Here is a 51,604-nt window from a genome sequence, read left to right on the forward strand (position 1 = left end):
CGATTTTGGCGTCGGGTCTGGATTTCTAACCTTTGTTGCAGGCAACCGGGGTCAAAAGATTTTTCTAGATAACCAATTGGTTCCGGCAACGGTGCCGGTCCGTTATGTCCAACTAAACAGTCATCCATTATGAAAAAATTGCATTTGTATGTCCTATTAGTCGTCGCGGTTAACTTAGTTACCTTTGTATGGATCCCTTCGGGACAGGTTTTCGCGCAGGATCAGTTGAACCATGGTGCCAGTCTTCTCGATAATAAGGATTGCGCCGGAGCGCTGCCTTATCTTGTGAAGGCAGTCGCCGCCGAGCCAAAATCCGAGAAAGCAAATCTCTACCTCGGGAATGCCTATCTATGTCTCGGAAAGTTGGATAGTGCGGAATTGTATTTGACAAAGACGATTCAGATAAACGACGAATCGGCGCCGGCATACTATGGTTTGGGCAGAGTTCTGCAGCAGAAGAAAAAATATGCGGATGCCCTTAAGAATTTAGAGTCCGCCATAAACTATGATGCCAAGAATGTGGGCTACGTGGTTGCGCTTGGACAGATTTACTTGGATGCGGACTCGTTGGACTTGGCGACGCAGGCTTTTTACAAGGCAAAGGACATGAACGATAAAGACCCGCGCGCCTTTGAGGGGATCGGTGACGTTTATCGCAAACAAAACATTTTCGAGACGGCGATAGATAATTATAAATCTGCAATCCAATTGGATTCTATGAACATACCGCTCCGGTTGAAGCTCGCCAATACTTACATGCAGGACAACAACGGCGGTGCGGCTTACGAGGAATTTGCAAAGATATCCAAACTTGCGCCAAACAATCCCGATGCACAATACCAAGCTGGCGAGCTCCTTTATATCAACAAACGGTATCACGATGCTTTTACTTTCCTTGAAAAATATCACCAGCTTGCTCCGAGCAATGATAAAGCACTTCTACAACTTTGCGAAAGTGCAATAAAAGGCGGGTTCTACCCCGAAGCGATAAAGTACAATCAGGAATACCTTTCGCGCTATCCTAAATCAGTTGATGCCAAGAAAAATCTCGGCGCAGCATTTTATTTTGTGAAAAAATACTCGGATTCATATAATACGTTCAAATCGCTTCCCATTGACTCTCTTGCCATAAATGATCTTGTGAGGTTCGGGATGTCTGCAAACGCTGTCCATGATACGGTTGCTTCAATAGATGCTTTGACGCGCGCCGTAACAAAGGATACAACCCTTTCCCAAATTGAGAACTTATTGGCCGGGCTTTTGTTCGCCGACAAGAGATATGAAGATGCGATAACGCACTTCAAGAAACACCTTGCCGCGGAGCCTAAGGATGCTGGGGCCTGGCTTAACATGGGGTTGTGCTCTTTCATTCTCAAAGACTACGATAATGCAATTGAGGCATTACGAAACGTGACACGTCTGAAGCCCGATAACGTTCAAGGATGGCTCTGGCTTGGCCGCTCTTATGTTTTTGCCGACTCGCTTCCCGAAGCGAAAGGTGTTTATGAAAATGTCATAAAGATCGCAAAGGATGATACGTCTGCGGACAATCCACAAGTGATGAGTGAGTCATACAGGCAAGTGGCTTATTCACAGATTATTCCTGGCACAAAGCTCCAAAAGGACAACCCGGATGCGGCAAAAAAATATTATAATGATGCCCTGCCGAATTTACTCCTGGCGTTGAAGTATGATTCGAAAGATACAAAGACGCACATTCTGCTTGCACAGGTTTTTGCACTCTTGGGTAAGATGGATGATGCATGCAGGGAGTTAAAGAATGTTTTGAAGTCTGACCCCAAAAACGAACAGATGCTGAAGCTCCAGAAATCATTGAATTGCGAGTAGAGATACTTACTAACGGCTTTCTGATTAGACTGGGACTTACTCGGAAAGCCTTTCTTATCAATTAACCGAAAATGAAACTTTTCCCGAAGGCCAAGAAGGAGTTCTTCCGGAATCCCTTCGGGAGAGTTGTATAGAAAGGAGAAATCATAGTGGAGTTATCACTAATATTAACGATTAGCGTGCTTTCACTTTTGTTTGCGGTATATCTTGCTTTTAGAATTTTGAAACAGGATCGTGGAACGCCTGAGATGCAGAAGATTGGCAACGCGATCCAGCAGGGTGCTGAGGCATTTTTGAAAAGGCAATACTCTACGATAGGAATGTTGACGGTGTTGCTTGCCGCTATAATCTTTTTGCTCTACGCTTTTGTCAGGAAGCCCATGCCCAACGATCCTGTAGACCCGATAAAGATGGCGTCTTACACCGCACTTTCGTTTATTCTTGGAGCATTGTGCTCCGGAATTGCGGGGTTCATCGGGATGTTTGTTTCGGTGAGATCAAATTCGAGAACAGCGAATGCGTCGCTCAGTTCTCTCAATCGTGCACTTCAGACCGCGATGCGGGGCGGTGCGGTGTCGGGATTGTTTGTGGTGGCGATGAGTCTACTCGGAGTCGGGGGACTCTTCGGAATATTGCAGTCTTTAGGTACACCGGTTGAAAAAATCCCGTTCATGATCGTCGGATTCGGATTTGGAGCGTCGTTCGTAGCGCTGTTTGCGCAGCTCGGCGGCGGAATTTATACAAAGGCTGCCGATGTCGGCGCCGATCTCGTTGGAAAAGTCGAGGCAGGAATTCCCGAGGATGATCCGCGGAACCCAGCGGTGATTGCAGACCTCGTCGGCGACAATGTCGGCGATTGCGCGGGTCGTGGTGCGGACCTTTTCGAATCAACCGCAGCTGAAAATATCGGGGCCATGATACTTGGCGTTGCCCTCTTTCCGTTCTTCGGCGTCAAAGGCGTTATGTTCCCGTTGGTAGTGCGTGCATTCGGTCTCATAGCGTCCATCATAGGTGTAATGTTTGTACGCACGCGTGAAGATGCTGATCCGATGGCAGCTTTGAACAAAGGTTATTATGTTGCCGCCTTTCTTGCAGCAGTCGGATTTTTCATCGGTTCAAAGTGGATGTTATATACCGACGCGGCTCCCAATGCGTGGATGAATTTCTTTGCCTGCGGCGTAGTCGGAATACTTACCAGCGTCGCTTTCGTTTACATTACACAATATTTCACGGAATACAAATACAGACCTGTCAGGTCAATCGCTGAAGCTTCCCAAACAGGTCCTGCGACGAACATCATTACCGGGTTTGCAGTCGGTCTTGAGTCAACATGGATGCCCGTCATTACGATCTCTATCGCTATCGTCGGATCATATTACCTCGGCCTTGCAACAGGAATTCCTAATGCAGGGCTGTTCGGAACTGCGGTTGCTACTATGGGAATGTTGGGAACTGCAGCATATATTCTGGCTATGGACACGTTCGGCCCGATCACCGATAACGCCGGCGGGATTATTGAGATGAGCCACCAACCCGAAGAAGTGAGAAGAAAGACGGATCGACTCGATGCCATTGGAAACACGACAAAGGCGTTAACCAAAGGCTATGCGATCGGTTCTGCAGCGCTTGCTGCATTTCTTTTGTTCTCCGCTTACCTCGATGATGTCAATGTCCTCTTGAAAGAAAAAGGGCTTCCAGCATTGACTTCTGTGAATATTGCCAGGCCAGAAGTGTTCATCGGCGGGTTGCTTGGAGCTGCCCTGGTTTTTCTCTTCAGTTCACTTGCGATCAAAGCGGTCGGGAAAGCTGCTTATTTTGTCATAAATGATGTGCGGGCACAGTTCAAGGAGAAGCCGGGGATCCTGGCCGGGACAGAACAACCTGACTACGGTCGTACCGTGGATATTGTCACGCGTGGTGCCTTACGCAGCATGGTCGGACCCGGACTTCTTGCAGTCGGAACGCCGATTGCGGTCGGGATAGTTTTTAGATTGTTCAATGTCGGCGCAGAGGCGGTTGCTGCACTTCTTATGGTTGGAACAATCGCGGGCATTTTAGTCGCGATACTTCTCAATAATGGCGGTGGTGCATGGGATAATGCGAAGAAATTTATCGAGACGGGTGCTTTCGGCGGCAAGCGCGGCGAGCCTCACAAGGCAGCAGTTGTCGGCGATACAGTCGGCGATCCGTTCAAGGATACGGCAGGACCTTCGCTGCACGTTTTGATAAAACTTCTTGCGACGATCACGCTCGTGCTAGCCCCGCTGTTTGTGTAAGCTGGATTAGTGCTGTGAGGCATCCAAAGCCTCATGATGTTGGAGTCAAAGGAGGCGACCCGTAGTGGCCGCCTCTTTTTTTATTGCCACCGTGTGAAACCTTGGAATGTGCCAGCCGTAGATAGGTGTGTGGTTGTTTAACTCTGAAGTGATTGGAGAAGGAGACAAAATGAAAAAGTTTGTATTACTAACTTCGACTTTCTTTCTTCTTGCCCTCTCAACTGCATCGGCAAGAACATATTCCAAGACGGAGGTGAGGACCTTCGATATTTCCCCGAACGGCAAAGTTGTCGTCGATAATGTGAACGGGGCAATCAAGGTTGAATCGTGGGACAAGGATCAGGTAATGCTGCAGGCGACAAAAACGGTGCGGGCGGGCGACCAGGAAGAAGCGGACGAATATTTAGATCGTCTCAGGATTGAAATTGACAATGAGAAAGACTATTTGGAAGTTCGCACTCATTATCCTCATGAGGGATGGGGTGGATTCTGGGATTGGCTTTTCCATGGCGGATCAAGATATGCCGGAGTAGAGTACGTCTTGAAAGTTCCCAAGTCAGTCAACCTTGAAGTCGAAACCACGAACGGAAACGTCGATGTCTCTTCCGTTGCGGGAGGAGTCAAAGCGGGCTCTACTAACGGTCAGGTCAATCTGAACGATGTCGGAAGAAGCGTGGATGGTTCGACTACCAACGGGGATATCAGTGCGTCTATCTCAGACGAAGTTGAATTCAGAGATCTGAAGTTAACGACAACCAACGGCTCTATAAATGTGTCATGTCCGGAAAATATAAACGCCGACGTTTCCGCGCATACGACGAACGGGAATATCAGTTCCGAATTTCCTGTCACTATCCAGGGGAGCTTCAACAATAAGTCGTTCGAAGGGCAGATAAACAAGGGCGGCAGCCACATTTATCTCCATACCACAAACGGCAGCATAGAAATCAACAAACGATAGCATATTCCTGATCGGCTGACCTTGCAGAGGTCTTGTGTCTCTTCAAGGTCAGCACTGTTTCTCCTGCTAGCATCCTTTCATGTGCAATCTGAAACGCCAGAGCGGGCTCGTATATTACCTTTTCTCACATTGTTTTTTCTTCCCCGTCTCGGTATTTTCCCTTCGGTATGAGGAAGGTTCTTGGACGGATAATTACATTCGGAAGGATGATAAGGTTTTCACACACGCTTTTCGCGATGCCATTTGCGCTGACAAGCATTGTGATGGTTTCGTTTTCTCACAAAGTAACTCCGGACAAACTGCTCTGGATAATTGTCGCCATGGTCGGTGCGCGGTCGGCAGCAATGGGGTTTAACCGGATTGCAGACCGCGAGTACGATGCGAAGAATCCGCGGACGAGGCATAGGGAGCTTCCCACAAGACAGATTTCTCTTCGCGAGGCTTCTTTGTTCGTTACCTTCGCTGCGCTGGTCCTTGTCTTTGCCGCGCACGAGTTGAACTCGCTCTGTTTCTACCTCTCACCCGTTGCGCTTGCAGTCGTTTTCTTTTACTCGCTCACGAAGAGATTCACATGGCTTTCTCACATTTTTCTCGGATTGGGAATGGGACTTGCGCCGGTCGGTGCGTGGCTGGGAATCGCCGGACAATTTTCCTCCGCTTCGATTTTGCTTGGATTGACCGTGGTGGCGTGGGGTGCGGGCTTTGACATAATTTATTCCTGCCAGGATCTCGAATATGATGATGAAGTAAATCTCTATTCAATGCCGCGATCGTTGGGTGTGAGAAAAGCGTTGAGGGTTTCATCACTTCTTCATTTCGTCGCGTTTGTGTTGCTGCTTTCCTTGAAATTTATTTTGCCACTTGGGAATATCTATCTGTTTGGACTTGCGCTGGTGGGACTCATGCTCGTCTATCAGCATCGGATCGTCAGGCCGGATGATCTGGACAGGATAAATATTGCTTTTTTCAATTTGAACGCATATCTGAGCGTAGGATTGTTCCTGTTTACGCTTATAGATGTTATCGCATGATAAAGCCCGAATCGGTAATTCATCTAATATCTCGGCGCACAATCTAAAATGGGAAAAAAATATCACACGGACTCAGGGATCGATATAAAACAGGTTTACTCCGCCGGAGATTTTAATTATCAGGAAAAATCAGGTTTTCCGGGAGAGTATCCATATACTCGCGGCGTTTATGAGACGATGTATCGCGGCAAACTCTGGACCATGCGCCAATATGCGGGGTTCGGTGGGGCGGAAGAATCGAATAGACGATACAAATACCTGCTTGATCAGGGAATAACGGGACTTTCGGTGGCCTTTGACTTGCCGACGCAGATGGGGTATGACTCGGACCATCCACTTGCCGAAGGCGAGGTCGGAAGAGCGGGGGTCGCGATCGATTCGCTCGACGATATGGAATGGCTTTTTAACGGTATTAACCTTGAAAAAGTCGCGACTTCGATGACGATTAACGCAACAGCAGCAGTTCTTCTTGGGATGTACATTGCGGTCGCGAAGAAGCAGGGCGTCGACCTCGCAAAAATTTCAGGAACCGTGCAAAATGATATTTTGAAGGAATATATTGCCCGCGGAACATATATATATCCGCCGGAGCCGTCGCTGCGTCTGGTCGCAGATGTTTTCTCCTATTGCGCCGGAAATCTTCCAAGATGGAACGCCATTTCGATCAGCGGATATCACATCCGAGAGGCTGGCGCTACCGCGGTACAGGAGCTTTCATTCACCCTTGCGAATGCAATATCCTACGTAGAAGCGGCGTTGAAAAGAGGTTTAAGCTTTGATGAATTCGGCCGGCAGCTTTCGTTCTTCTTCAACGCACACAATGATTTCTTTGAGGAGGTAGCGAAGTTCCGCGCCGCACGCCGTATTTGGTCAAAGATAGCAAAAGAGAGATTCAAAGCGAAAAACGCCGATGCGATGAAGCTTCGTTTCCATGCGCAGACGGGCGGGTCGACCCTGACGGCGCAGCAGATCGACAACAACGTGGTGCGCACTGCCATTCAGGCTCTAGCTGCAGTCATCGGCGGATGTCAATCGCTCCATACGAACAGCAGAGATGAGGCGCTCGCACTGCCGACGGAAGATTCCGTTCGAATCGCGCTGCGGACTCAACAGATCATGGCACACGAGATCGGTGCTACCAACACAATCGACCCCTTTGGAGGCTCGTACTTTGTCGAGACCCTTACTGATGAGATCGAGGAAAAAGTGAGGGAATATCTTGATAAGATTGAATCGATGGGCGGGGCGGTCAAGGCGATCGAAGCGCGATTTTTTCAGGATGAGATTGCGAAAAGTGCTTATGAATATCAGCGTGCAATCGAAAGAAAAGAGAAAATAATTGTTGGAGTGAACGAGTACGTGACAGATGAAAAAGGGGAACGAAGGATTTTCGAGCTTGATGCTCACGTGAGGGATGAGCAGATAGAAAGGTTGAGAAGGTTAAAAGGGAAAAGGGACGGCAAGAAAGTGAAAAGGAGTTTGGAGAAATTGAAGCAAGAAGCAAGGGGCAACGGCAATCTGATGCCGGCGATAATTGATGCGGTGGAAAATTATGCGACTCTTGGAGAAACTTCTGACGCATTGAGGGAAGTTTGGGGAGTCCAGAGTTGATTGCACGTTGCCTTCGAGATCGGATCCTCTCGATGCCGAGAAATTCATTGACACAGTGTGAAGCCGCACATAAATTGTGACAAAAAATTATTGAAGTGTTGTCAAGATCTGCAGTAAAATTCAGGAGTTTGTTCGTCCTCGTCATTTCTTCTGTCGTGTTCACCTGCAGTGTGGCGTTCTCCCAGGTGCTGCGCGGAAAGGTCGTTGATGAAGACTCAGTGACAATTGTAAGTGCTGAGGTTTCTATTCCGATGTTGCAGTTGACAACGGTTACAGATGATAACGGAGAATTCATTTTCAAAAATGTTCCCAGGGGGTCATACCGGATAGACGCTCGACGAATTGGGTTCGATGTCGCCCCAGTCGAATTAGCTGTCTCTTCGGACTCGACATTTATCCAGATCGTCATGCATGGCAAACTTATGGTTCTCCACGATGTGACGGTAACGGCAGGTCCGCGACCATCGGATATTGCCAACTCGTCGCAGTCTGTATCTGTCGTTCAAGGAAGTAAGCTGCTCGAAAATATCGGCTCAAGTGTCGGATCGGAGCTTGAAGACCTTCCAGGCGTTTCAGTGGTGCACAGTGGTGAATTCAGCGAGAAACCGGTGATTCGCGGGCTTGGATACCAGCGTGTCGAAGTTCTTGAAGACGGTGAACGATACGAATATCAGGGATGGGACGACGACGATAGTCCCGGTATAGATGCGCTCAGCCTCAAGAGAATTGAAGTTGTAAGAGGGCCGAACAGTGTGTTGTACGGATCGGATGCTCTCGGCGGTGTGGTCAACTTCATTCATGACGACGGGAATTTGGGAAGCAAGGATACCAATGCTTTGCTAGGAAAATTCGAGTTGAACGGCTTCAGCAACAACAACGAGGGCGCGGCCCATTTAGGACTAAATGGAGCGACCTCTCTTGCGCAATATTACGCCGACATAACGCTGAAAGACGCCGGAAACGTGAATACCCCGAAAGGAGTTCTTCCAAATACCGGCGCATCTGAGGTCGATTTCGAAGGGGCAGTTTCAACTCGTAGAACCTTTGGAAATTTTCTTCTCGGATATTCGCGGTTCGACCAGAACAGGGAAATCCTTCCTGTTGGCGAAGACTCGGGAAGTCTGCCGTACCAGCATACAATCCATGATCGAATCAGGCTTAGTTACGCGAGTGAACGGGATCCCCTTCAGGTCTCATTTGAAGGTGTCTATCAGCAGAACGATGCTGCCGAATACCAAAACAAAGACATCGCTTCTCTTCTAGATCGTTTACGGTTGCAATCGTTTTCTCTCGATACAAAGGTCTCTTATGACATATCCGATAATGACTACGCGACTGCCGGGATTTCTGCGTCGGACGAGCAAAACTCCACTCTCGGCCCGGAGCCGATAATTCCCGACTACCGGCAATCGACGGTCGCAGCATTCCTGTTCAATAATTACAGGGCCCAATCGATTGATGCATCTGCCGGCGCACGGTATGACTACCGAACTTTGAAAACGGCCGACAACGCAATTCTGAATCTTTTCGGCCAAACGAGAGTGGTTCAAGCGGTGACCGGATCTATCGGAATGCTCTGGCATGTTTCAAGTGCAGTTTCGTTCGGTGCAGATGTTGGAAGCGGATGGCGCGCTCCGAATGTCGAAGAGCTCTTCATCACCGGCGTCCAGGAAGGAAGCTTCATGTACAAATTGGGAAATCCGAATCTTGCGCCGGAGCAATCGTTTTCGACCGACTGTGTCGTTCGGGTTGACGGTTCGCTGGCGGATGGAGAAGTTTCCGCTTATTACGACCGCATCAATCGCTACATCTTTCCTGGTCCAACAGGAGAAATTGATTCGGCAAGCGGATTTATGAAATACACGGAGCGGCAGGCGAACGCTACGCTTTCCGGAGTTGACGGACAGTTAAGCGTGAAGGTAACTAAGCGAGCGACTCTGACCATCGGTGGAGATTTCATGCTTGCGAGGAACGACAATGCCGGGACCTGGCTGCCGCTCACGCCTGCGAATCGATTGACGTCCGAGGTGAGATATGATTTTTCTGACCTGTCATTTTTCAGGGAGGCGTACTGTTCTATCGGGGCCAATTTTGTATTTGACCAAGATCATTTCGATCCGTTGGAGACAAGGACCCCCGGGTACGCACTGTTTAACCTGGGGTTTGGTGGAACTTTGAAGATCTTCGACCACGGCATGGATATTTACTGCAAATTGGACAATCTTCTCGACCGTGCGTACCATGATAACATGAGCTTGTACAAGCTCTATGCATTCGAGCCTGGTTTCAATTTCTCAGTGACCATCAATGTCCCGTTTGTGATTATTCGGTGAAGCGTCAATGAACGAAACCCATTGTTGCGCGCTGGATCTCCTCAGAAATGTGTTGCTGTGTCGAGCCTCAAGGAGTGCTTGACTTTCATTTTTTAATACATAAACTTATCTATCGAAGCAAAGATATGCATCAGGACAATTACAGGTTGGGATGAACGCATCCACGGTATCTTGTTGAGAATAGAAATGATGTAGTTGTTCAATTTATAATATAGCCGGGACAATCAGGCGAAATTGATGGGCGCTGAAAGCCATGTTACCTCGGTATCGGAACCCGTCCGTCTTTCTACGTGGAAGGTTTGTTTGAGTCGATGAGATATGGACGTGTCCTCACAAAGATAGAGATTGGTCAAGTTCGCAGGAAATACCGCCGCTCAAGGTGGTACTCAACAAGAGATACAAAAGGAACGGAGGAATTATGTCGAAAGGCAGTCTCACCATAACCGACAATCGGACGGGAAAACAATATGAGCTTCAAATTGAAGACGATGCCATAAGGACAAGCGATTTAAGACAAATTAAAGTTAAGCCGGATGACTTTGGCTTAATGGGTTACGACCCTGCATTTATGAATACCGCTTCGTGTAAGAGCAAGGTGACGTTCATCGACGGTGACAGGGGGATCTTGCGGTATCGCGGCTATCCGATAGAACAACTTGCCGAAGAGAGCAGCTATCTCGAGGTTGCTTACCTGCTTATGCGCGGGGAGCTTCCCAAGAAAGAAGAGCTTGTCGATTGGGAATACAATATCATGCACCACACGTTTGTCCATGAGAATGTCAAGAAATTTATGGACGGATTTCATTACGATGCTCACCCGATGGGGATGTTCATCAGCACCATGGCAGCGCTTTCTACTTTTTACCCGGCTGCCAAAAACATATTCGACAAAGAATCCCGCCAATTACAGACTTACAGGCTCATTGGTAAAGTCGCCACGATAGCGGCATTTGCATACAGGCACTCAATGGGTCTTCCTTATGCGTACCCTGATGACGATTTGAGTTACGCGGGAAATTTTCTGAACATGCTTTTCAAGACGACGGAACAGAAGTATGTACCCAACGCGACACTCGAAAGAGCGCTGGATATCCTGTTTATCCTGCATGCTGATCACGAGCAGAACTGCAGCACAAATGCAATGAGGAGCGTCGGGTCTTCGCACGTTGATCCGTTCTCTGCGCTGGCAGCAGCGGCGGCGGCGCTTTATGGTCCGCTCCACGGCGGTGCAAACGAAGCAGTGCTCAAGATGCTGAAAGAGATAGGATCGAAGGAAAAAATCCCTGTGTTCATCGAAGATGTAAAGGAAGGTAAAGCCGAGAAACGTTTGATGGGTTTTGGCCACAGGGTCTATAAAAATTATGACCCGCGTGCGAAGATAATCAAGAAGCTTGCGGATGATGTTTTTGAGGTGACCGGAAAGAATCCGCTGCTTGATATTGCGCTAGAGCTCGAAAGGATCGCACTCGAAGATGATTATTTTGTTTCAAGGAAGCTGTATCCGAACGTCGATTTTTATTCTGGACTGATTTATCAGTCGATCGGGTTTCCTGTCGATGTGTTTCCGGTGCTCTTTGCGATCGGAAGGACGGCAGGATGGATTGCTCAATGGGAAGAGATGCTCCTCGACAACGAACAAAAAATTGCGCGACCGCGTCAGATCTATCTGGGTTACAATAAACGGGAATATGTGCCCATCGTAAGAAGGTAAGTGAAGTTTGATCTGATCACCCGGCGTCATCCACCACCTTGAAAATCTAATTCTGCTACGGGCGACTCTTTGAGATCTTAACTTGCCGCGGTTCGAACTGTATTTTTTACCTGAGCCCCTCTTCCAGCACCGTGGCCGCGTCGGTCTTTTCGTCTCTGTATTTCACGATGAGAGGTGCATATAACGAAAGCCCATGCAAACTGCCGAATTTAGATTTCTTAGAAATATCTCTCGATCCCGGCACCACCACCGCGCCTTCCGGAACTATCAGCGGCTGACCTTTTTCTCTCCTATAAATCTTGTTCTTGACCAAATCATAAATCGGCGTTGACCCGGTGATGATGCAGCCTGCGCCAATGACTGCCCGCCGCTTCACGATCGCTCCTTCGTAAATTCCGCAATTACCGCCGAGCATGACTTCATCTTCGATGATGACGGGGAACGCGCCCACAGGCTCCAGCACTCCGCCAATCTGGGTGCCGGCGCTCACGTGGACTTTCTTTCCTACCTGTGCACACGAGCCGACGAGCGAGTGCGAATCCAACATTGTGCCTTCATCCACAAACGCGCCGACGTTTACATACGAAGGCGGCATGATAACGGTGCCGTGCGAGATGTATGCACCTCTTCTAATTGCCGTCCCGCCGGGTACGACCCGGATCTGGTCTTCGATTGAAATGTCTTTCACCGGCAAAGTGTGCTTGTCGAAGAACTGGTCGCTCCAGCCATTTCCCATCTTGATGAGCTTGCCGATCCTGAAAGCCAGGAGAATCCCTTTCTTCACCCACTGGTTCACCTTCCAGCCTGATGAACATGAGGGATCGGGCTCGGCCGCACGGACTTCCCCGATGTCGAGAAGCTCGAGGAATCGCTCCACGAATGACTCGGACTCTGGATTTTTCCCGTCGGTGGAATAAAGCTTTTCGATTTCGGCAATAAGCAATTCGCGGCTCATTTTCAGCTCATGATCGATTGTGCCGGAGGAATCCGTTCTGACTGATGTGTAACTGCAGGTATCAGTTCCAGTTCATCCAGGATTTTTTTCAGTTTTGCTCGTGTCGCTTCGCCTGGAGAAACGAGAGGGAGTCGATAAACTTCTTCTATCATTCCCATCATTGCCAGAGTAGCTTTCACGGGGATCGGATTCGACTCGATGAAGTTTGCGTTCATGAGCGGCAAGAGTTTGTAATGAAGCCTTCTGGCGTTCTCCAGATCTCCGGCGAGGCAGTATCGTATCATATCGCCGAACATTTTTGGAACCTGATTGGCAACCACGGAAATTATTCCGTCGCCGCCGAGCGACACGACGGTGAAAGCGATTTGATCATCGCCTGAGTAAACGGCGAAATCGTCCGGCCTGGATCTTAATATCTCCATGATCTGAGATATGTTTCCGCTGGCTTCCTTCACCGCGACTACGTTTGGAATTTCTTCCGCCATTCTCAATGTTGTTTCTGCATTTATGTTGGATCCAGTTCTCCCGGGGACGTTGTAAACGACGATTGGTATGTCGACGGCTTCCGAAATTGCGGCGTAATGCTGGAAGAATCCCTCTTGCGTCGGCTTGTTGTAGTATGGTGCGACGGACAGAACCCCGTCTGCACCGATGGATTTCGCGTGAACCGTCAAAGAGATCGCCTCGCGCGTTGAATTGCTCCCGGCGCCGACGATCACCGGAACGCGGCGATTGGCCGTATCCAGAACATTCTCCATTACGTGATGGTGTTCTGCATGCGAGAGCGTCGCGCTTTCTCCGGTGGTGCCGGCAGGGAGGATTGCCTCCGTCCCGTTAGTAATCTGGAATTCCACAAGTTCGCGGAGCCTTTGGTTGTCAATTGATCCATCCTTTTGGAATGGAGTTATGAGTGCGACGCCGGTCCCGCGAAATAGTTTCGACTTCATTATGGTCTCCTGTCCGGATATTTCCGCAAAGTTTTGCGCATTTGGACTTTTTTATGAAAGATCACCTAATATCTCTTTGAATTGGTAAAATCCTTTTTTGCCTAAAATCCATTCGGCCGCGATGACTGCTCCAAGGGCCAAACCGCGTCTCCCTCTCGATATATGTGTCAACTCGATGCGGTCGCTTTCCGAATCGAAGAAGACCGAGTGCGTACCGAACTCACTTCCGATGCGAATAGAATTTATCTGAAGTTCATCCTTCGCGATGCGTCCGTCAGGCAAGCCCGACCTTATTTTTTTCTTTGGGGGAAAGTTTGCGAGAATCGCATCCCCGATAGTTAGTGCGGTGCCGCTGGGGGCATCGGCCTTCTGGTTGTGATGCAATTCAAGAACGGCACAGTCGAAGCCGTCAATTTGTCCGAACATCTTTGCTGCTTTCTCGACAATCGAGATGTATAAATTGACTCCCAGTGAAAAGTTTGATGCAAACACGGCTGCGTTGCCGCACTCACTCACGATATTTTTGACTTCATCTAGATCTTTCTGCCAGCCGGTGGTACCGATAACTATCGCTTTCTTCAGTGCACCGGCATACTTGACGTGTTCCACTACGGCGGAAGGGATCGAAAAATCGACAAGGACATCGCATCTCTCGAATTGCTTTTTCATCTCGGACAAATTTGAATCGATATCGGCGGCAGCGGCGATCAAATGTGAACGCTGTTTTGCGACCGTCTCAATTTCTTTTCCCATTTTTCCGTAACCAAGCAAGCCTACGTTCATTCTGCAATTCTCAATTATAAATACCGATTTCAGATTTTTGATCTGGCTTTGAATTCTTTGGGGGAGGAATTAACTGACCGCGATGAGATGGTTGATCAGTTAAATAGCGCTCCACCCGCTGTTCCATGTTCAGCCAGATGACAGTCTGCAAACTTTTTGTCTCTCCCGGATCAACATTCTACTAGATTCGGGATCCCGAGCAACTTTCTAATTCCTGATCGGGGCAGCCCAACTGCAAATATCGAAGACGAACTTGCAGTTTCGGCGGCGACTCCTTTCCTCATGCTTCGCGGGCTCTTCGTGCCTCGACACAAGTACTAATAATCACCGCGCCTCTATTCAACTACGGAACAAATATAGCCGTTCGTTGTTATAAATGCAAAGTATTCCTAAACTTGTCGTAAGAAAACAATCGGTGGATAGAATGTCAAAAAAAATTTTCTCCCTTCTCATTTTTCTCTTTCCGTCATCGAAGCTTCTCGGTTTGGTCCGGACATGTCTCAATGCTTATTCAAGATTGGTTGTCTCATCATTTCTGCTCGCTTGTTCGGGCCTGACGGCTCATGCTCAGCTTCCAGGCCAGAGAGATGGTCGCGTGCTTTTGCCGAACGGATGGTGGATCTCGCCGGCGGGTGAGTCGATCCCGCTGGACGATTTCCCGCTGAATGCCGCGGTGTCGACGGACCAGAAATTCTTGGCAGTTACCCATGCCGGCGTCTCGAAACCAGTTGTGCTTCTCGTCGATCTGAAGTCACGTAAAGTGGTACAATCGATTCAGTTGAAAGACAGCTGGCTCGGTATCGCCTTCCGCAAGAACAAACTGTTCGTCTCAGGTGGGAATCAAAACTGCGTCTACACCATGGACTTAATAAATGGAAAATTGGCAAGCTCGGACACCGTAGATTTCCGATCATCGAAATGGGCCGCCGGACTCGATGTGAACAGGGATAATCTTGCAGTTGTCTTTCGAGGTGACAGCACATTGAGATATTTCCACCTTTCGACAAAAGAATTTCAGTCGGTAAAACTCGACGGGATGCCATATTCATGTAAATTTATGACGAACGGAACGCTTCTGGTGTCGATATGGAGTTCGAAAAGAATTGAGGCTTTCAACGGAACGAGGTTGCTGTACCATGTTGTAACAGGCGATCATCCGACAGAGATCGCAATAGGTAAAGAGAGCCGGTACGCCTATGTAGCGAATGCGAATGACAATAGCGTGACCGCTATAGATTTGAAAACTCATCGCGCAGTCTCAAATGTTTCAACCGCGCTCTACCCCGATTCACCGGAGGGTTCCACCACTAATTCCGTCTGCGCGACCAACGACGGAAAATATGTCCTTGCCGCAAATGCGGATAATAATTCCCTGGCAATTATCGATGTTTCCGATGTCAAAGCGCCGAAACCGATCGGCTTTATTCCCGTCGGCTGGTATCCGACAAAAGTTCTGGAACTAAAAGATGGGACGGTCCTGGTTTTGAACGGGAAGGGAAATCGTTCGCTTGCAAATCCACAGCATCAATACATCGGCACTTTGCTCAAAGGGACGCTGTCCTTTTTAGAATTTCCGAACGCCAAACAAATCTCAGCCTATACGAAACAAGTTTATGGCAATACCCCGTACAGGCCGGCAGAATCAAAGGAAGCGACGTTTGCATCGGGTAATCCGATTCCGCAGAAAGTCGGCGAGAAATCTCCTATAAAATATGTTTTCTATTTCATAAAAGAGAACAGGACTTACGATCAGGTTTTCGGCGATGTTCCTGAAGGGAACGGTGATTCGAGTTTGGTTTTATTCGGAGGGAAGATCACACCGAACATTCATGAAATGGCGAAGAATTTTGTTCTGCTCGACAATCTTTATTGCGATGCGGAGGTCAGTGCAGACGGGCACAACTGGTCGACTGCGGCTTATGCAACCGACTACGTCGAGAAGAGCTGGCCGAATAATTACGGGGGGAGAGGAGCTCCCTACGAATTCGAAGGCGGGCAGCCAGCCGCTACTCCTAAATCGGGTTATGTCTGGGACCTGTGTGCGAGAAACGGAGTGTCGTTCAGGGACTACGGCGAGTTTGTTGAAAATACGACGGCTGACACGATGGAGAACATTGCCAGCGAGGAAATACTCCTGCCGCATTATGACAAGGCATATCGAGGATGGGACCTGAGCTACTCCGACGTGAATCGTTTTGAAGAATGGCGGAGAGATTTCGGCAAACTGGTCGACAGCGGGAACGTGCCGCATTTCAATATCATCCGGCTTCCCAACGATCACACAGCCGGAACCGCCAGAGGCGCGCTGACTCCTCAAGCCATGGTGGCACAGAATGATTATGCCCTCGGATTATTTGTCGATGAAATTTCCCACAGCAAAATCTGGAAGCAATCTGCAATATTCGTAATTGAAGACGACGCTCAAAATGGAGCGGACCACGTTGATGCGCACAGAACGGAAGGGCTCGTGATTGGCCCTTTTGTGAAGCGGCATTTCGTGGACCACACTCTTTACTCCACTTCGTCGATGTTGAGAACCATGGAACTCCTGCTAGGGCTGCCTCCGATGAGCCAGTATGATGCTGCCGCGAATCCGATGTTCAATTCGTTCACAATGTCGTTAGATACTGCAAGCTACAACGTTGCCCAGCCGCTGATCGATATTACCGCTAAAAACAAATCGGGCGCTTACGGGGAGAATATCATGGAGCACATGAATTTGAAAGTGGCAGATGCCGTGCCGGACAGATTGTTCAATGAAATTATTTGGAGATCAATAAAAGGATCCGATATGCCTACACCGAGGTATTCGATACTGTCGGCCGTAGTGAATAAGTGATAGTTCGGCGGCCGTCTACGCGATGAGAAGGCAACGAGAGCAATTATCACGCCCGAGTGTTCTTGGCGCGAATCCTGAGACGGTTTTTTAAGAATTCCGTCTCTTCTTTGGATGCAAATCCGACCAGGAACAGTATTACAAAAAAACCCGCGAATGCAGAGACTTTGATCAATTGTTCGTTTAAGTTAGGCAGGAAAGTGTGGTGCGATGAGAAGGCAATGATCGTGATGCCTAATGCAATGCCGATCTTCAAAATTTTTCCAAGTTCATATTGAACCGGATAATATTTTTGGGAGACGATGTAAATAGAAATTGCCATTCCTGCGTACGCAAGAAATGTAGCCCACGCAGCGCCGAACATTCCGAACTTCGGGATCAGAAGGAAGTTTGCTGCGACATTTATGACCGCTCCTATGCCGGTGATATAAGGAAGGTGTGAAGTCTTCTTCTCGATGTAAATTCCTGCCATCAGGTTGACGTAAATCCCGTTGAACAGATAGCCGAGAAGAACGATAGGCACAATCCCGAGTCCCGACCAATATGCGGGGTTTATGATCGAACGGCCGTGATAAATATGGAGCTTCACGATATCGTCAATGTACAGCGAGATCAGTAAGACGATGATGGAGCTGATGAAAGTAAAATAGGTCAGTATTCTTGCGAAGAGCTGCTTTGCGTTAGGGTCGCCGGCATGTGTGAGAAAAAACGGTCGCCACGCGTAATCGTACATCGAGACGACGAGCATCATAAAAATCCCGAGGCGGTAGTTGGCCTGATAGATTCCGACAGTGCTTTCGTTTGTGAGCGCGAGAAGAATCGGCCTGTCGATCACCTGTACCATCATAGCTGCAAGCCCTGCGGGAATGTATGGCAGACCGAATTTCAGCAATGCCGCGTAAAGATCGCCGACAAATTTTAACGAAAGTTTGCCGAGAATTTCCGGCAGAAGAAGCACCAGAGTGACGGCAGACGCTATCACGCCGCTTATGAAAATTCCCTCGACTCCAGTATGAAACTTCAAGAGGAGGATAACGTTTGCGGCAACGTTCACTATTATGTTGACCAGCTTTATTGCTGCAAAGGTTTTCACTTTTCTCTGAAGCCGCAGCGATGCAAACGGTATTATCGCGAGCGAATCCAAGAGGAGAATTATAGCGGAATATCTTATCGTGTCTTCAAATCTTAGAGGAACTTCGATAAAAACCGAAAGGTGATAGCTGTTGAAAAAGATTATTCCCGAAAAAATGATCGAAGTCAGCAAGATAGAAAAGAACGGGGTTGAAAAAATTTCTTTGTCGTTTCCAATTTCTTTCGTCGATGCATATTTAAAGTACGCCGATTCCATCCCGTAGATATATATGATGTTCATGAATGCGATGTAGGAATAAATCGTGGCAACTATTCCATACTGGGAAGGTGGAAGGACGTTTGTATAAAATGGTACGAGGAGGAAGTTGAGGAACCTGCCGATAATCGTACTGACACCGTAAACAGCGGTATCGGCACCGAGGGATTTGATTTTATCTAGCAACGCGGATCAGAATGATGAGTAGCTATTTCTTAGCCGCGTTGGTTTCGGGATTATCCTCGATCAGCATAATTGGGATATCGTTCTCGACTCTATAAACATGGCCGCACTTGCTGCAGGTCAGCGTGTTTTGATCCGGACTGTAATCCAGGTCGCCATGGCATTCCGGTTTCGGACAGCAAAGTATGTCGAGCAGTTCTTTTTTAAGCATTGCCTTTTCCCTTCGGAATTTTAAGTTTGAAATCGTTTTTATAGTTTTTCATCCAGCAAATCCAAGAAAATCTTGGGTGCCCGTACAGGCTTTCCTGATTTGACATCGACAAAACTGTGAACGGTGAATCCCTCCGTCATCTTTTCTTGGCCGCGAAAAATCTCGTAATCTATTCTGAGGCGCGCTGCAGGGACTTCTTTCAGTATGGTCACGACCTCGATCAGGTCGTCGTATTGTATCTGCCGCAGATATTTGGCGTACGCTTCTGTCAAAGGGAGGAAAAACCCTGCAGCTTCAAATTGACGATACGTCATTCCAAGCGATCGCATGAGATCGGCTCTGCCGACTTCAAAGTATTCGAAGTATCGCCCGTTATACACACCGTGCATTTGGTCCGTGTCTGCATAACGGACCCTGATATTGCTTTTTGTGGAGTACATTTTCAAATGTGAAGAATGAAAAACTCAAAATGTCCGGGGAGATGCCTTCGGCTAAAAGTGAAAAATCTGATCTTCAAAATTTGGATTACTTCTCCGAGAACGAGCCCATCGAGCTGAACTTCTCGATCCGGTTTTCGACAAGTTTGTTGGGTTTCATCTTAGTTAACGGTTCAAGCTCCTCGATCAAAATCTTCTTGAGAATGTCAGCGGCTTCCTTCGGATTTTTGTGCGCGCCGCCGATCGGTTCGGGCACTATCCTGTCGATGATTTTTTGCTGGAGCAGATCTTTTGCGGAGAGCTTCAATGCCTCGGCTGCCTGCTCCTTGTAATCCCAGGTCTTCCAGAGAATCGACGAGCATGATTCCGGCGCGATGACTGAATACCATGCGTTTTCCAGCATCAAAACCCTGTCGCCTACTCCGATACCGAGCGCGCCGCCGGAGGCTCCTTCGCCGATGATGGCAACCACGATCGGAACTTCTAACTGTGCCATCTCGAAAAGATTCCTCGCAATCGCCTCGGCCTGTCCGCGCTCTTCTGCCTCTATGCCGGGATAAGCACCGGGGGTGTCGAGCAAGGTGACTACCGGCTTGCCGAATTTTTCCGCGATCTTCATGAGCCGCAATGCCTTACGGTAGCCTTCCGGATTCGGCATCCCGAAGTTTCTATAAATGTTTGATTTTGTGTCTCGCCCTTTCTGCTGACCGATGATCATGACAGTTCTGCCGTTCCCGTGAGCAGGGTCCTCGACCAGCTTCGCAAAGCCGCCGACTATGGCATGATCGTCCCCGAAGTACCGATCTCCGTGGAGTTCGATGAAATCGGTTGTCATCAAGCTTATGTAATCCAAAGTGTACGGCCTTTCCGGATGACGGGCTAATTGCACTCGCTGCCAGCGGGTTAGATTTGAATAAATATTTGTCCGTAGCTCGCTGACTCGCGACTCAAGTTTCTTAATTTCCTCTTCAATGTCAAGATGGTCGGAGAGTTTTCGCATCTCTTCGATCTTTTGTTCAAGTTCGGCGATTGGTTTTTCAAACTCAAGAATCTGTTTTGCCATAATGCCTAAAAAGGTAATAAGTCAAAGGACAAAAATCAAAATTCAAGGCTTAAAAAATGTCAATCTCTCTTATTGACTTTTTACCTTTGATTTTTGACTTTATATATCGTATACGAGTTAGGAGGAACATGAAAAGAATCGTTGCCGTCATTGCGCTTATTTACGTGATTGCAGCGGCCGCTGCTTCCGGACAGGATATTTTAGTAAATCCGCAAAACCAGAAATATCTTTTCACTGCCGGAACGGATGAGACGCAGGCATTCCTCTACAACCCTGCATGCCTCGGTCTTTACAGCCGCGGCGGAGTCTTGGACGGATATTATTTTTATCCTACTAAAAGCATTCTCAATTATCCGAGCACTGTCTTCCATGATATCGGGATTTTCGGACAAGCTGGAAAGTTCGGGCTGGCATACAGAAATGCCGAGAATTCCGGCTCAACGGTATTCGGAATCCCGGGACCATTAGAAGAAAACTTGAACCAGTATTCTGTCGGACTCGGATTTGGAAATCAGGGGATTGCAGTCGGAGCTTCGTTGTCTCTTACGGATATCACCGGCGTTGGATCAAGATGGCTTCCGGCTATCGGGTTGATCGTCCGTCCGGACCGATATATAAGTCTCGGCGCGGCTTACCATAATTTTTCGGATGCACCGTTTGGCGGGCACGCGATCGAAAAAACGGCAAACCTCGGCGTTGGGATTCGGCCGTTTGGGACAGATTTTTTGACCTTAAGTGCAGATCTCATCACTCCCGTTCATAATAACGGTTTCAAAATAGGTATTGATGTTGAGCCGATACCTGGATTAAAAGTCTATGGCATATATGACCTATCCGGGTACACACCATCCACGTATGTTCTTGGCTTTGGGGGTTCATACGGGAACCCCGACTACGTGTGGACAAATTCTGTTTCAATTGGTGTCAGCCTCAATTTTAGTCCGCATATTCATATTGAAGGTGCATCGAGTTACCAGAGAGACAAATACGCTGCGACCTACGGACGCATCATGGTCACCTCGCAGGAGATGCCCACGATCTTGTTTGACCATAGAATTGCGGAGATAGTCATAAGAGGAAATATTCCCGACGAACGTCAGCAGTCATTTCTGTTCTTCAAATCTCCGAAAAACCTTCTGGATTATATCGATGAGATAAAAAAATGTGGCGATGATTTATCTATCGACGCATTGATCCTGAAAATATATCCTTTCTCGACGCACGAATCCTTCTTTGCCCTCTCCAGTGAGACTCAAGAACTTGCAGATGCAGTGGAGTATGTTCGCTCGAAAGGAAAGAATGTGTACGCCTACTTGACAGACGACAGCGGTGTGAACGAAGTCTATCTGGCGAGCGCTGCAGATAAAATCTACATGGCCCCGGTTGCTTTCATCAGCGGCTACGGTGTCAATATGGATTTGATAAGACTCAAGGGTCTGTTCGATAAACTTCACATATCGTGGAACGCGCAGACAGCCGGCAAGTACAAATCTACTTTTCATACAATCTATACAGATTCCGCATCGCCGGAACAGGCAAAGCTCATTCAAGGGCTCGTCGACGATATTTATTCGCAGATGATAAAGCAGATCGAAGTGAACCGCAACATTACCATGGATGATTCCTTCAAGGCTGCTATTTCCGGGATCCTTTCCTCGCGTGAAGCTGCGCGGCTTCACCTCATCGACCAGGTTGCTTACTACGATGAGTTCAAGAAAGATGTCAGCGCTGGTCTGCCTGAGGTCGATCCATCGAGGCTCTGCAGGTATGAGACGAGATGGGGGACAAGACCCGAAATTGCAGTGATCGGGGTTTATGGCAACATCGTAACCGGTGAGAGCGCACCGCCCTCTCCATTCCCGATTCCGTTTTTGGGAAGCGACCGTGCAAGCGGTTCCGAAACCGTAGCGGCGCAAATCAAGGCCGCGGCGGAAGATGCCGACATAAAGGCGATTGTTCTCAGAGTAAACAGCGGAGGTGGATCTGCGCTTGCGTCCGATGAAATTTATAACGCGATAAATGATGCTGAAAAGAAAAAGCCGGTTATCGCTTCCTTCGGTAACGTAGCCGCAAGCGGAGGATATTATGTGGCAGCGGGAGTCAGGAAGATTTTCGCCGAACCTGCAACGTTGACGGGAAGCATCGGAGTTGTAATTGCTTTTCCTGTGCTTACAGATTTTCTCGAAAAGGATCTCGGCAGTAATGTTGAGGAATACCGCGCGGGGAGAAACTCTGACATACTCTCGCCGTTCCATCGATGGGACGATTCCGATTTGAAATACGTCGATAAATTTCTTAACGAGACCTATAATGACTTTAAAACGAAAGTTGCGGAAGGCAGGAAACTCAGCATGGATCGCGTCGAAGAACTGGCGCAGGGGAAAGTTTATACCGGAATACAGGCGAAAAGCTTTGATTTGATCGATGAGTACGGCGGGCTCGATAAAGCGATCCAATATGCAGCGGATGCGGCAGGGATCTCGCGGGATTACACAGTCCGAATGTTCATGGTGCCCGGGATCGGATTTCCGAACCTGCTGGGAATTGATGCGATGATTTTGAAGAGCTTTTCAAATTGAATCAAAGCAAATCTATGTCTAAATTAAAAGGGAGTTTACATTCGGGAAAAATGGACGATAGAACTGCCCGATACGTGCGAGGTTTCTGATAGTGCGGCGCGAGTGCGGGCGAAAATGATAAAATAATACGAAAGGTGAAATATCCCGACGATCTCATTTCCAATGGGATAGAAAGGATAAAATGAGTTGTAAGTTGATCAAATTGTGTTGAAACACTCTTACATCTGTCAATCGACCAAATAATAATTGGAGCAATTACTATGAAGAAAAGATTATTTACACCTGGGCCGACGCCGATTCCGGAGAGCGTTATGCTCGCTATGGCGGAGCCAATCATTCATCACAGGAATCCAGAATTTGTTTCAGTATTAACAAGTGTCAATGAAAATTTAAAATATCTTTTTCAGACGAAGAATGAAGTACTCACGCTGACGAGTTCAGGCACGGGCGCGATGGAAGGATCCGTTGCAAATCTTCTATCCCCGGGGGACAAAGCAATATTTGTAAACCTTGGAAAATTCGGCGAGCGTTGGGGAGAAATCATGAAAGCTTACGGCGTCGAGCCGATAGAGGTCAAGGTCGAGTGGGGAACTGCTCCATCACCCGAACTTCTTCTTGACACGCTGAAAAAAAATCCAACTGCGAAGGCGGTTTTTTTAACTCACAGTGAAACTTCTACAGGAGTTTTCACAAACATCAAAGAAATAGCCGCGGCGATCCACGCCAAGTACGACATCGCCGTTGTGGTCGATGGCATAACCTCGGTCGGGTGCCATGAGATGCACTTCGATGACTGGGGATTGGATACGATTGTGACGGGCTCGCAAAAGGGTTTGATGATTCCACCCGGACTCGCGTTTGCCGCACTGAGCGAACGGGCGAAGAAGATGATGGAGACATCGAAGCTCCCGAAGTTCTACTTCAGTTTCAAAAAAGCATTGAAAGCGCATAAGGACAACGATACGCCGTTTACTCCTGCGATCACTCTTGTAGTGGGTCTTGAGAAAGCATTGCGGATGATCCGGGAAGAAACCGTGGAACACATCTGGCTTCATCATAAGGTTTTGTCCGAGGCCGTGCGGAACGGATGCGAGGCGATCGGGCTGAAACTTTTCGGTGCACCAGCGTCGCATGCCGTGACAGCGGTATGTGTTCCCGATGGAGTCGAGTATTCCAAATTCAATAAAATTCTAAAACAGAAATACGGAATCACAACCGCCGGAGGCCAGGAGCATCTGAAAGGGAAAATTTTCAGGGTCTCGCACCTCGGATACTATGACGAGGTGGACATAGTCGGAGTTGTCGCTGCGCTTGAGTGGACGCTCCATGATTTGAACTTCAAGTTTGAAGCGGGCTCGGGAGTTGCGGCCGTACAAAAGACTTTTGCCAAACACACGGCGGAAATGGCGCCCGTAGCGCAGACATCGGAGGTGGCAAAATGAAAGTCCTCGTCACAGATCCAATCGAGCAGATTTGCACGGATATTCTTCAGAAAGAAGGGATCCAGGTGGATGCTAAGCCCGGGTTACCTCCGGATGAGATTAAGAAAATCATCGCCTCTTATGACGGCTTGATCGTACGAAGCGGGACCAAAGTTACGGCGGATATTATTTCTGCAGCGAACGGTTTGAAAGTCATAGGCCGCGCCGGTGCGGGGGTCGATAATATCGATGTCCCTGCTGCGACAAGAAAGGGAATCGTGGTTCTGAACACGCCGGGCGGTAACACAATATCCACCGCCGAGCACACCATGGCACTCATGATGGCACTCGCGAGGAATATCCCTCAGGCATTCCGCGACCTTCAGGGCGGAAAATGGGAGCGGAAGAAGTACACCGGTACAGAATTGATGAGCAAGACTCTCGGTGTTATCGGTCTCGGCAAAGTCGGAAGAGAAGTTGCTACCAGGGCGAAGGCGTTCGGAATGAACATAATCGGGTACGATCCTCTTTTGGCTGCCGACATTGCTACCAAGCTGGGGATAGAGCTAGTTTCGTTAGATGAAATTTACAGGCGATCCGATTTTATAACCGTGCATACTCCTCTAACGGAAGAAACACGCGGCATCCTGGGAGACAAAGCCTTCTCGGCATGCAAGCAGGGCGTTCGCGTTATCAATTGCGCGAGAGGGGGGATCATCGATGAAGATGCACTTCTCAAGGCGCTCGAGAGCGGGAAAGTTGCCGGAGCCGCTTTTGACGTATTCGTGAAGGAACCGCCGGGTGATCATCCTCTTCTCAAACATCCGAAGGTTATCGCGACTCCTCATCTCGGTGCCTCGACGGAGGAAGCCCAGGAAAAAGTCGCGAAACAGATCGGCGAAGAGCTGGCCGACTTTTTCAAGGGAAGGGGAATTGTCGGTGCAGTAAACATCATCGACTACCAGAGCGCGGTAAGCGACGAACTGCGTGCGTATCTGGTCCTCGCCGAGAAGATTGGTTCGCTCCACGCGCAACTTTTGACGGGCAAGGTGAAATCTATAACGGCTTCTTATCGTGGTGCACTGCTTCAAAATTCCTGCGAGCTTCTTTCCACCGCGGTGCTGAAAGGGTTGCTTGATAAAATGATGTACGCGCCCGTGAACTTTGTCAACGCTGCCTTAATTGCGAAAGAGATGGGAATCAGCGTAAGCGAGAAAAAAGATCAGGACGGGAAGCATCATTCTCACCTTTTGAGTGTAGAAGTACAAACCGAAGATGAGGAGAAAAATATTTCAGGAACGGTTTTCGGTACTTCCGAGATGAGAGTAGTTGGGATTGACGGGTTCCACTTCGAGATTGCTCCGGAAGGCCATTTGCTGTTCTATTCGAACAAAGACAGGCCTGGAATGCTGGCGGCGGTCGGCAGCTTGCTCGCGTCGGCAAATATCAACATAGCAGGCATGTCGTTAGGCAGGTCCGCTCCCGGTGAGAAGGCCCTTGCAGTTATGAGCGTTGACGGCGACATACCTGAACCGGTGCTGAAAGAAATCTCAAAAATCTCGGGAGTCTTTGAGGTGAAGGCAGTGAAGTTATGAATGACGACGGAAACCTTGCGAAGGATTTGAGAACCAGATGAACTTTCTGGTTTCACGCACGCTGAACTTTCGCGAGGTTTTCTCTTTATAAAGTAAAGGCTGGGAATTTATGAAAAAAGATTTACTTTGCACTTGACAAAGCGCACACGGCAGATTATATTTCAGCGAAATTTATGCTGGTGCCGGAGCGGAAAAAAGGGTTTCATTTACTTTTAGGCTTTTCAAACGAGGGAGTATTATGAGAATTAATACTCCCTCATTTTTCTTTTAGCTTAATCCATCAACCATTGCGGAGGTTTATTGTTGGCTGATATTTCCTTTTGTTTCATTTTTTCATTTCTCACCTACTTACAAATCCCACATCAAGGAGGTAATATGACTCGTAGGAAAACTCTAACCACAAACTGCAAGGAGGTATTCAGATGAAGAAGAATCTACCGCTTGCTTCGTTACTTGTACTGTGTCTCCTTTCTTTTACCGCCGGTGTCTCACTGGCACAGACAGGTACAATCAAAGGAAAAATCACCGATAGTCAAACTGGTGATGTTCTCCCCGGGGCAACAGTCATTCTCGAAAAGACCGCTCTTGGTGCGGCGACTAACGCTACCGGAGATTACACGATTGAAGGCGTGCCCGCTGGTAGCTACCAGTTGACGGCTCGTTTTGTCGGTTATCAAAGCGGAACTGTAAGCATACAGGTCAAAGAGGGCGAAACAGCTACCCATGACTTTCAATTGTCACCGGTTGGATACACGACCAACCCCGTCGTCGTCAATGCGATCGGACTGCAGACTCCCCGTGAGCAGATGGGAACAGCCGTATCGTCGGTAGCTGGAAAGTCATTGACGTTGTCGGGTGCAACTGATATTGCCACAAGTCTTGCGGCGCAGGCTCCAGGCTTGAACACCTATGAGAGCAATGGAGACCCGGGCTCGGGAACGAGGATGGTTCTCCGCGGAGCTCGCACCCTTCAGGGAGATAACCAGCCGCTGATCATACTCGATGGCGAGCCGATAATTGACGCCTCGATATATAACCAGGTTACGTTTAACGCAAACTATACGAACGCCGGAGTTTCCGGATATTCCACACTCGATCAAATCAACCCCGAGGATATTCAATCCGTAGAGGTTTATTCCGGACCATCCGCTGCCGCTATTTGGGGATCAAGAGGAGCGAACGGCGTCATCGTAATAACAACGAAATCTGGAGTGTTCAATCCGAGCAAAAAAATAAATATCTCCGTGCGCGAGAACACTCAAATGGATGAACTCCTTCGGGAGGAACCTCTCCAAGCCGATTTCGGACAGGGCGATAACGGTAATTATATTTGGAATAACAGATACAGCTGGGGAGATAGAATCTCGCAGAGGTCCGGCAAGCCGGATTCCCTCGCTATTCCCAGCGTTCCCACTTCCCAAATAATCCAGAAGAACTCAAAGACAGTGTATGATCATGGAACCGAGCTCTTTCATAAACCCATTTCAACTGAATATGGAGTAACTTTCAGTGGAGGAGATCAAGCAGGGACCTTCTACCTTGACGTCGATAGACTCGGCCAAACCGGAATCGTCCTTGCAAATTCTGATTTCTCGAGAACGTCTATAAAGGGTTCGGTGAGTCGGACGTTTAGCGAAAACGTCACTCTCCGTCTCGATGCGACGTATGTGAACAGCGCCATAGACAGAACTCAGCAGGGTTCAAACCTCGCTGCACTTATGCTGGGCGCTTATAGATGTCCACCTGATTTTAACAACCAGCCTTACATCGTCAACTACGTCGATCCTGCAACCGGAATCGTTACCGCCAATTCGCAAAGGGGATTCCGCGATGGTAACGGAAGTCCATACGCGTCTGGAGTATATGACAATCCGCTCTTCAGCGTCTACGAGGATCCGACGACATTCCTGGACAATCGGGTCATCGGTAATCTGCAACTTTCTTATGATCCGATGGATTGGCTGGACTTCACTTATAGAGCCGGAGTGGACTATTTAGGCGACAGGAACACGAGCTTCCTGAATTATTTCGATTGGACGGCCCCGCAGTCTCCTCAGGCGCCTAACTTCTATGCCGGCCAATACAGCGATAACGTCTTCTCCCAATACCAGATCAACACCGATCTCCAGGGCCGGGCAAAACACGATTTCAGCAGCGACTTCAGCGGAAACCTGATGCTGGGAATCCACCTGGATCATCAGCAATACAACTCCATTACCAACATCGTTCAATCCCTGTTGATACCCACCGGTCCGCCATCTCTTGGCAACGCATCCACTCCGCTGCCTCCCTACCAGGGTTGGACGATGCAGCGCGATGCTGCAATGTACGGACAACTGGACCTGAGTATGTATAACGAGCTATTCGTAAGCTTGTCGGGAAGGGATGAAACCTCGAGCACGTACGGACCAGAAAGTGCAGGTCTGTATTTCTATCCATCCGTTAGTGCCGCTTGGCAGTTTACCCAGCTCCCACTATTTGAAGGGAACGACATTTTGTCCTTTGGCAAATTGAGATTGGCATATGGTGAAGCTGGCGTACCGCCTCCACTATATAGCTCGAACACGTACTTTATCGGGAATCAAGCTGTTACCAATGGTTGGGGATCCGGCTTGAATCCTCAATACTACGGTGGCGGTGCATCGATATACCCCGACCAAGGTCTCAACTTGATGGGTAATGCAGGGATAGCCCCAGAGAAAACTACTGAACTCGAAGGTGGTCTCGACCTAAGACTTTTTGGCGACAGGGCTACACTTTCTGTAAGTGAATATAGCGACAAGACCACAGGTGCGATTGTTCCGATTACTGTGCCGCAGTCGACCGGCTTTGGATATATCTACAAGAACGCCGTCAACTTGACAAACGTTGGGACGGAAGTTCAACTCAACGTCGAATGGCTGCGCATCGGAGAGTTCTCCTGGTCAACGCTTTTGAATTGGTCAACCAACAAGAACAAAGTCACGAGCATGCCTGCGGGAACGCAATACGTAATTCTAAATGGATTCACGGATCCATTTTCTGCCGCAGTTCTTAACCAGCCGGTCGGCGTGATCTTCGGGACGCATTGGATGCGGACAGGTGACAGTGCGAATACCGCCAATGGTCTCCCAGTCACGAGTGGTAAGCTGATTCTCGATGCGAATGGCTTCCCACAGATAGGCAACACGGATGCAATTATAGGAGATCCAAATCCGAAGTGGCGTGCCGGCATCGGGACTACATTCCGATACGAAAGACTGACGTTCAGCGTGCTGTTTGATATCAAACATGGCGGCCAGGTTTGGGATGGAACAGAAGGCGCGCTTGACTTCTTCGGAAGATTCGGCGATCAGAACTGGTGGACCAAGATCAGCGCTCAGCAAGCTCAGACTTTGGTGAATTGGAACGGACAGACTGTAGCTTCAATTGTGGCAGCCGGAACCTATGGCAATTCTTACGTTAAGAATTCGGATGGGACGTACAACTTTAGAGGGTACGTAAAAGACTTCGGAGGCGGACCGGTAATCATCGATGAGACGTGGTTCCGCTTTGGACCCGGTTCGAGTTTGACCGGAGGTCCTTCTGAACAATTTGTCGAGGATGCGAGCTACGTCAGGTTAAGAGAGCTTTCGTTGTCATATCTGATTCCGCTGCATTCGCTAGGATTCGAAAGCCTGCAAATCAGTGTGGTTGGCAGAAACCTTGCTCTTTGGACGAAGTACAAAGGGCAAGATCCGGAAGTCAATCTGACGGGACCAACTACCGGTCAAGGTCTTGATTACTTTATCAATCCGAGTATCAAGACATGGATTCTTTCACTGCAGGTTAATTATTAAGAAGGGAGCAGACAATGAAAACAATTTGCAAATATGCAATTTCAGCCCTGTTGGTTGCGGCGGTTATAGCCGGCTGCAAATCATTTACCAAGGGTTACGAAAATAATCCGATTGCTTCGGCGTCGGCGCCTGCTTCCACCATATTCACCAGTTCGCAGGTTTCCTTCGATCTGTTTATGGAAGGCTTTTCCTCGTATGTCGCGGCATTGTGGTCGCAGGAAGCGACAGGCACCGTGTCCCAGTTTATCGGATACTATGTTTACACCGCGTCAAGCCAGGACTTCAATAACGACTGGGGACTCGCCTACAACAATGTGGGATATGATCTTCGCCTGGTCGAAGCTCAGGCAGCGAAGGATGGTAATCCTACACTTGAAGGAGCTGCCAAAGTGGTCGAGGGAATCCAGATGGGAACGGTCGCGGATCTTTGGGGCGATGTCCCATATTCACAGGCGTTCCAGCCAACAGTTTACCTGCAGCCGAAGTACGACCCTCAGGATTCTGTGTATTCTCGGGTTCAGGCCACTCTCGATGCAGGCATTGCTGAGCTAACGCAAGGTGCATCGGATGTTCCCGGAGATGCTTTTTCCTCTGCGGGAAGTAATCCAGAATGGGTCAAGGCGGCACACACTGCGAAGGCTAGATTCCTCATGCATTCCGCAAGGCATGGTGGCTACGCTGCCAACGCTGCTGTCCTGGCTCAGGTTATTGCGCAATGTCAGCAGGGAATCCTGGCCACCGACGGCTCGGAGGATTTCACGTTCTTGCATACTGGCGGAGTCTGGAATGGCGACCTGAATCTCTGGAATTCATTCCTTACTGTGGACAGAGCCGGATACATGGATGCGAGTGCCACATTTGTGATTCCGATGATGAATGCTGCGAAACTCGATGGCAAAACAAACTACAGCGGAAGGTTGGCCTATTATTTCAACGCCGCAGGAACTGACTTCAACACTTCAGCGACGGGCGCTTATGGACCGACCACCAGCTTCCCGATCTTCAGAGCATCTGAGACCCATCTATTATGGGCCGAAGCAGCCGCAAGAACGGGGGACGATGCTACCGCACTTGCACAGCTGAATCTCGCAAGGGAATATAACAACGCTGTATTTGCTGAGACCTCTGCCGATTACGCTGCAACTGATGCCCCGGTGGCAACCTCCGCCGCGTTGCTGCAGACTATCGTCAATGAGGAATATGTATCACTGATGTCTCAGATCGAGGTGCTGAGTCTGATGCGCAGGGTGGATTACCAAATCCAATATAAGGATTCGACAGGAGCGACTGTCAGCATTGCTCCGATTACCGGCGCACAATTCCCACAGCGTTTCATTTACCCGATCCAGGAAATCAACGCGAATCCAAACGCTGCGGTTATTTCCACGACTGTAAATATGTATTCCAAGACCTGGGCGAATCAGCCGTGATCTGTTGAAAAAATATTCTGATTAAACAAAGCCTCGTCGAGGTCTTAATTGACAGCGACGAGGTTTTATTTTTTTTAGGTTTCTCTTGGTGACAAGGATAGATCGTTTCAAAAAAGTGTGTCGGGAGTCCCCTTGGGGCTTGACCTTGACCGACATCATGATTTACATTTACTTATGTTGAGCGTGTCGAAGCAAATCAGGCAGGCGACTATGATTAAATTCGGTGGAGCGATTTTTTTTGTAATCTCGATGTTTGTTTGGAGCGGTTGTTATGACACCGTGCAAATAACGGGGGATCAGGTCGGACAACTGGATGGTTATCAAGACATTACGGCTGTTGTAGATACGCAGGGGACAGTCTCCTCTTATCATTTCGCACGAGGGATGTATAGAGTCGTGCGTGATACTCTGGTTGGGACGGGAACTACAACGACGATGATGGGTGAACTAACTCAGAGCGGCATTTCAATTCCATCCTCAAGGATAGCATACGTCGAGGTCGATAAATTAAACATGCCCCGGACATTACTCCTCGCAGGAGGCGTAGTGGCGGCGACAACCGCAATGGTGCTTTCGGCTGCTTCCAATTCCGGTTCACCCGGGTCCTCGGGCTCGGGTCCACAGCCGCCGCGCTAGCGATACCACACGTGCGGATCTTTTAGAATCCCCCTGCCAAGAAGTCCGTCCCGGGAGCGCGGAAAAAGCATTCGCTGTTGGCGTACACGTGAAAAGAGTTGCCGGTATAACCTTGACCTCGAATGAAATTTCTGAAAGCCATTTCAAGTTTACACTTTTCACTTGACAAAGCCAGCGTAGATTAAACAAGGTCGTCTGAGGCGAACGGACGACCTTTTTTATTTTAAGGAGACAGCTTACAATAAATGACGATGAATGCGTCACTTAAATGTTGTCTCATCTCTTTATTGACCCTCTTTGCACGGCCAGTGGCATATTCTCGGGAGTCCCCGTACTTCTCCGGCGAAGGTGCCAAGGCGATCGCACAAGAAATTCGTGAGATTAAAAACCCGAGCGTATATCTCGTGATCACGGTCGCCCCGGGCTTTGAGGATCTTGCTTCGATCGCGAATTTCAGGATAGGAAGGGGCGCCGCTGTTTCGGTCGCATACATTACTAACGGCGAAGATATCCCCAGCGATCTGAACGGTGAAATGTTTTATCAACTGGCTTCGCGAAGAAAGGAAGAAGCATACAACGTCCTTTCTTATCTCGGAGTGCAGTCATTTTTTCTTAATGTTCCTGTCGACGAATTTTCTGCAGGAGAAGGATGCTTCCATCCTACTTCCCGTCTCGACAAAATATTGAATGACCGTCTTGACAGTGTGATATCTGAAGTCAAACCTGACATCATAGTTCTTGATCATGATCCTCTTTCGGCTGGCAAACAGTCGTCGCGTTGTGCATATTTTCAAGATCTCGTTCTAAGAAAAATAAGTGCGGAAAAGGAAGCGTCGTCATGGATAGTACCGCGTCTTTTCGCTCAGACAGATCAGCGAATAAGGACTGCCGGTATCCCTGTCGAACAAAGAGATCCGATCTGGTCGAAGAGCTATTCTGAAATGGCGCTCGAAGCAGAAAAATCCTACGAAAGTTTGAGGTACCAGATCCGTTTGTGGGACGAGAATGAATCCCATTGTTATGTTCAACTTTATCCGACTGCAGCAAAATCGCCTTTCCCGTTAGACAATCGGTTACCGGAGATTGGAAAAGCATTGAGAACCTTGATTCCCGCCGTAAGATCAGTGTTCTCTATTGAGAAAGTTTCCGGCCGCGGAAAACAGCTTGTGATGCTTCATGGCGCAATAGCCAGGGTCGATAATTTTATTTCCCCATATGAGCATTCTCTCGGGAAAAGCGATCTTCGAGTGTTGGCAACATGGAAACTCGGGCTTGAGAGACTTCGATGTGACATCTTAGGCGCATCAATCTCATGGTACGTAAGTGATACGGTCGTAACACCAGTCCAGGATTTTTTTCTTCGATTTGGGAAACTCGGCGGAGTATTATTTAAAGGCAAAACACGGGTATTGTTTCCGGGAGTCATTCAGAAGCAATGGGTTGTGAATGAAAATCCAAAAGAATATTACGACTGGAATGATACTACAACATTTAGGGTGCTTTCTCCTCGTTCGATAGCTCTGAATTCGGCCGAAACGCCGGAAGGGTTTGAGGCTATGCAGGTGAGGACCCCGTTCGTATTTATGGTGGCACATCAGGATTCAAATCCAAATTATGATTTCATGTACAGGCAGGAGATACCGCTTATCATCGCGCCTCTTCGCTCCGTTGAAGTGCTAACACCGCAGGTCGCTGTTTTCCGTGACACGAGTATCTGCGTCCGCTTTAAAAGTAACGTCCGGGATAAGTCAGGCGGAGTATTTTATGTGAGTGACCCGATCGTTTCATCGCCTCAAAAGAGAGTGGAGTTGCCCGGGAAAAATTGCGCTGTAACGGATACTCTCCCATTGACATGGGATACGCTTTTGGTAGCTCCTCACGAAGTAAAGATCTGGGCAACCCATGGGATTCCGATCGGGAATTTTACAGCGCATTCCCTCGATGTAAAGGTAAACATCAAGGGAAATGTCGGACTCTGTTCGGTAGTCGAGAACAGCCCTGTACAAATCGCACTTCGCAGACTCGGTGTCCGTGCAATATTTTTTGACAAGACTGAATCTCTTGATAAAGATTTATCGAAATATTCCGAAATAATAATAGACCGGTTCTCTTTTCAAAAATTTTTCGAATTGTTTGAACGGCACGGGTTAATCGCGCAATGGCTCAACAAAGGAGGCAGGCTAATTGTCCTTCCGCAGTATGGATTGCAGCAACCGAGGTCGTTTGGCGATGATGAGGTAAAATTTCGTTATCTGCCTGCTGTCGGCTGTAACGAGAAATTAAATATCTGTTCATCTGACAAAATGTTTCAGCTCCCGAATAAGATCAACAAAAGAAGTTTTGGCGACGGGCATTTCGTCGAGTCATACGGGGAAGTGGCAGGCAAGGCAGCCGGCTCGAGGGTTTTGATTAGTTTGGGTAAACGCGTTTTACTTTTAGAAAAAAAGATTGGGAACGGTGAAATTTTCTATTGCACCTTGAACCTCTATCCGAGATTGCTTGAAATCAATCAGAGTTCTTATCGGCTCCTGGCGAATTTATTGAGTAATTGACTGAATTTTGAGGGTCGGAAGAACAAATATTTCTTTCATAGAATATTGATTAAATGTTTTTTAGTTTCTAAATTTCATTGAATTGTCGGAGGTAAATATGGCAGAAAAGAAATGGTACAACGTTTTTGTGTCGGTTGAAGATGAACAGAAAAAATCCGCAGCATCGGATGTTCAAACTTCCATAGCCACAACTCGATTGGAGGTGGCAGAACCTCAACTCGAGCAGCCGGTGGCGCGCATCGGTGAAGAGTTCCCGAGTTTTGAAGCCATCTATCAGGCATTCGGGATAAAAGACGCATCGACAGGCTTCACAATTTATCGGGTCGAAGAGCTTTTGAAAAGCGCGTACATTAAGAATGCTTCCGCTGAAGTCAAGCGAAGCGCACTTATGGTTGCGTTGGAAGCTCTTAGGGTCTCTCCTGAGGAAGTAATCCAGGATGCAGTCAAGCGCGACAAAGCTCTGACACAGTTCGAGAAGATTGAAGAGCGGCGTCTGCGCGAACTCGAGCAGAAAAAGAGCGAAGAAAACAAGCGGCTGCAGGAAGAGATGGAGAGAATCTTCAACGAGATCCGCGAGAAGATGGAAGACAATAATAACCTGATAAAAGAGACTCGAGACAAATTTCAGACTTGGCAACAAGAGAAGGAAAAAGAAGAGCAGAGACTTTCGAGTGTGCTCCAGTATTTTGTTTCGCAGGAGGTTCCTGAGCAGGCTCACGGAACAAGACGCAGGCGCACGACGTCTTCCGAAAATTGAAGTAGGAAATGGCTCGAGTAAAGATCGAACCAGGAGGCAAGGTGCTCGTCGCGGTCGTAGTCGTCGGCGCCTTGCTTCTTTTGTTTTTGAGAGTGAGAGCGTCTATAAGTAACAAAAACGCCAGCGCGCCTGAATCGGCGGTGATAGTGCAGTCGTCCCGTCAGCCGGTTTCCGAAACGATTCAGCCGGTAGAAAAACCGCCGTCATACAGTTCCGAAAACAAAGTTTCACAGGAGTCTGCTCAAGAAAGACAGGCTGAATCACACCCCGGACCGATTAAAGTTTTTTTTGATTTCAACCGTGCAACGATTAACAGGAATGTTTATAGCATTTTTGATCGGATAGATGAAGCGGTACGCAACCTTCGTCGACAGAGTTTTCGAATAGTAATAGAAGGCAATGCCGATTCGATCGGACCATCACGGTATAATGTCAGTCTTTCGAAAATGAGAGCGACCCGTGTTGCCGATTCACTCTCCAAGCGTCTGGGAATCTCGCTGGAGAACATAGAACTAGTGGCGAATGGCTCGGCAAAGCCTGCCGCTTCCAATGAAACCCGTGAAGGAAGGGCAGAGAATCGGCGAACGGAGGTTCACATCTACTACTGAAGGCGGGGCGGCGACGTCTCGAAGGCATACAAGGTTTTGAAGATCACATGCGCGTCCTTCTGATACAACCGGGGAAAAGAGAAAAGTTTGCGGCGCCGTTCGGGTATGTCGAACCTCTCGGGCTTGAATCGGTAGCCGGGGCAATTACAGATATTTGCGATTTGGATTTCATCGATCTCCGCTTCTCAACTCTCGAAGATCTGAAGAGGATTGTCGAATCTGAAAGAGTGGATGCCTGCGGGATCACCTCCTCCTTTACGATGGATTACAACCAGGCCATAAAAGCCGCTGAAATCGTCAAGCAAGTTGATAGTCGGGTGTTCGTATTTGTAGGAGGTCATCATCCCTCGCTCATGCCTGACGATTTCAATCTGCCGTCAATCGACGCAATCGTCATGGGTGAGGGAGAAGCAACGACCAGAGAACTTATCGAAGTTGTGAACAGCGGAAGTGACTTAGCCAAGGTTACCGGACTAGCGTTTAGGCGCCATGGTAAGCAATTGTTGACTCCGCCCAGAGCTCTTATCCATGATCTTGATTCACTTCCTTATCATGACTCAAGTATCGTTGAAGATTTCAGAAGAAGATATAGACTCTTCGTTGAAAAATCCGTGACTTCTCTTGAGACAATTAGGGGCTGCCAGTTCCAGTGTAACTTTTGCAGCGTATGGAAATTCTATCGGGGGAAAGTCCGAATGAAATCTCCCGAAAGAGTGATTAATGAGATAAAGAGCGTGAAAAGTGACAACGTGTTCTTTGTCGATGACAATTTCTTTGCCAGCCCGAGGCGCGCCGACAGAATCGCTGACGCCATTAAGCGTGAGGGGATTATGAAGCGGTATCTGATTCAGGCCAGAAGTGATGCTATCGCCCTCCATCCGGGCCTCATAGACAAATGGGCTGGTATTGGACTGCGATCTGCATTTTTGGGATTCGAGAAGGTCAGCCAGTGTGGCCTTGATGCTGTGGAAAAACATAATTCGGTGCAGAGTAACGAAAAGGCATTGGAGATTTTGAGAGACCATGGTATCGAACCGGTGGTTTCATTTATCGCTGACCCCGAATTTCAGGGAGATGAATTCTTACTATTGAGAAATTACGTCAAGAAGCTGTCTTTGAAACTTCCATTCTTCACTATGCTGACTCCACTTCCGGGCACTGAGCTCTTTGACAGCGTAAGAGAAGATCTCATGCGCAGCGACTATGATTTCTTCGACCTCATGCATCCGGTTCTGCCCACTCGATTGCCGACGAAAGAATTCATTCGACAGTTTTGCATGCTTTACAAGACAGGCTATCCAACTCCCATCGCTTTTGCCGGATCAATATTATTGCTTTTCGATGTAATGAGAGGAAGACTGTCGTTCTCCGATTGGAGAGAGATTGTAAGGGATTGGCGAATTGTTACAACGCCAGAAAAGTATTTGGCGGGACTGTCCACTTCAGCGCAGGGATCAAAATGGAAGGGCCAAGAAATCGTTGCGTAGTGCGTTTTTCTGTCGTCTGCTGATCACGCACCAGATGATTCTGCGTCGCTATACGAGACCACCGCAATAGAGGGATATTGAATAGTCGCATCTAAATCCAGTTCCGGTCGGCACGATTTCTAAAGAACAGGTTGCGGCTCGGTGATTATGAACATAGCCTTCGAAGTCTTATCTTAGCGTGTCTTTTTTCTAACAACAATAGAATGATCGATGAATAAGAGTTTTTTCGTTGTCTCTACATTTGCTTTTGTCTTCGCAGGGGTTTCCTTTGCCCAGCATAATTCTTCTATACCCGTCGACAGCTGGATTTACGAAGCAATTCGACAGCTCCAAACTCGCGGCTACCTCCTTGAACTCAGCCCGGGATTTAAGCCTTACCGTAGACTCGAGGTGGAAGAAGCTCTGCGGAATTTTGAGAAGAAAGTCGACGTATCCACCTTGCCTCGGCCGGATCAATGGTTGATTAAAAAGCTCGATAGCGAATTCTCTTATGAAACAAAGCTTGTGAATGCGGAGAAAGAAAATCCCGATACCTCTTTCACAGGGGTCGGATTCTCGGAAGAGGCGTTCTTTAATCTTGCTAAAGGTGATTACAAGACTTTCAAACATGCGGACAAGACTGAATTCCGTCCGACGCTCCGAAGTGAGTTTGGTTTCGATATCGGGAACCACCTTCTGTTGTATACCGATGCGACTGTCGATCAGACTCTCCGCGATGACACACTTTATACCGGGACGACGAAATTCGGATTGAAGGCATTGCACCAACAAGCATATGTTCAGTACTCGGATCGTTATGTCGATCTGACTTTTGGCAGGGACTATCTATCGTGGGGATACGGGAACGATGGCGCTGTCCTTGTGTCGCCGACGGCAGGCGCCTTTGACATGATATCCGCTCTCGTCAAAACGCATGTAGTGAAATTCAATTGGTTTGTTGCCCAGCTTAATCAGATGTATGAGTACTACCCTGATACAAACAGCTACATGCCGGTTGGCGCAAGAGGTACCACCGGTCCGCTTGTGAATAGATACTTTACCGGTTCACGCGTCGAGTTCAACATATGCGACAAAGTTTTTCTCGGCGCTTACCAGGCTGCGACCTTCGGCGGCGTTAATGCGCCGATCGACCTCGAGGACATAAATCCCGTTCGCGTTACGTACGAGACCGAGACAAATGACCAGAAGGATTTGAATACATTTCTTGGTTTTGACTTTAGTATGTTCTGGCCTAAGAATCTTAATCCTTACGGGGATCTGATGATAGACGATTGGCAGGTTGATCACAAGACAATAGGTGATTTGAAACCGAATCTCTATGCGTTCGACATCGGGTTGCGTGCATCAAATATCCTGGAAAACTTTGGTGTCAGCGGTACTGATGCCAATTTGCAGTACATGATGGTACGGAATAGAGTTTATAATGAATATGATTGGGCGAGCTTCGAAAAACTGTTGCTGAGAAATTATCCGATTGCAGTGCCGTACGGTGACGATTTCTGGAATATTGATTTGCGTCTGTCGCACTGGCTCACTTACAACTGGAAGTTTGGAATTGAAGTGATGCACATTGAACATGGGAATCAGAATATTTACGGTCCGTATACGATGCCGTGGCTGACCGATCCAAACATCACGGTTCAGACCGGCTACAGCGAGCCTTTTCCGTACAGGGTAATTCAGGAAACGAATTTGTTCGGGGCGAACGTAATGTATCAACCACAAGCCAACCTTTACGGACGGGCGATGATCAGCTATTCACAGAACAGGAACTACCGGTATGCTCCAGGTATTGATAAAGGAGTCATTTCGTTTCTGGTTACGATTTACTATGATTTTGCGACTGCTATCCAGTTCAAATAGGATGATCCGTATCCGTTCACAGTCGACGAATGATACATCCTCGCTGGGGTCGCGCTCGCCGGTGAGCTACTTCAACCACGCGTTTTCCTTGTACCACCTTATTGTATTTTCAATCCCAGCTTCGAGCGATAGTTTCGCTTTGAACCCAAGTTCGGCCTGGGCCTTCTTCGGACTACAAAGCCAGTTTGTCTGAACTCCGTCGCGTGCTTTCTCAATGTTGATCAATGCTGCCTTACCCTGCAATCTGGCAATCGACTCGCTGATAGCCGCAATTGTATACAGCGCGAAGTGAGGGATCCTCACTTTGAATGTTTTCCGGCCGAGAACCTTCCCGGCTATGTTACCAAACTGCTCCCAATCGTATACTTCTTCATTTGAAATGAAATATACTTTGCCGGCACTTTTCGGATGCTCGGCGGCAGCGATAATTCCATCCACTAAATCGTAAGCGTGGACAAGGCTCAATACTTTTCTTTTGAAGCCGGAGAGCGGAATGAGATGTCCATTTACCGACTTGAAGAATGCGTAAATATCTTTGTCACGCGGACCATATACCGCCGGAGGCCTTATGATTGTTACGGGAATCTCGGAGACTCTAGAGAGACATTCCTTCTCTGCCTCCATCTTGCTTTTGCCGTAGGTTGTGACTGGATGGTAAGGCGTGGTTTCATCTACGGGGGTCATATCATGTCCGGGTCCCACTGCGGTCAGACTGCTGGCGAGGATGAATCGTTTGAGGTGCGGATTTTGTTTTAAGACAGCGGTAAGGAGGTTTTTTGTCGTTTCATGGTTCCCTTTAAAATATCCTTTCTTATCCTTTGATTTTGTGACTCCGCCGATATGGAAAACGTAGTCAACGGAATCGACCGCCGTCATCAATGATTCAATATCGTCGAAGTCGGAATGGACAAACTCCACGGGAAGATTGTTAATGTATTCAACTTTGGTTGTTTTTCTAATCAGACATCTGACTCTGTAACCGCGCTGGACTAGTTTTTCTACAAGATGGCTCCCTATGAAACCCGTCGAGCCTGTAACAAGTGCTTTCATAATGGCTGTAGTCCCTTTTTAAATCTCAATTTAATTCGACATGCTTCTGCAAAAAAGGCACAAGCGGAAGCGATATCGTTGTAAAATTTTTCACGCTGCTACCGGACCAAGTTTTTGTGTCCCTTACATAATTGAACGCTTAGATGGATTGGATTATATTTTAACCCAAAACAACCATGGAGAACTAAATGTCGGATCTCATCGAAGACAATCCAATTGGATCCAGCCGCGACATGCCGTTTGTGACGATAGATAAGCTTTCAGAACATAATGACAGGTCTGTTACCGTTCGCGGGTGGGTTTACAACAAAAGGTCGAGCGGGAAGATCCATTTCATTTTAGTTCGGGATGGTTTCGGCATCGTGCAATGCGTCGTCGTAAAGAGTCAAGTTTCGCCGGAAATTTTTGCGGATTATGATTTGCTGACCCAGGAAAGCTCGCTTACTGTCACCGGCAAAGTTCACAAGGACGATCGTGCTCCGGGCGGTTATGAACTCCAGGTTGAAGGTTTGAAGATTGTTCATGTCGCAAGAGAATATCCGATAACCCCGAAAGAACACGGCACTGAATTCCTGATGGATCATCGGCATCTCTGGCTGAGATCTTCGAGACAGCATGCGATACTGCGCGTCAGGCACCAGATTATAAGGGCTGTTCGCGAATTTTTTGACAATAAGAATTTCACACTTGTCGATTCGCCGATTCTCACACCGGCCTCCGTGGAGGGAACAAGCACGCTTTTCGAGACGGACTACTTCGATCTCGGCAAAGCATATTTGACTCAAAGCGGGCAGCTCTATGGCGAGGCCGCTGCCATGGCATTTGGAAAAATCTATTGTTTCGGACCGACATTTCGTGCAGAGAAGTCAAAGACACGCAGGCATCTTACCGAGTTTTGGATGGTTGAGCCTGAAGTTGCCTGGGCCGACCTGAGCGACGATATGGATCTGGCTGAAGAATTTGTCGAGCACATTGTCCAAACGGTTTTAAAGAAAAATGATGAGGAACTAAAACTTCTTGAAAGAGACGTGTCGAAGTTGCAGCCCGTAAAGCGGCCTTTCCCGCGCCTCCATTATGATGAAGCCGTGGAATTGTTGAAGAAGAACGGCGTTGATTTCCAATATGGGAACGACCTTGGTGGAACCGACGAAACGATCATTTCTCAACAGTATGATCGCCCGGTCATGGTGCACCACTATCCGGCAACGTGCAAAGCATTTTATATGAAGCGTGACCCGGATAGAAACGATTTGACGTTGTCTGTTGATGTGCTTGCGTCGGAAGGATACGGCGAAATTATCGGCGGCAGTCAGCGTGAGGATGATTATGACACTTTGGTGAAGCGCCTGGAAGAAAACAATCTTCCGCGTCAGCCGTTTGAATGGTACCTTGATCTGCGGAAATATGGAAGTGTGCCGCATTCCGGGTTCGGTCTCGGCATTGAGAGAACAGTCGCGTGGATCTGCGGATTGGACCATGTCAGGGAGACAATTCCGTTTGCAAGAATGATTTACAGGAACACACCCTGAGCGGAAAGTAAAGGCTGTCGATCTCCGATTCTCGGACTCCGGATTTGTTATTTCTGAAATTTACGACATTAGATGAGGTAGCATGCTTCAAGTAAACGATCTCCGGAAGACTTACATGACCACGGTCGCATTAGACGGTGTGTCCTTTGAAGTAAAGCCGGGTGAAATATTTGGACTGCTCGGCCCGAACGGTGCTGGGAAAACGACGACAATTAGAATTTCACTCGGGATAATTGAACCCGACTCCGGTACCGTCCATTTTAATTCTAAGGAATTAACTCCGGAAATGAAAAATTTGCTGGCTTATCTTCCCGAAGAAAGGGGACTATATCGAAAAAGTAAAGTTATCGATGTCTTGGTGTATTTCGGAAGCTTAAGAGGTGTTCAGCCCGGTGACGCAAGGAAGCGCGCCGAAGCATGGCTTAAAAAGTTCGAGTTGTCGGAATATGGATACCGTAAAGTTGATGAATTGTCAAAGGGGATGCAGCAGAAGGTTCAGTTTATTTCTTGTCTCCTCCATGAACCAGAGTTTTTGATCCTCGACGAACCTTTTTCGGGACTTGATCCGGTTAATCAAATCCTGATCAAGGACATCATGCGTGAAATGAAACAGGCGGGGAAGACGATTGTTTTTTCAACACATCAGATGGAGCAGGCGGAGAAGCTCTGCGACAGAATCTGTCTGATAAATCACGGCAGGGTGATTCTTTATGGAGATCTGTCGGGAATAAAAAAAGATCATGGAAGCAATGTCATCCATCTGGAATTTGACGGCAACTCTTCAAGACTGCGACAATTATCTGACATTGCTTCGATGGATTTGTACGAAAATTATGCTGAAATAAAAATGAAAGATGGAACAAGCAGCCAGGAGCTGCTGAAAAGAGCAGTCGAACTCGTCGCCGTTACAAAGTTCTCCGTCCAAGAAGCATCCTTGAATTCTATCTTCATAGAAGCCGTCGGGGGAAAAATTGTCAATTAGAAAAATAATCTCCGTTGCCCGCTGGGAGTTCATAGAGAAGGTGAAAACAAAAGCGTTCATCATCTCCCTGATCATCACACCTCTCTTCATGATACTCATGAGCGTTGTCCCCACGCTCCTAATGACCAAGCCCGATACAACTACAACAAAAATAGGAATCATTGACGAGACGGGAGAAGTTGCATCTGTCTTAAACAAGGTCATGTTTGAAAAATTTAAATTGCCTGATGGTAAACCTAATTATGAGATTGTGTCCATCCCAGCCGGCGCACGCGAGCAGGCTAATAAGATGGTACTGCAGGAGCAGATATCGTCATACGTTCTAATAACCCCTGACATTACCCGTTCCAGAAAATTTGAATATATATCGCAGAACGTTTCAAACTTCAAAGAGATTGAGAGATTACAATCGGCAGTGAAAGACATAGTGGTTTCAAATGAGCTGCAGCGAAACGGGGTAAATCCTCAGCTTGTCAAGGATGTTTCAAAGCCGATTGGCCTGGAAACGATTAGACTCTCGAAGACGGGGACGGCACAGAAAGCTGAAGCCGGTTCTGGGTTCATGCTGGGATACATTTTTATCTTCGTACTTGCTCTCTTCATTTTAACTTCGGGTCAGCTCCTGGTTAGAAGCGTGGTTGAAGAAAAATCTAACAGGATAGTGGAAGTGCTCCTCTCATCCGCGAAGGCAGACGAGATAATGGCAGGAAAAATTCTCGGACTGAGTCTTCTTGGGTTGACTCAGCTTGCGGTGTGGGGAGTGATCGGCGTTGCATTTGCAGGGCAGCTTGCTGCCTTCATCACGATTCCGGATAACATATGGTGGGAGGTAATATTTTTTATCCTGGGATTCCTTTTTTACGCGTCGATATTTGTTATGGCCGGCGCGCCTGTAACGACAGAACAGGAAGCACAACAGGCGACACAATACGTATCGATGCTGCTGTTTTTCCCGATCATCTTTGCGTTTCTAGTGATCCAGAATCCAACTGCCGGTTACTTGAAAGTGCTCTCTTTTGTCCCTCTTCTCACCCCGACTATGATGGCTTTCAGAATCCCTGTCCAATCACCGGAGACTTGGGAACTGGTCTCGTGTGCGATGGTCTTAATTATCTCAACGTATTTTTGCATGATTGCGGCGGGAAGGATTTTCAGAATAGGGATTCTCGTATATGGCAAGCGTCCGAATTTGAAGGAATTAATGCATTGGGCGATGAAGAATGGATAGCAGGCCAGGAGCGCCTTTGTAAGGGGTCATCGCGTCACCTGATTGTCCTCGAGGTGCCCGGGACGTTGCTTATTTCGAGCTCGAAAGTTAAATTAACATTCCTGTGCCGTGAGGCAAAGGAGTGCCCTTAGGGTACTAAAAAGGAAAGGTGTGAAAAAGATACTCATAGCAATCGATGGTCCCGCTGGTTCCGGTAAAAGTACTACCGCGAAACTTGTCGCGCAGAAGCTGGGGTATATTTATTTGGATACAGGCGCGATGTATAGGGCAGTTACTCTGAAAGTACTTGAATCTCGCATCGATCTTTCAAATCAAAAAGAAATCGTAAAGTTGGCGGAGGAATCCGACATGGTTCTTAGTGACAATGGCGGCAAACTCCGAGTCTTTCTCGATGGAAATGATGTCACTGACAAGATAAGGTCGGAACAGGTCACTAAGAATGTAAGCCTGGTAAGTTCGTATCCTGGCGTCAGAACGGTCCTTGTCGAGAAGCAGCGCGCTATTGGCTCGAGGAAAGGTTGTGTCGTTGATGGTCGGGATATTGGAACCGTTGTCTTTCCGGATGCCGATTTGAAATTCTACATGACTGCCGATATCATGGAACGCGCGCGACGGCGGCAAGCAGAACTTTCTCAAAGTGGAATTGAACTCCCGATCGTGCAGGTCGTCCGCGAGTTGAAGGAGCGGGATTTGAAAGACTCGACCCGCGAAGCGAGTCCATTGAAAAAAGCGGATGATGCGATTGAAATAGATACGACAAGCCTCACAATAGATGAACAGGTTGGAAAGATTCTAAGCTATGCGAATGATGCCATGGTAACGTTAGAAGGGATCGAAAGGAAATGAAGGTAACGGTTGACAGGAACGGCGGCTTCTGCTGGGGAGTCGTCAGAGCGATAGATTTTGCGGAAGAGGAGCTTGCTAATTCAAACAAGCTCTATTCACTTGGAGACATAATTCATAATCCTTCGGAGATTGAGCGCCTGAACGAAAAAGGTTTGCAGACAATTTCGCATAAAGACTTAGAAAATATAAAGGACGCAAAGGTTTTAATAAGGGCACACGGCGAGCCGCCATCGACTTACGAAATTGCAAGAAAATATAATTTAGAAATTATCGATGCGACATGCCCCGTTGTCACGAAGCTCCAGGAAAGAATAAGAAAATTCCACGACGACGGCTATCAGGTCGTAATCTTCGGTAAAAAGGATCATGCTGAAGTGATAGGACTGCGGGGAGTCTGTAATGACGAGGCCATCGTAGTCAAGTCGGTGGAGGAAGCTCTGCTCCAGGTCAATTTCAACCGGAAAACGGTCCTTTTTTCTCAGACCACGATGGATAAGCCGACGTTCTACGCAATCAAGGACGCGTTGTCGAGGAAAATTAAGGATCTTGTTGTCGGGACGATGGAAGACATAGCTAAGAATTTTCTTGCCAAGGATACAATTTGCGGACAGGTTTCCGGAAGAGACAAAAAACTCAGGGAGTTCGCCGCACAGAACGACGTCATCGTCTTTGTCGCCGGCAAGAGCAGTTCGAACGGAAAAGTGTTGTTCGAAATATGTAAGGAAGAAAATAAATCTTCCTACTTTATCGAAGATGAAAGTGAGCTTCAGGCATCGTGGTTCGAAAATGCGGAGACCGTCGGCGTCACCGGCGCGACTTCCACTCCGCAATGGCTCATGGAAAAGGTTAAAGACGCTGTCCTTAATCTTGAGCTCGCTGTCAATGACACGAGATGAAGAGTTTGATAATCGAAAATGAACATTCAAATCAAGCCGCCCCAATGCCGCCTTGTAGTCAGCTGCACTTCATGGTCGGCATCCCGCTACATGTATTGAGAAATTGAGCGGGATTAACTGATGTCTAACAAAAACTGTTCGCTTTGCGTCGGACTTCCCCGCGGCTTCCGTCCGATGTTTGGTGATAAATTCTATCATGCGATTAGCGATTAGCTATTTGGCGTTTAAGGAGAAAATTAATGGCTGAAGGAATCGAAAATCCTGTAAGCGGAGAAAACGTTTCTGAGACTATGACAATTCAAAAGAATGATGAAACATCAACGAGGAAGGTGCAATCTGCAAAGGTCAGGCTATTGGCGGGCGAGGATTCGCCGTACAGCGAAGAAGAGCTGAAGGAAATGGTCGACCTTTATGATAAGAGCTTGAAGCAGTTCGACGCCGGCGAGATTGTGAAGGGGCGAGTCATAAGTTTTACGGATAATGATGTCATCGTTGATATCGGATTCAAATCATCCGGCTTGGTACCGAAGATCGAGTTCCCGAACTTGGCGGAGTTGAAACCGGGCGATGAAGTGGAAGTTTTTCTCGATAGCGTCGAGGATCAAGATGGACAGGTTGTATTGTCGAGACGGCGTGCTGATTTTATTAGGATTTGGGACCGGATTGTCAGCGCACATGACAACCAGACAGTGTTGCAGGGAACCGTGCTGAGGCGCGTGAAGGGCGGATTGATGGTAAACCTCATGGGACTCGAATCATTTTTGCCTGGGTCTCAGGTTGACGTTAAGCCCGTCAGGGATTTCGATTCTTACGTCGGCAAAACCATGGACTTCCGGGTCGTGAAGATCAATGAAGCCGCTGAAAATGTGGTTGTAAGTCACAAAGCTTTGCTCGAAGCGGAGCTCGAGGAGCAGCGGAAACGTATTTTGTCCGGACTTGAGAAAGGATTGATTCTCGAAGGAATAGTCAAAGCCATTACCGAGTTCGGCGTGTTTGTCGATCTCGGCGGAGTGGATGGATTGATTCACATCACTGATCTATCGTGGGGCAGGGTTAATCATCCTTCCGAAATCGTGAAACTCGATCAGAAAATACAAGTTGCGGTTACAGATTTCGATGAGGAGAAGAAACGCATCTCGCTTTCAATGAAAGCGCTGCAGCCGGAGCCGTGGAAGAATATCGAAGACAAATATCATGTCGGCCAAAAGGTCAACGGGAAAGTCGTTTCTCTGACTGAATATGGAGCATTTATCGAGATTGAAAAGGGAATCGAAGGCCTCATCCATATATCCGAAATGAGTTGGACTGAACACATCAAACATCCGTCACAGAAAGTCTCAATGGGTCAGACTGTGGATGCCGTCATTCTCAGCCTCGACATCGGGAACAAAAAGCTCTCCTTGGGACTAAAGCAGCTTGAGCCTGATCCTTGGGAACAACTCATTGAAAAGTATCCCACGGGCTCCAAACATAAAGGCATTGTACGCAACCTCACCAACTTTGGAGTATTCCTAGAACTTGAGAGCGGTGTTGATGGGTTGATTCATATTTCAGATCTTTCGTGGACAAAAAAGATCCGGCATCCGGGTGAACTTGTAAAGCGCGGAGATGAAATTGAAGTTGTGGTACTTTCTGTGGACAAGGATCAAAGGAGAATCTCTCTCGGTCACAAACAAGCCCTCGATAATCCCTGGGATAAGTTCGAAGAAACCTTCAAGCTCGGTTCTGAAGCTGAAGGCAAAATTATCAGACATATCGAGAAAGGCGCAATCGTCGAACTTCCCGGAGAGGTCGACGGATTTGTTCCGCATTCTCACATGGCGCCTATGAGCTTGAAGAACTACGTAGCGCACTTTCCTGCAGATGAAAAACTTAAATTCAAAGTCATCGAATTTGACAAGGAGGGAAAGCGGATCGTTCTTAGCATCAACGAATATTTCAAAGACAAAGACCCGGAGTTGTACAAAGAGTTTCTTTCCGCTCATAAGATAAACCCGGACGAAAGGCACGAGAGAAAGCCGCGGAAGTTCGAAAAAAAACCGAAGGATGCGATGACTGAGGAAGCACATCATGATGCACCATCGGAAGGAACCGTGACGGCGGAGTCCGCAAAAGGCAGCGACGAAGCACATTAGCCGGTTTACCGAATAGACCTTCGGCGATCGCGAAGGCGGCATCCTGATTTGCTTTTTGCACGGCTTGATTCTTCCGTGTTTGCCGCTAAATTTTTCTTATGATGGAAAAGAAGCGAGTTGCGTTAGAAAACCTCGGATGCAAGCTGAACTATGCCGAGACGATCCAGATAGAAAAGGAATTTAGGCGTCGCGGGTTTGATATTGTTGATCCTTCTTCTTCTGCCGATATTTTTGTAATAAATACGTGTACGGTTACTCAAAGCGCAGATAGCGACTGCCGCCAGGTGGTCAGGCGGGCACTTCGAACTTCTCCCCAGGCATTTGTCGTGGTCACTGGCTGCTATGCACAGGGCAAACCCGACGAGGTGGCACAAATAGAAGGTGTTGACCTTGTGTTGGGCGCGAAAGAAAAATTCGAGTTGTTCGACCACGTTGACGAATTTACCAAGAATTATCATGCACGAATTTTCGTGGGACCGGTCGAAGATGCGGTAGAGTTTGGCGCTGCAGATTCAGCGGTCCATAATGCACGGTTGCCCGCTGCGAGAGGCGAGCGCACCGAAGCACGATCCGGGGTACAGGCACGTACAAGAGCTTTCCTAAAAGTTCAAGATGGATGCAGCTACAATTGTTCCTATTGTACAATTCCGAAAGTCAGAGGTGTTAGCCGAAGTCCATCAGTTGCGTTTCTTGTGACGCAGGCGGAAGAAATTGCCGCGAATGGATTTAAAGAGGTGGTCCTAAGCGGGGTCAATGTCGGTGATTTCCAGAAGCGAGGCGGCGATTCGTTTTTCAAGCTACTGACCGAGCTTGAGAAGGTGGACGGGATTGAACGAATTAGAATCAGCTCCATAGAGCCGAATCTGCTGACAAAAGACATCGTAAAATTTGTTGCCTCATCGACAAAGTATTGCAAGCATTTTCACGTGCCTCTCCAGAATGGCTGCGATGAAATCTTGAAGAAGATGCGGCGCCGATACGACAGTGTGCAATATCGGGAGATTGTCGAGTATGTGAAGGAGACTATACCTCACGCGGGGATAGGTGCGGATGTCATTGTCGGATTTCCCGGTGAGACACCAGAGTTATTTGAAAAAAGTCTCGGCTTCATAGAAAATTTGCCGTTGTCCTATCTTCATGTTTTTACCTACTCCGAGCGCGAAGGAACTGACGCTACAACGCTTGACGGAATTGTCGACTCGAGGGTTCGCAAGAAAAGGAGCGAAGCCCTTCGAATGCTTTCATCGCGAAAAAGATATGAGTTTAACAGGAAGCATGTGGGCAAGATAATGAAAGTCTTGATTGAAGAAGAAGTCAAGAATGGGAAAATGTTCGGGTTCACTTCTAATTACATTCGAGTCGAGATCGAATCAAACCCCTCAAAAGTAAATGAAATATGCGATGTTCTCATAACCGGTGTCAGCGACAACACAGTCATGGGACGGGTGATTCTATAATGGGAAATGAGTGAAGAAGAGTTGGAAACGAGAAGTCGCAAGTCCAAAGTCGGGGGCCGCATGTCAAAATTCAAGCTTAGTTCATTTTCTTTATTGCTTACACTTTGTTTCTCGTTATCGCTTGACATAAACACGTCGTTTTCTCAATTCATAAGTCCAAGCAAAGCTGTGACAAAACTCGACCTAAGCACGAGTCTTTTGAAAAGCGAAGAAGGGATCAATTCTCTTGATCAGGCTCCGGTCAGACGAAAATCTCCCGGACTTGCGGCATTTATGTCGTTGGCTGTGCCAGGATTAGGAGAACTCTATGCAGGCAGGTATGATGTAGGGAAATATTCCACGATAGCCGAAGTGTCATTATGGGTGTTCTACACTGCCGTAGAAGTTTATTCGGATCAGGTGCGCAGCGACGCGATCAATTACGCAAGGATCTATGCTGGTGCCCAGGTTGAGGGGAAATCCGATCAATTTTTTGTCGACCTTGGAAACTTTCTTAATACCAACGACTACAATATTCAAAAAATCCATAATGGCGAGAACAATTTGATCTACTCGGCTTCTCTTTATCAGTGGCAATGGCAATCGGATGCTGACAGGGCTAAGTTCAAAAGCCTCAGAATCAAAGCTGATGAGTTTCTGAATTACGGCCGGTACGCAGCCGCCGTAATCATATTCAATCATATTGTCAGTGCATTCGATGCCGCGCGGCTTGCCGTGGGCGTCAATGCTTCCGCCGCAACTTCTCTTGATAATTCTCCGAGGACAGAGGGAATTTATTTGAAGCTAGCAGCCTCGTTTTAGGCGAAGCACATGTCGTCTATTGGGGCACTCGGGGATTGTTATCTTAATTGGCTGCAAGCGAGGCGTCATAAGCGTCTACGTCACTGCACCGTCCCATCATCCAAGTATTCTTTCATTCTCACGTCGCTGCTATATTAAACCAGACAGATGCGCAATATCGCCCTCTTAGTCGAATATGATGGTACAGCTTACAATGGCTGGCAGATACAAAAAAATGGCCGAAGCATTCAAGCTACTATTGAGAAGGCTCTGAGCAAGATTCTTCAGGAGAAAATCAAGATCATAGGTGCTGGGAGAACGGATGCTGGAGTTCACGCCGCGGGACAGGTTGCTAATTTCCATGCCCGTTCAAACATGGAAGCGGTAAAAATTGCTTATGCACTCAACGGGATCCTGCCGCAAGACATAGCGATTCGGAAGGCTGCCGATGTGTCAGATGATTTCCATTCACGATTCGACGCGAAATCGCGAGTATACGTCTACAGGATTACTCGTCGGAAAGCTCCACTCATGAGACACTATGCAGCTTTTTCCCACATCGACCTGTCGATTGACCTGATGAACCAAGCATCCGCATTTCTTATTGGTGAAAAGAATTTCAAATCATTCACGAAATATGCGGATCAGCGAAAGCGCTTCGTTTGCGGTGTGACAAAGGCGGAATGGAGGGGAAAAAGAGGAAACAGGAGGGAGGAACCGGAAGTCGGTGAATCAGGGGCCGTTCCCCTATCTCCTGGCTCTGTGCTTGTTTTCGAGATAGAAGCTGATCGGTTTCTTCATGGAATGGTAAGGGCCATTGTGGGGACATTGATAGATGTAGGCCGCATGAAAATATCAGTCGAAGGTTTTAAGAATATTTTGAATTGTGAGGACCGCTCCATGGCACGAATGTCCGCGCCGGCATGCGGTTTGTGCCTCGAAGAGGTAAGATATGGGCTTGATATTTGGCGACAAAAATGAAAACTGGCACATCCAGTTTCAAAAATCTCCTTCACATGTTACCGCAAGGTAATTTTTATATTGGCACGGAAAATTTTTCTTTAGACCTACCTTTAAAAAACACTATTTCTGCGGAAAAATACTGTTTAGCAACGTTAGCGTTATCGGCACCGCAGTTGCAGATATATTGAAGCATTTGCTTGGAAATTGCCCAAAACGGCCGAAAAAGCTTGACTTTCTGAGAGAATGGAATCTATATTCGGTTGTGAAATGGCAATGAAGAATTTCTTATCATTTATAAAAACCCTAAGGAGGTTAGTATGGGACAACAACAACTTCTTCTGATTGTTCTAGGAGTAATCATCGTGGGTATCGCCATAGCGGTCGGTATCTCGATGTTCAAGAGCAACGCACAAACGTCGAACCGTGATCAACTCATTAACGACTTGAATAACCTTGCG

The 51,604-nt window shown here is 47.8% G+C and carries 36 protein-coding genes and 1 riboswitch; of the genes, 28 read left to right on the plus strand and 8 right to left on the minus strand.

All coding sequences use genetic code 11. The features are described 5' to 3' along the window. Positions 1 to 129 precede the first annotated feature (129 nt). The 7 genes from VLX91_15770 (at position 130) to VLX91_15800 (ending at position 11,771) form a co-directional block, all read left to right on the plus strand. Positions 130 to 1,848 (plus strand): tetratricopeptide repeat protein, encoded by a 1,719-nt coding sequence (locus tag VLX91_15770; protein HUI31666.1) that lies wholly within the window; start codon positions 130 to 132, stop codon positions 1,846 to 1,848. Between the two features lie 149 nt (positions 1,849 to 1,997). Continuing rightward, positions 1,998 to 4,124, plus strand: a complete 2,127-nt coding sequence (locus VLX91_15775) for a sodium-translocating pyrophosphatase (GenBank protein ID HUI31667.1) — start codon at positions 1,998 to 2,000, stop codon at positions 4,122 to 4,124. 169 nt (positions 4,125 to 4,293) lie between these two features. Further along, positions 4,294 to 5,085, plus strand: a complete 792-nt coding sequence (locus VLX91_15780) for a DUF4097 family beta strand repeat-containing protein (protein ID HUI31668.1) — start codon at positions 4,294 to 4,296, stop codon at positions 5,083 to 5,085. A 167-nt stretch (positions 5,086 to 5,252) separates the two neighbouring features. Next, entirely contained in the window at positions 5,253 to 6,116 is an 864-nt protein-coding gene (locus VLX91_15785) for a UbiA-like polyprenyltransferase (protein ID HUI31669.1), read from the plus strand. A 48-nt stretch (positions 6,117 to 6,164) separates the two neighbouring features. After that, a complete protein-coding gene (locus VLX91_15790; GenBank protein ID HUI31670.1) occupies positions 6,165 to 7,727 on the plus strand; it encodes a methylmalonyl-CoA mutase family protein in 1,563 nt (520 codons plus the stop codon). Between the two features lie 98 nt (positions 7,728 to 7,825). Continuing rightward, a complete protein-coding gene (locus VLX91_15795) occupies positions 7,826 to 10,060 on the plus strand; it encodes a TonB-dependent receptor (GenBank protein ID HUI31671.1) in 2,235 nt (744 codons plus the stop codon). 418 nt (positions 10,061 to 10,478) lie between these two features. After that, positions 10,479 to 11,771, plus strand: a complete 1,293-nt coding sequence (locus VLX91_15800; GenBank protein ID HUI31672.1) for a citrate synthase — start codon at positions 10,479 to 10,481, stop codon at positions 11,769 to 11,771. Positions 11,772 to 11,877: 106 nt separating this feature from the next. Here VLX91_15800 and VLX91_15805 read toward each other — a convergent pair whose 3' ends face one another. From VLX91_15805 to dapB, 3 genes are read right to left on the minus strand one after another with little or no spacing between them, the layout of a single operon-like run. Next, the gene (locus tag VLX91_15805; GenBank protein ID HUI31673.1) at positions 11,878 to 12,726 is read right to left on the minus strand and encodes a 2,3,4,5-tetrahydropyridine-2,6-dicarboxylate N-succinyltransferase; all 849 of its coding nucleotides are present in this window, start codon (positions 12,724 to 12,726) and stop codon (positions 11,878 to 11,880) included. A gap of 2 nt (positions 12,727 to 12,728) precedes the next feature. After that, positions 12,729 to 13,673 carry a 4-hydroxy-tetrahydrodipicolinate synthase gene (dapA, locus tag VLX91_15810; GenBank protein HUI31674.1) on the minus strand — a complete coding sequence of 315 codons (945 nt, stop codon included), beginning with the start codon at positions 13,671 to 13,673 and terminating at the stop codon, positions 12,729 to 12,731. A gap of 51 nt (positions 13,674 to 13,724) precedes the next feature. Beyond that, complete coding sequence (gene dapB / locus VLX91_15815; GenBank protein ID HUI31675.1) at positions 13,725 to 14,456, minus strand: 4-hydroxy-tetrahydrodipicolinate reductase; 732 nt, start codon at positions 14,454 to 14,456, stop codon at positions 13,725 to 13,727. 96 nt (positions 14,457 to 14,552) lie between these two features. After that, positions 14,553 to 14,802: riboswitch (Lysine riboswitch) on the minus strand. Positions 14,803 to 14,880: 78 nt separating this feature from the next. On the opposite strand from dapB, the gene VLX91_15820 reads away from it, so the two are divergent. Then, the gene (locus tag VLX91_15820) at positions 14,881 to 17,295 is read left to right on the plus strand and encodes an alkaline phosphatase family protein (protein HUI31676.1); all 2,415 of its coding nucleotides are present in this window, start codon (positions 14,881 to 14,883) and stop codon (positions 17,293 to 17,295) included. A 46-nt stretch (positions 17,296 to 17,341) separates the two neighbouring features. On the opposite strand, the gene VLX91_15825 is transcribed toward VLX91_15820, so the two are convergent. The 4 genes from VLX91_15825 to VLX91_15840 form a co-directional block, all read right to left on the minus strand. After that, positions 17,342 to 18,826 carry a polysaccharide biosynthesis C-terminal domain-containing protein gene (locus VLX91_15825; GenBank protein HUI31677.1) on the minus strand — a complete coding sequence of 495 codons (1,485 nt, stop codon included), beginning with the start codon at positions 18,824 to 18,826 and terminating at the stop codon, positions 17,342 to 17,344. A 22-nt stretch (positions 18,827 to 18,848) separates the two neighbouring features. After that, positions 18,849 to 19,034, minus strand: a complete 186-nt coding sequence (locus tag VLX91_15830) for a Trm112 family protein (protein ID HUI31678.1) — start codon at positions 19,032 to 19,034, stop codon at positions 18,849 to 18,851. A 38-nt stretch (positions 19,035 to 19,072) separates the two neighbouring features. After that, entirely contained in the window at positions 19,073 to 19,474 is a 402-nt protein-coding gene (locus VLX91_15835; GenBank protein ID HUI31679.1) for a thioesterase family protein, read from the minus strand. Positions 19,475 to 19,559: 85 nt separating this feature from the next. Then, on the minus strand, positions 19,560 to 20,534 hold the full coding sequence (locus VLX91_15840) for an acetyl-CoA carboxylase carboxyltransferase subunit alpha (protein ID HUI31680.1): 975 nt from the start codon (positions 20,532 to 20,534) through the stop codon (positions 19,560 to 19,562). 128 nt (positions 20,535 to 20,662) lie between these two features. On the opposite strand from VLX91_15840, the gene sppA reads away from it, so the two are divergent. From sppA to VLX91_15895, 11 genes are all read left to right on the plus strand, one after another. Continuing rightward, positions 20,663 to 23,113, plus strand: a complete 2,451-nt coding sequence (gene sppA / locus VLX91_15845) for a signal peptide peptidase SppA (protein HUI31681.1) — start codon at positions 20,663 to 20,665, stop codon at positions 23,111 to 23,113. A 260-nt stretch (positions 23,114 to 23,373) separates the two neighbouring features. Continuing rightward, positions 23,374 to 24,555, plus strand: a complete 1,182-nt coding sequence (locus VLX91_15850; GenBank protein HUI31682.1) for an alanine--glyoxylate aminotransferase family protein — start codon at positions 23,374 to 23,376, stop codon at positions 24,553 to 24,555. Beyond that, positions 24,552 to 26,129, plus strand: a complete 1,578-nt coding sequence (gene serA / locus VLX91_15855) for a phosphoglycerate dehydrogenase (protein ID HUI31683.1) — start codon at positions 24,552 to 24,554, stop codon at positions 26,127 to 26,129. The genes VLX91_15850 and serA overlap by 4 nt, the downstream gene beginning before the upstream one ends. A gap of 422 nt (positions 26,130 to 26,551) precedes the next feature. Beyond that, a complete protein-coding gene (locus tag VLX91_15860; protein HUI31684.1) occupies positions 26,552 to 29,947 on the plus strand; it encodes a SusC/RagA family TonB-linked outer membrane protein in 3,396 nt (1,131 codons plus the stop codon). A gap of 14 nt (positions 29,948 to 29,961) precedes the next feature. After that, positions 29,962 to 31,377, plus strand: coding sequence for a SusD/RagB family nutrient-binding outer membrane lipoprotein (locus VLX91_15865; GenBank protein ID HUI31685.1), 1,416 nt, complete (start codon positions 29,962 to 29,964; stop codon positions 31,375 to 31,377). Between the two features lie 210 nt (positions 31,378 to 31,587). Further along, positions 31,588 to 32,013 carry a hypothetical protein gene (locus VLX91_15870; protein HUI31686.1) on the plus strand — a complete coding sequence of 142 codons (426 nt, stop codon included), beginning with the start codon at positions 31,588 to 31,590 and terminating at the stop codon, positions 32,011 to 32,013. A gap of 308 nt (positions 32,014 to 32,321) precedes the next feature. Next, positions 32,322 to 34,565, plus strand: a complete 2,244-nt coding sequence (locus VLX91_15875) for a PIG-L family deacetylase (protein ID HUI31687.1) — start codon at positions 32,322 to 32,324, stop codon at positions 34,563 to 34,565. 97 nt (positions 34,566 to 34,662) lie between these two features. After that, the gene (locus VLX91_15880; protein ID HUI31688.1) at positions 34,663 to 35,322 is read left to right on the plus strand and encodes a hypothetical protein; all 660 of its coding nucleotides are present in this window, start codon (positions 34,663 to 34,665) and stop codon (positions 35,320 to 35,322) included. An 8-nt stretch (positions 35,323 to 35,330) separates the two neighbouring features. After that, on the plus strand, positions 35,331 to 35,930 hold the full coding sequence (locus VLX91_15885) for an OmpA family protein (GenBank protein ID HUI31689.1): 600 nt from the start codon (positions 35,331 to 35,333) through the stop codon (positions 35,928 to 35,930). A gap of 47 nt (positions 35,931 to 35,977) precedes the next feature. Next, a complete protein-coding gene (locus tag VLX91_15890) occupies positions 35,978 to 37,417 on the plus strand; it encodes a cobalamin-dependent protein (protein ID HUI31690.1) in 1,440 nt (479 codons plus the stop codon). Between the two features lie 210 nt (positions 37,418 to 37,627). Beyond that, entirely contained in the window at positions 37,628 to 39,280 is a 1,653-nt protein-coding gene (locus VLX91_15895) for a capsule assembly Wzi family protein (GenBank protein HUI31691.1), read from the plus strand. Positions 39,281 to 39,346: 66 nt separating this feature from the next. Here VLX91_15895 and VLX91_15900 read toward each other — a convergent pair whose 3' ends face one another. Further along, on the minus strand, positions 39,347 to 40,330 hold the full coding sequence (locus tag VLX91_15900) for an NAD-dependent epimerase/dehydratase family protein (GenBank protein ID HUI31692.1): 984 nt from the start codon (positions 40,328 to 40,330) through the stop codon (positions 39,347 to 39,349). Between the two features lie 188 nt (positions 40,331 to 40,518). On the opposite strand from VLX91_15900, the gene asnS reads away from it, so the two are divergent. The 9 genes from asnS (at position 40,519) to truA (ending at position 51,164) form a co-directional block, all read left to right on the plus strand. Beyond that, positions 40,519 to 41,859: an asparagine--tRNA ligase gene (gene asnS / locus VLX91_15905; protein HUI31693.1), complete on the plus strand. Its 1,341-nt coding sequence runs from the start codon at positions 40,519 to 40,521 to the stop codon at positions 41,857 to 41,859. 82 nt (positions 41,860 to 41,941) lie between these two features. Then, the gene (locus VLX91_15910; protein ID HUI31694.1) at positions 41,942 to 42,841 is read left to right on the plus strand and encodes an ATP-binding cassette domain-containing protein; all 900 of its coding nucleotides are present in this window, start codon (positions 41,942 to 41,944) and stop codon (positions 42,839 to 42,841) included. Beyond that, entirely contained in the window at positions 42,831 to 44,069 is a 1,239-nt protein-coding gene (locus VLX91_15915) for an ABC transporter permease (GenBank protein ID HUI31695.1), read from the plus strand. The genes VLX91_15910 and VLX91_15915 overlap by 11 nt, the downstream gene beginning before the upstream one ends. 150 nt (positions 44,070 to 44,219) lie before the next feature. Continuing rightward, positions 44,220 to 44,915: a (d)CMP kinase gene (gene cmk, locus VLX91_15920; protein HUI31696.1), complete on the plus strand. Its 696-nt coding sequence runs from the start codon at positions 44,220 to 44,222 to the stop codon at positions 44,913 to 44,915. After that, complete coding sequence (locus tag VLX91_15925; protein HUI31697.1) at positions 44,912 to 45,811, plus strand: 4-hydroxy-3-methylbut-2-enyl diphosphate reductase; 900 nt, start codon at positions 44,912 to 44,914, stop codon at positions 45,809 to 45,811. The genes cmk and VLX91_15925 overlap by 4 nt, the downstream gene beginning before the upstream one ends. A 239-nt stretch (positions 45,812 to 46,050) precedes the next feature. Beyond that, complete coding sequence (gene rpsA, locus VLX91_15930) at positions 46,051 to 47,946, plus strand: 30S ribosomal protein S1 (protein HUI31698.1); 1,896 nt, start codon at positions 46,051 to 46,053, stop codon at positions 47,944 to 47,946. A gap of 101 nt (positions 47,947 to 48,047) precedes the next feature. Beyond that, positions 48,048 to 49,403, plus strand: coding sequence for a tRNA (N(6)-L-threonylcarbamoyladenosine(37)-C(2))-methylthiotransferase MtaB (mtaB, locus tag VLX91_15935; GenBank protein HUI31699.1), 1,356 nt, complete (start codon positions 48,048 to 48,050; stop codon positions 49,401 to 49,403). A 60-nt stretch (positions 49,404 to 49,463) separates the two neighbouring features. Further along, on the plus strand, positions 49,464 to 50,204 hold the full coding sequence (locus VLX91_15940; protein ID HUI31700.1) for a hypothetical protein: 741 nt from the start codon (positions 49,464 to 49,466) through the stop codon (positions 50,202 to 50,204). Positions 50,205 to 50,351: 147 nt separating this feature from the next. Beyond that, a complete protein-coding gene (gene truA / locus VLX91_15945; protein ID HUI31701.1) occupies positions 50,352 to 51,164 on the plus strand; it encodes a tRNA pseudouridine(38-40) synthase TruA in 813 nt (270 codons plus the stop codon). Positions 51,165 to 51,604 lie beyond the last annotated feature (440 nt).

The sequence above is a fragment of the Candidatus Acidiferrales bacterium genome (genome assembly GCA_035515795.1).
Lineage (GTDB): Bacteria > Bacteroidota > Ignavibacteria > Kryptoniales > JAKASW01 > JAKASW01.

Bases quoted from the DNA above. Each gene is read 5' to 3' on its own strand.
- VLX91_15770 (HUI31666.1), top strand. From the start codon at position 130: ATGAAAAAATTGCATTTGTATGTCCTATTAGTCGTCGCGGTTAACTTA.
- VLX91_15780 (HUI31668.1), top strand. From the start codon at position 4,294: ATGAAAAAGTTTGTATTACTAACTTCGACTTTCTTTCTTCTTGCCCTC.
- VLX91_15785 (HUI31669.1), top strand. From the start codon at position 5,253: ATGAGGAAGGTTCTTGGACGGATAATTACATTCGGAAGGATGATAAGG.
- VLX91_15790 (HUI31670.1), top strand. From the start codon at position 6,165: ATGGGAAAAAAATATCACACGGACTCAGGGATCGATATAAAACAGGTT.
- VLX91_15800 (HUI31672.1), top strand. From the start codon at position 10,479: ATGTCGAAAGGCAGTCTCACCATAACCGACAATCGGACGGGAAAACAA.
- VLX91_15805 (HUI31673.1), bottom strand. From the start codon at position 12,726: ATGAGCCGCGAATTGCTTATTGCCGAAATCGAAAAGCTTTATTCCACC.
- dapA (HUI31674.1), bottom strand. From the start codon at position 13,673: ATGAAGTCGAAACTATTTCGCGGGACCGGCGTCGCACTCATAACTCCA.
- dapB (HUI31675.1), bottom strand. From the start codon at position 14,456: ATGAACGTAGGCTTGCTTGGTTACGGAAAAATGGGAAAAGAAATTGAG.
- VLX91_15820 (HUI31676.1), top strand. From the start codon at position 14,881: ATGTCAAAAAAAATTTTCTCCCTTCTCATTTTTCTCTTTCCGTCATCG.
- VLX91_15830 (HUI31678.1), bottom strand. From the start codon at position 19,034: ATGCTTAAAAAAGAACTGCTCGACATACTTTGCTGTCCGAAACCGGAA.
- VLX91_15835 (HUI31679.1), bottom strand. From the start codon at position 19,474: ATGTACTCCACAAAAAGCAATATCAGGGTCCGTTATGCAGACACGGAC.
- VLX91_15840 (HUI31680.1), bottom strand. From the start codon at position 20,534: ATGGCAAAACAGATTCTTGAGTTTGAAAAACCAATCGCCGAACTTGAA.
- sppA (HUI31681.1), top strand. From the start codon at position 20,663: ATGAAAAGAATCGTTGCCGTCATTGCGCTTATTTACGTGATTGCAGCG.
- VLX91_15850 (HUI31682.1), top strand. From the start codon at position 23,374: ATGAAGAAAAGATTATTTACACCTGGGCCGACGCCGATTCCGGAGAGC.
- serA (HUI31683.1), top strand. From the start codon at position 24,552: ATGAAAGTCCTCGTCACAGATCCAATCGAGCAGATTTGCACGGATATT.
- VLX91_15860 (HUI31684.1), top strand. From the start codon at position 26,552: ATGAAGAAGAATCTACCGCTTGCTTCGTTACTTGTACTGTGTCTCCTT.
- VLX91_15865 (HUI31685.1), top strand. From the start codon at position 29,962: ATGAAAACAATTTGCAAATATGCAATTTCAGCCCTGTTGGTTGCGGCG.
- VLX91_15870 (HUI31686.1), top strand. From the start codon at position 31,588: ATGATTAAATTCGGTGGAGCGATTTTTTTTGTAATCTCGATGTTTGTT.
- VLX91_15880 (HUI31688.1), top strand. From the start codon at position 34,663: ATGGCAGAAAAGAAATGGTACAACGTTTTTGTGTCGGTTGAAGATGAA.
- VLX91_15885 (HUI31689.1), top strand. From the start codon at position 35,331: ATGGCTCGAGTAAAGATCGAACCAGGAGGCAAGGTGCTCGTCGCGGTC.
- VLX91_15890 (HUI31690.1), top strand. From the start codon at position 35,978: ATGCGCGTCCTTCTGATACAACCGGGGAAAAGAGAAAAGTTTGCGGCG.
- VLX91_15895 (HUI31691.1), top strand. From the start codon at position 37,628: ATGAATAAGAGTTTTTTCGTTGTCTCTACATTTGCTTTTGTCTTCGCA.
- VLX91_15900 (HUI31692.1), bottom strand. From the start codon at position 40,330: ATGAAAGCACTTGTTACAGGCTCGACGGGTTTCATAGGGAGCCATCTT.
- asnS (HUI31693.1), top strand. From the start codon at position 40,519: ATGTCGGATCTCATCGAAGACAATCCAATTGGATCCAGCCGCGACATG.
- VLX91_15910 (HUI31694.1), top strand. From the start codon at position 41,942: ATGCTTCAAGTAAACGATCTCCGGAAGACTTACATGACCACGGTCGCA.
- VLX91_15925 (HUI31697.1), top strand. From the start codon at position 44,912: ATGAAGGTAACGGTTGACAGGAACGGCGGCTTCTGCTGGGGAGTCGTC.
- rpsA (HUI31698.1), top strand. From the start codon at position 46,051: ATGGCTGAAGGAATCGAAAATCCTGTAAGCGGAGAAAACGTTTCTGAG.
- mtaB (HUI31699.1), top strand. From the start codon at position 48,048: ATGGAAAAGAAGCGAGTTGCGTTAGAAAACCTCGGATGCAAGCTGAAC.
- VLX91_15940 (HUI31700.1), top strand. From the start codon at position 49,464: ATGTCAAAATTCAAGCTTAGTTCATTTTCTTTATTGCTTACACTTTGT.
- truA (HUI31701.1), top strand. From the start codon at position 50,352: ATGCGCAATATCGCCCTCTTAGTCGAATATGATGGTACAGCTTACAAT.